Source organism: Neptunomonas phycophila, from assembly GCF_001922575.1.
In the GTDB taxonomy this organism is placed as follows: Bacteria; Pseudomonadota; Gammaproteobacteria; order Pseudomonadales; family Balneatricaceae; genus Neptunomonas; species Neptunomonas phycophila.
The window spans coordinates 114,603-172,273 of sequence record NZ_MRCI01000002.1 but is presented as its reverse complement, the minus strand read 5'-3'; the positions used below and the strand labels follow the sequence as shown (position 1 = coordinate 172,273).

Sequence of the window (57,671 nt, the reverse complement as noted above, 5' to 3'; positions counted from 1 at the left end):
TGTTACTGCTAAAAAGAACACCTTTGAGGTCGGCGGTGGATTGCAATATGCTGACTGCGTCCGCGAGTTCCTTCATTGCTTGCTGACTGAGCGTGTTGACGGCATCTGTGGTGTTATCGAAAACCACCTCATAAATACCCGCTTCAGCAGCCTGTACGCGGATTGTTTGACCTTCCATTACCATGGGAATGACTCCGTACGTCAGGTTAACGTCGTTATTGTTATTTCAGAAATCAAGCTTTGGATTTAGTCTAGCCGCTATGCGCTATCATACAATGACAGTTTGCGTCAGGCTCACTAACGAATGCCGTCATTGCTAGTTTACAGGGCGTTTATCTGCAAACTAAGTCTTTATTATCAGTAACAAATTGCTTCACTACAATGGAGTCAAAAAAGTTACTCACATAACAGTAGCGACAATAGTTTTCCACGCTTTCTGTGGATAACCTGTCTGAAAACCTTTGTGTAACCTTGGCTAAGCTAGCTAAGACGCCTAGCACAGAGTTTCGATCAATTAGGCACCAATGCGGCGAGTCTATAACCCTAGTTTTGATCCCTAACACAGTCTATAGCCATAACTCATATACTGCTTAGGGAATTTTGGCCATAAAAAAACCCAGCGAGGCTGGGTTTACAAGACAAGAACTTAATCTATCTCTTTAAGGTTACGCTTTTTTGAGTGACTCCATATCAATTACAAAACGGTACTTCACATCGCCTTTTTTCATGCGCTCATACGCTTCGTTAATATGTTGAATATCGAGCATTTCTACTTCACAGCTAATACCATGCTCAGCTGAGAAATCTAACATTTCCTGTGTTTCAGCAATACCGCCAATCATGGAACCCGCTAACACGCGACGCTTCGAGATCAAATTTACCCCCCATAACGGCGGCTCAATACCCGTGATTAGCCCTACCACAATATGCACTCCATCTACCTTGAGGCAATTTAAGTATGGGTTAAAGTCGTGTGCAACCGGGATAGTGTCCAACAAAAAATCAAACTGTAAGCTTGCGGCTGCCATTTGATCGTCATCTGTTGAGATAATCACATGATCCGCACCTTGCTGTTTCGCTTCATTAACTTTATTGGCAGAGCGGGTAAATACGGTTACTTCGGCACCTAGCGCTTTAGCGTATTTTACGCCCATGTGACCTAACCCTCCCATCCCTAATACACCTACTTTGTCTCCCGCTTTGACACCATAGTGTTTTAAGGGTGAATAAGTAGTAATACCCGCACACAACAATGGAGCCGCTGATTTAATATCGAGCGCCTCCGGGATTGAAAGCACAAAGTCTTCACGGACGACTATTCGCTCAGAGTAACCGCCAAATGTGAGCGTCCCATCATGCAAATCCTTACCATTGTAGGTACCAACCATACCGTTATCACAGTATTGCTCTAGACCTGTTTTACATGAAGAGCAACTGCAGCACGAATCAACCATGCAGCCAACTCCTACGTAGTCGCCTTCTTTATATTTTGTCACTTGTGGACCAATGGCTGTAACGCGGCCAATAATTTCATGCCCCGGTACCACTGGGTACATAGAGTTGCCCCAATCATTTTCGGCTTGATGGATATCTGAGTGACAAACACCGCAATATAGTATTTCAATTGATACATCATCGGGGCGCAAATCACGACGTTGTATGTTCAGCGGGGCCATTTTAGATGTGGCGGTCTGTGCTGCATATGCTTTGGTATTTGACATGAATAATCTCCAGATAATTTCACTTTACCTGATCCATTATCCAGCGTTACCCGTAACAACGTGAGCCTCATTCCTGTTAGGTTTTTGCCTATTTCTCTTAAAGACAGCAGTTTACTTGGATTATTGAGCCGTCATTTAGGCATAATCCTACTATTATAAACGATGTCATTGGCAGACCCACGGATGTTGAACAATAAGGTATTTATAAGAGGTAATTGCTATGTCACTGTCTGATCTTGTCAGCCTACTTGAGCCTTTACAGCGTGAAGAAGGCATGCACCCCTCCGATATTGAAGGCGTATCTGTTTTAACTTGCCACGAATCTCACGGCCGTAGTCCGCTCATCTATGAGCCCAGTTTGATTTTCATCGCGCAGGGTAAAAAAATTGGCTACCTTGGTGATCGTGTTATCGAGTACAACCCAGGTCATTATTTAGTACAAACACTACCGTTACCTTTTGAATGCGAAACCTATGCAGAAGAAGGTAAGCCACTACTTGGCATATCGGTGAGTATTGACCTTGTTATCCTAGCGGAACTTGTCCACAGCTCGTTACCCGTTAACGGTTTACCCACAGACCATGATCTAAGTCCCAAGCCTATGGACTCTGTTGCAATGACACCCGGTATGCAAGAAGCCGTGAGCCGGTTAGTGCGGGCACTACACGATCCTATTGATGCACGAGTAATGGGAACGGCACGTGTTCGCGAGGTGATATATGAAGCACTCAAAGGCGAACAAGGCTCTGCTTTAAGTGCCTTGATTTTAAACCAAGGTAACTACTCACGCGTGATCCGTATACTAAGCCAATTGCACAAATCATTTGACCAAGGTGTGACGGTAGAATCGCTTGCAGATCAAGCAAATATGAGTGTTTCAAACTTCCATAAGCATTTTAAAGAAGTAACTAGATGCTCACCTTTGCAGTACCTGAAACGCCTACGCCTGATTAAAGCTCGCTTGTTGCTATCGCATGACGATCTTAATGTGGGACAAACCGCTCTGGCCGTAGGCTACAAAAGCATCAACCAATTTAGCCGTGATTATAAAAGCTACTTTGGCACCCCGCCAAAACAAGATGTACGACCATAACTGAATATACCCGAATGCTCCCCGCGCCACCCCATCATAGCAAGCGCTTTATACACATTATCTGTGGATAAGTACTTGTATAAGTTTGGGGTAAGCATCCCTAAGCACACTTACATGACGCTTTGAAGATATCGGTCAGAAAAGCATCAACCGATTCTCCATGATCGAACCTGACACCTGAAATTTTCAGACAGATACAAAAACGCCCCTTAATAGGGGCGTTTAAAAAGCACAAATAGTTATAGCTACGCAGCACGACGTCGGTAAGCGCCCATTGCAAATAATCCTAGGCCCATCAAAACCAATGTACCCGGAAGAGGAACGGCACTAGCATCGGTATTAAACACAACCGGCGTCTGCGACATATAAACCGTACCGCTTGAGTTGAACGTTAAGCCCGTTATAAAGGCTAATGGGTCAGCAGGATCAACATTTGCATCTGTCTCAATTCCCATCACTCGGAAATTATCAACCGCATCGGCAAAGAAGTACTCATCACCAGCCGTCAGCTCGCTTACGAAGACATACTCGGAACCGTCCCACACATAAATTGCGTATTCATCATCACCAAAACCGGTAGGTAAGATAACAGAAGCCACAAGCGGACTGCTGCTGTCTGTAACAACATAATCGTAACCAATGGCTACTTCAGGATCGATATAGACAACTTCTCCGTCGAGAACTTCGAAGAGAAAGTCAAATGTTACAACTTGGTTGTTGCCATCCACAACATCCCCGTCTTCATTGATAGTAACAGGCATAAAAGGGTTATCTGATGTACCTGAACCTTCCGAGCCAACATAAACTCCATCATTTAAGTCATTTAGGTTATCAAAATAATCTTGTGCTTCATCTGTGAAAGCTAAAACGTCATAGCCTTCTTGAGCCGCTGTGTACACAGGGACGCCGTTTCTAAATGGAAGAATATAAACGCCATCTTCAAGGGAATTATAAGAGTACTCCGTAATATCCAGTAAATATCCAGCATCAATGTCATCCAGATTTGGGAAATAAACAGGATCATCAACACTGGCAGGCGTCGGCGGAGTGTCTCCCAAAATCGACAGATCAGCAAAAGCTGAGTTCTTAGTAACGCCTGCTATTGCAATAAATTTTTGGATAAAATATGTGGATGGGGTAGAAACCCACTCAATGGTGTTATAACGAAACTCCGCATTGAAGTCTCCATTTGTTCCTGTAACGCCAGACATGTCAGTTAACGTTAACTGAAAGTTATTAACTAAATTATCCCCGCCATTTACATCCGGAAGCTGGCTGTTCCAAACTACTTTTATTTGATCATCAGTAGACGTTATATAGGTATCATACAGACCATCCGTATACATACCTGGAGCACAATCCGATGTCACAAAAGCACTGATACCATTGTTAGCAAGAGACGTTCCCTGCATATCGGCACATGAACCCATTTGCTGCTTTACAAAACGAACACCACCGTTATCTATAACATTAATCCAATCATAGCTTGTGCCGTAAAAATTGAGATCAAAATTCAAATCGACCGTCGTACCGTTATAGTTTATGGCGCCTGGTTCGACAGAGTTATCAAATATCGTATTTTCCCCATTAAGATCGCTACTCCAAACAGCAGCTTGTGCGGATAGAGAGGCGCCAGCTAACACAGCAACCGCTAGCACATTTTTTATACCAAGTTTCATCAAACCATCCTTGTTAAATTGATATGAAAACTCATAAAAGCAAATTTCAGACCAATGACAATAAGTATTTGATAAAAAAGGATTAAATGCAATATAGACTCAAATAGGAAACACTTGTTTGTAAAATTTTCTGACACAAACAAGTGTTTGATTTAATTGAACTATTCAGCTTTAATTCATAAAACTATCGATAACTATCTAACAACTCGTAAATGTAACGTGCAATTTCAACTGAATGCGGGTTGTCGCCATGTATACATAATGTATCGGCACGTAAGGGTATTTTCTTGCCGCTCAACGTTGTTACTGCTTGATCATTTACAATCTCAGCCACCTGTAGCTCTATGCGCCCCAGATTGTCATGAACAGCACCTTCATGCCGGCGATTTACCAACAAGCCGTCATCATCGTAAGCCCTATCAACGAAAGCTTCGAATATTAGCGGGAGGTCATACTGATCAGCTAGCGCTTGCACTTCGTCATTTCGGTTAGTGGACATAACTACTAATGGCAAACCCACTTCATAGGAAGCCACTGCTGTCATCACCGCTCGCAAGCTGTCATCACTTACCATCATTTTGTTATACAGTGCGCCATGGGGTTTGACATACTGGATACGAGAACTTTTGCTTTTACAAATAGCGTCTAACGCACCTATTTGATATAGCAATGTTGCTATTAGCTCTTCACGTGAGCAATGATAATCACGGCGACCAAAACCCAGCAAATCCGGATATCCTGGATGCGCCCCAATCTCCACGCCTCCATTTACTGCCAAGTTAACCGTTGATAACATCGTTAATGGATCAGAGGCGTGGAAGCCACAGGCAATGTTTGCTTGATCAATATACGGCATGACCTCAACGTCATTGCCTTTTACCCAAGGGCCAAAACTTTCACCCATATCGCAATTAATTTTCATCAGATACCTTCTGCATTGAAAAACATAAAAACCTAACGCTCCGCTTTAGTTTTTTCTGGATAATAAATCAGGTTATGAACCACGGAATCAACTTGAGATTGATTCCGGTAACCATGAGGCTTATCAGCGTTAAAGCGCACTGCATCCCCTGCTTTAAAGGTATGCCAATGCTCGTCAATATATAGCTCAACGCTTCCGCTGATAACAACGACATGCTCAATTACGCCAGGAGAATGAGCCTCTGAGTACTGTTCATAGCCTGCCACAAACGTCAGTTCCATCCATTCGAAATTTAATTGGTCATCATAAGGAAATAACGGCGCAACAAACATGCTATTCTGGGCAGGCTGATTCCGAACATTATGAGCCGAGCGAAAGGGCACGCCCCGTGTAACGGAGGTGTCATCAGTTGTAGGTGGCTCTATAAGTGTTGTTAGCGATACCTCAAAACCAGTCGCTATCTTCCATAAAGTAGCAATCGTTGGGCTGGACTCCCCTCGCTCTATTTGTCCAAGCATGGCTTTGCTCACACCTGTTTTTTGAGATGTCTTATCTAGACTCCATCCTTTATTTGCCCTCATCTGCTTAAGCGACAAAGCAATAAATTGATTAACCGGCTGCATAAGTCCCCTACTGAGTAATCACACCGACAGTAACTAGCTTTGAACAAACGGTGTTTCTATTGTGCGTTATAACGCACCAATGCTAAGATTGCCACCACGTACGCTATAACGCACAAGCACTCAGGAATTTACAGTGGCCTACCTCATATCAACTGTTTTAGGGTTGTTTAACTTTTCTCGTTTCACCGCAGGCTTTGTAGCAGTGCTCGTAGGCTACACAAGCTCTGCTGTTATCATTTTTCAGGCAGCAGAGACCTTAGGCGCCAGCGAAGCCCAAACAAGCTCATGGCTGTGGGCTCTCGGTATCGGCATGGGACTAACCAGTATCGGGTTATCGCTTGCCTTCAAATCTCCGGTGCTAACCGCATGGTCAACACCCGGTGCCGCTTTGCTGGTAACAAGTTTGTCAGGTGTATCCATGAGCGATGCGATTGGCGTCTTCATGTTTAGCTCTGCCCTGATAATGCTTTGCGGCCTCACAGGCTGGTTCGATATGCTCATGCGCTGGGTACCCCAATCACTTGCCGGTGCTATGCTTGCCGGTGTGCTACTCCCCTTCGGTGTGAATATATTTACATCGATTGAGACTCAATGGATGTTAGCGGTTGGCATGCTAGCCACGTACTTAGTCGTTAAACCTCTGCAACCACGCTATGTTATACCGATAACATTGATGGCTGGCGTACTCCTAGCCTATACCCAAGATCTACTTCACTTAGAAACCCTACATTTCACAATAACTTCTCCAGTGTGGGTCACCCCAACGTTTAACACGGCCAGTTTAATTGGCGTAGGCATCCCGTTTTTTATTGTAACGATGACTTCTCAAATGATGCCAGGCATTGCCGTGATGCGTGCAAACAACTACCACACTCCAGCCTCTCCTTTAATGACATGGACAGGGATCACTGGTGTGATATTTGCCCCGTTTGGTGGCTTCTCCTATAACCTTGCAGCAATTACGGCTGCCATTTGCATGGGTAAAGAGGCAGACTCAGACAGTAGTAAGCGATACATTGCTTCAATTTGGGCCGGCCTGTTCTATCTTTTCACAGGTATCTTTGGCGCTACCGTGGCAAGCCTGTTTACAGCCTTTCCCCAGGTGCTTGTCATGTCGATAGCAGGGCTCGCTCTACTCAGTACAATTGGGAACTCCCTAAGCGCTGCTTTGCATAATGAAATAGAAAGGGAAGCTGCACTCATTACTTTTTTAGTCACGCTTTCTGGCTTGAGCATCATGGGTATTGGTAGTGCTTTTTGGGGCATCGTACTTGGCTTAGCCGCTTTTTATCTAAAGAAGGCATTCACAAAATAACCCATTGATTTCTGCTCAATGCCCTCTTTTTTTCCATAAGTATCTGTTAGGAATTAGTCTATACTCAGTAGAACACATAATAATAGATGTGAGCTGCTCGCCTCCACATCTCCTAATTCGGAACACATGCATAGATTATTCGGCATTATATGCACATCACACCTACCTACAGCATTCACTGCTATCTCATTGGTAGTTCTTTACGGCTTAGTTTTATGGCTACCGCCTTTAGCGGCGCAAGCGTCAAAAACCCCTGAATTTGTCGAAACAAGCGAGACACTTAAACAAAGCGGAGATATCGACCTACACCGCACTCAAGATATTCAATCCATGAGTCCTGATAGCTTGGACGACACTGACACTTCGCCGGAAGCAGCAAATGCAATATTCAACAGTGGTTTTAGGTTATCTCTAGAGGAAGGCTTACAAACTGATACCGTCATTAAATATATGATGATTGCCTCATCGTTACTGTTATTAACCGGTTATTGGGTTTGGGTTTTACGACGAGAAATCCGTATTAGACAATCGGCAGAAATGCGGGAACAAGGGAGAAGCCAAGTACTTGAAAGCCTGTCAAAAGCGACCCCTTTACCAGATATCTTAATGCAAATTGTCCGCAACGTAGAGCATGCAAACCCCGAGATGCTTTGCAGTATTCTGATACTCAATCCAGAGACAAAACAGCTCACCTACGGAGCAGCCCCCAGCCTACCTGACTTTTATAACACGGCCGTTGAAGGGTTGATGATTGGTGATGGTATTGGCTCTTGCGGCACCGCTGCTTTTCGCGGAGAGCGAGTCATCGCCGAAAATTTACAAACTCACCCTTATTGGCAAGAATTTAAAGCGCTGACTAAAAAAGCCAACTTAGCCTCATGCTGGTCTCAACCAATCATCGATAGCGACGGGGTGGTATTAGGCACTTTTGCTATTTATCACCGAACGCCGATGCTGCCTTCAAAACAAGAAATACAATTAATAGAGAGCTATGCCAGCCTAGCTGATATCGTTATTACCACCCACCGTATTGAAAAAGAAATTCGCATAGCCGCAACCGCCTTCGAATCAAACGAAGGAATGCTAGTGACTAATGCCGACCACATCATTATCAAGGTCAACCAAGCATTCACGCGCATCACAGGCTATAGCGCAGAAGAAGCCATAGGCCAATCTCCGGATATACTCAATTCACAACTAAACGACACCGCCCAACGATCAACCTTGTGGCAGAACATCAACGAGACTGGCTTTTGGGAAGGTGAACTGTGGGGTCGCCATAAGCATGGCCACGAACATCCAGAACACTTATCTATCCGAGCCGTAAAAGATACAAACGGGAAGATAACAAACTACGTTGCCACCATTACAGATATCACCTTGCGCAAAGAAGCCGCAGAAGAAATCGAAAGACTGGCCTTCTACGACCCCCTTACACAACTGCCTAACCGGCGCCTGTTACTGGAGCGGCTTCATCAAGCCGTGATTACCAGCCAGAGAAATGGAACGACCGGTGCTTTACTATTCCTAGATTTGGATCAATTTAAGACGCTAAACGATACATTAGGCCATAGTGTTGGCGACACTTTATTAAACGAAGTAGCCAAACGCCTTTCTGCATGTGTGAGAGATAATGATACCGTTGCACGTTTAGGTGGAGATGAATTTGTTGTTATTTTAGAAAATCTAAATAGCAATGAATTACACGCGGGTACACAAACTGAGATTATCACCCACAAGATACTCGACAAACTAAGCACCCCCTACAAACTCGAGCAAGAAGATTACACGCTCTCGACAAGCGCAGGTGCTGCATTATTTCATGGCGACGTCAGCGAGGTTGAAGAGCTATTAAAACAAGCCGATATAGCCATGTATCAAGCGAAAAAATCAGGCCGTAACCAGCTTCGATTTTTTGATAACGACATGCAAGATGCTATTAACATTCGCGTCGAGCGTGAGCGCGAGTTAGAAGTTGCTATCGCACAAAAAGAGTTCCAATTGTATTACCAAGTACAAGTGAATGATGCTTTAAAGCCAATCGGCGCGGAGGCTCTCATTCGTTGGATTCACCCTCAACGCGGCTTAATTCCCCCGGTAGAGTTTATTCCTTTAGCCGAAGAAAACGGACTTATTTTACCTATAGGGCAGTGGGTTCTGGAGTCTGCTTGCGAGCAACTCGATCAATGGCAAGACAACCCCGCAACCCAGCATTTATCGATTTCGATTAACGTAAGCGCTAAACAATTCCACCTTGATGATTTCATTGAGCAAGTAAAATCAACGATTGGCCGTTATCGCTTTCCAATAGAACGGCTTAAATTTGAACTAACAGAAGGGCTCCTTTTAGATGATATTGAAAAGGCGGCGACGAGGATTAGTCAATTAGGTAGCTTAGGCATACAAGTATCACTCGATGATTTTGGGACCGGTTATTCATCATTGCAATACCTCAAAAAGTTACCGCTCTATCAACTTAAAATAGATCAGTCCTTTGTGCGTGATATCCCAGGTGGAGATCGAGACATAGCCATCGTCCGCACGATTATTGCTATGACAGAAAGCTTAGGCCTCAATGTTATTGCCGAAGGCGTCGAAAACCAGCAGCAGTTAGATTGCTTAATCCACGAGAAATGTAGCCATTTTCAAGGCTACTTCTTTCAGAAGCCCATTCCTGTTGACAAATTCACAGCCTTTATTCAATCAACCATGAAATAAATCCATACAAGTTCACCACTATCGAGCCCCAAGTAAAGCAGGCTCGATAGTCTTTAGCTCTTGTAAGATTAAGGTGACAATCCCGCCGCTTGCATAAACAATTTAAGCAACCAAGCAATTACACCTAAGCCCGCTACGCTAGCGGACCAAATGACGACTAGCCAACCAACTCGCTTTAACCATACAGGGCGCTCAGCTTGATCTGGGTTATTTTCTTTGGCCCGCTCAGACATTAGTGATACCCATCCCCCACTCTTACTTTGCCGCGAAACACGTAGTAAGACCAAAAAGTATAAGCCAAAATACATGGAATGATGATGAGTGCACCAACCAAGGTGAAGCGCTGACTTTCTGCCGGTGCAGCAGCTTGTTGCAGGGTAATATCCGGAGGGATAATGTTTGGCCACAAACTAATGATCAAACCGCTGTACCCTAAAAATAATAAGCCAAGCGTCATGATAAAAGGCATCGCTTCTGCTCGGCGATTCAATGCTTGTAAAATCCCAAAAGCAACCAGCACAACTAAAATAGGCACAGGTGAGAAATAAAGTAAGTAGGGCATCGTAAACCACCGGCTAGCTATCTCGGGATGAGCGATAGGTGACCAAATACTAATACCCGCTATTACAGCCAACAGCAAAAAAGTAATTGGGCGCGACAACGCTCGCATACGCTTTTGCAGCCCCCCTTCTGTCTTCATCACCAACCAGGTACTGCCCAACAAAGCATAAGCAACCAGCAGGCTAATCCCAGTAAACACACTAAATGGAGTTAACCAGTCGAGTGCTCCGCCAACAAAGCGCTCATTCTCGATAGCAAAACCATCAATAAACGCCCCCATCGCAGCGCCTTGGCAGAAGGTCGCTAAGTAAGAACCGACAATAAACGCCTTATCCCAGAATGGGCGGTGATGTTCATCTGCCTTAAAGCGAAACTCAAACGCGACTCCCCTCAATATCAAGCCAATCAACATAAACACTAAAGGGATGTACAAGGCGCTTAGCACTAGACTGTATGCCAGTGGAAAGGCCGCCATCAACGCCGCACCGCCCATCACCAACCAGGTTTCGTTACCATCCCATACTGGTGCGACTGTATTAACCATGACATCCCGCTCATCAGGGTGATCAATGAAAGGAAATAAGATCCCTAACCCCAAATCAAAGCCATCGAGCAGCACGTACATCATTAAGCCAAAACCAATAATGAGTGCCCAAGCCATCGAAAGATCCATATTCATCATAACTTCACCTTATCAGAAACCGCAGATAAAGGACGAGCAGGACGGTGCGTACTGTCTTCTCCATCGGCCGGGTCATGATGTTCCTCCGGGCCTTCCTTTATGAGAGAAAGCATGTATTTAACACCTATCCCAAACACCGCAAAGTAAACAACCACAAAGGCAACCAGTGTAGTAGTTAGCGCAGCAACAGAATGATCTGATGCCGCATCAACCGTGCGCATTACGCCATAGACAACCCAAGGCTGACGACCAACCTCGGTGGTAAACCAACCGGCTAATATTGCAATCAGCCCAGCAGGCCCCATTGCCAAAGCAAACTTAAGGAATAATGGTGACTCATAGAGGCGTTTTTTCCAGCGAAGCCAGAGTCCGCATACTCCAAGCAATAGCATCAACATTCCTAGAGCAACCATGATTCTAAAGCTCCAAAACACCACAGGAGCATAAGGACGATCTTCTGGCGCAAAGGATTTGAGACCTTCAAATTGCCCATCCCACGTATGCGTTAAGATTAAACTACCTAAGTGCGGAATTTTAAGGGCGTACTTGGTTTCCTCCGCTTCCATGTCAGGCCATCCAAAAAGAATAAGTGGGACACCCTCTTCTCCTGGCTCATTCTCCCAATGCCCTTCCATCGCCGCTATTTTAGCCGGTTGATACTCAAGCGTATTTAAACCATGAAAGTCGCCCGCAATAATCTGCAAAGGAGCGGTTATGAGTAGCATCCACATGGCCATCGAAAACATTTTTTGGGCATGAGGTTTAGCTGACCCTTTGAGCATATGCCAAGCCCCGGAGGCAGCCACAAACAGAGCCGTTGCTAAAAACGCCGCTAACGCCATGTGAACTAACCGATAAGGGAACGATGGATTAAAAATAATTTCGATCCAATCCACTGGAACAACCCGACCATCCACAATCTCATAGCCTTGTGGCGTCTGCATCCAGCTATTTGACGCTAAGATCCAGGTCATGGATATAAGCGTGCCCACAGCGACCATAATGGTAGAAAAGAAGTGCAAACCAGGACCAACGCGGTTCCAGCCAAATAGCATCACCCCTAAGAAGCCAGCCTCCAAAAAGAAGGCTGTGAGCACTTCATAAGCCAATAATGGCCCCGTCACGCCACCAGCAAACGTTGAAAAAGCACTCCAATTTGTACCAAACTCATAAGACATCACCAATCCAGAGACGACGCCCATAGCAAAGTTCACAGCAAATATTTTTGACCAAAAGTGATAAAGATCACGATAGATAGGGTTCTTCTTGGTTAACCAGAGGCCTTCCAGCACCGCTAAATAGCTGGCCAGACCAATCGTTATGGCAGGAAAAATAATATGAAACGAAACTGTAAAAGCAAATTGCACGCGAGCTAGGTCGACTGCACTCAAATCAAACATCGTCTTGTCCTTTGTTACCAAATCCTAAACCCACTGTGGCGTGAGCTCATTGGTGCACAGATTACCGGTGGTAATGATGTACCCGAATTCGTCTTACAGCGACCAAAGTACAAATAGATCGCAATGGAAAGAAGGAAGTTTTCTTATTGTGAAACGTGGATATCCACGATAGGGCAAGCTTAACTATACCCAATGAAGGCTGGATTTTAACGCTTTCATTAAAATTAGTTAATTCTAATATAAAACTTTAAAAAAGAGCCGCCTACAGCAGCTCAACATTGCGGGGATCAACCAATCTATAAGTGGTTTATGTGCAATAGTTCAGCCCCGCGCAGTGTGCAACATAAGAAAAGCATCAACAATGCGACAATTTGCCGCGCGTGCTACACACAGGTATAGCTCATTCTTATTACACTGCACGAGGCCATTTTGAAGTATATTTATAAAGCAGCTTCTAACTCAGGAATTACATCAAATAGATCAGCGACCAACCCATAATCCGCTACTTGGAAAATAGGAGCGTCTTCATCTTTATTGATAGCGACAATGACTTTTGAGTCTTTCATACCCGCTAAGTGCTGGATAGCACCAGAAATACCCACAGCGATGTATAAGTCGGGAGCCACCATTTTACCCGTTTGACCAACTTGCATATCATTCGGTACAAAGCCGGCATCAACGGCGGCTCTCGAAGCCCCCACTGCGGCACCTAACTTATCTGCAAGCGCATATAGAATATTGAAGTTATCGCCATTCCCCATGCCACGACCACCGGATACTACAATTGAAGCGGCCGTGAGTTCAGGACGATCAGAAACGGCCAACTCTTCACCCACAAACCGAGAGTGCTGTGAAGCAATGGCTTCACCAACGGCCTCAATGGTTGCGCTCCCACCTTCGGCGGCTACTGCATCAAACGCCGTTCCGCGCACCGTCGCCACTTTAACTGCATCACAAGACTGCACAGTCGCAACGGCATTACCCGCATAAATAGAGCGTTTAAAAGTATCTGCACTGACAACAGCGCTAATGTCAGATAGTTGATTAACATCTAACAGCGCGGCTACTCGGGGTAGCATGTTCTTTCCTGTGGTTGTCGCTGGGGCAAAAATATGGGTATAGCCTTGAGCAACTGAGACAACCAATTTACTGGTGTTCTCAGCTAGTTGATGCGTGTAATCAGCATGATCAGCGACACGTACCCGTGAGACTCCTGCTATATTAGCGGCCTGCTCAGCAACCCCTTGGCAACCACTACCGATCACTAAGACATCAACATCACCGCCTACTTGGGTTGCCGCAGCAACTGTTGTTAAGGTAACGGGTTTGAGCACCTGATTGTCGTGCTCTGCAATCACTAGAATACTCATGACACCACCTTCGCTTCATTTTTTAATTTATCGACTAGCTCAGCAACAGAAGACACTTTTATCCCTGCTTGACGCTCAGCTGGCGGCTCTACGCCTAACAAAGTGATGCCACTTTTTACCACCACACCTAGCTCTTCAGCCGTTTTAACATCCAACGGCTTCTTCTTGGCTTTCATAATATTGGGTAATGAAGCATAACGAGGTTCATTTAAGCGAAGATCGGTTGTAATGACAGCCGGAAGATCTAGCTCAATCGTCTGTAAGCCGCCATCTATTTCGCGTGTTACTTTGACTTTATCGCCATCGACAACAACTTCTGACGCAAACGTGGCTTGTGGGCGATCCAGTAAGGCAGCCAACATCTGGCCGGTTTGGTTGTTATCAGAATCAATCGCTTGCTTACCTAAAATCACTAACCCAGGCTGCTCTTCTTCCACAACCTTAGCTAACAACTTAGCAACACTCAGTGAATCAGGGCTCTCTTGTGTTTCAATCTGAATACCGCGATCAGCTCCTAGCGCTAATGCCGTACGAATCTGTTCTTGGCATGCTTTACTACCAATAGAAACAACCACGATTTCATCCGCTATGCCCTTCTCTTTTAAACGAACGGCTTCCTCTACCGCTATTTCACAGAACGGATTCATGGCCATTTTGACATTGCTGAGATCAACATCCGTTTTATCAGCTTTAACACGCACTTTAACGTTGTAATCAATCACGCGCTTAACGGCGACAAGGATCTTCATACCAGTTGCCTCTTCCTTTTCTTATAGTGTAGTTACTCAAGCCATCACAACGGCTAAAGCGTTAGATACTCTCTATAATAGGCGGGAATAAAGATCTCACAATGACAAAAATTGTCTTAGTTAATAACAAAACCTTTCATATAAAAACAAGCCACTGAATATAAAGGGATTTATTAAATACTAATTAGTATCAAAAAAGATCAAGCCACCTATCAAAGCATCAATAAATTGCACTACTTACCAAATATAGACCAGCCCGTTTTATGAACCAGCATTTCTAACGCTTGCGTCCCGAGTTGACTATTGCCAATGGTATCCAAGCCTGGCGACCAAACGGCTATCGAAGCTTTGCCCGGAGCAATCACCAAAATACCGCCGCCCACGCCACTCTTACCGGGCAAACCCACCCTAAAAGCAAACTCCCCAGAACCATCATAATGGCCGCACATCATCATCAGCGAGTTAATACGCCTTGCTCGTTGCGGGGACACAACACGCGTATTAGTGCTCGCATTAACGCCATCGGATACTAAAAACTGTCCCGCTCGCGCCAACTGCTCACAACTCATAGCAATTGAGCACTGATGAAAATAGGTACCCAGCACGTTATCAACAGGGTGTTTAATACGACCAAACGATTTCATAAAGTGCGCTAACGATGCATTACGGTCCTTGTGTTCCATTTCAGACTCAGCCACTTTATGATCAAAAATAATACTGTTGTCATCCGCGATAAAACGCACAAACTGTAAAATTTCAGCCAATGTTTCTTTAGGCTGATGACCCATCATAATGGCATCTACTATGGCTATCGCTCCCGCATTGATAAACGGATTACGTGGTTTTCCCATTTCATGTTCTAGCTGAACAATAGAGTTAAACGGATCACCGGAAGGCTCGCGCCCCACCTTATTCCATACCGCATCCCCCAATTTCCCCAACGCCATCGTCAGCGTAAACACCTTAGAAATACTTTGGATGGAAAAAGCCGTTTTAGCGTCCCCTGCACTAAATACCTGCCCGTCGGGCAAAACCACAGAAATTCCAAACTGATTAGGATCTACATGCGCCAACTGAGGAATATAATCAGCGACCTTACCGCGCTCGGTTTCTTGCGCCATAGCAGCCGCGATATCGTTTAGGATTTTTTGCATTCGTTCTGTAACCTTAAAAACACAATTGAGATCACTGCACTACACATAAAAAGTAAATTAAATACCCAAGTATAGCCAGAGCTGGAAGAGGCCACGTAATTATGTCATCTTAAATAGTGCAAGTACTCCAAATCTTCACTTACCCATATCAGCATCACAATACAGCGTTTGCCATCATACAAGCCGATGTATAGAGAGGGATACATGACTGAAAAAGCTATGCTTAGGACCTTATTTGATAAAGCCGTCGAAGTAGCAGACCCCATGCAATCACTCCATGAGTATTTACCCAGCAAACCAGCGGGCCGAGTATTTGTTGTTGGTGCAGGTAAAGCCAGTGCTCGCATGGCGGAAGCGGTAGAAAAAGCTTGGGGGCCATGTGAAGGACTCGTGATTACGCGCTACGGGTATGCACGCCCTTGCCAAGGCATTGAAGTGATCGAAGCGGCACACCCCGTTCCTGACCAAGCGGGCCTTCAAGCAACGCAATCGTTACTTGAACATGTTAAAGAGCTAACAGAGAACGATTACGTATTAGCTTTGATCTCTGGCGGAGCATCCGCATTAATGATCGCACCAGCCGATGGGATTTCGCTAGAAGAAAAACAAGCGATTAATACGGCACTGCTCGCCAGTGGAGCACCTATTGATCAAATGAACATTGTTCGTAAACACCTAAGTCAGATCAAAGGCGGGCAACTCGCCACAGCGGTGTACCCTGCCACTTTACGTGCACTGCTCATATCAGATGTTTCGGGCGATAAAATCGAATATATAGGCTCAGGTCCAACCTCTGGCGATGACTCTTCCCCAGTGGATGCGTTAAACATTTTACAGCGCTATAAAATAGACATTCCCGCATCGGTAAAAACGCATTTACTCCAAGGCTCAGGCGTTGTCCCTAAAGATGACAAACGGCTAGAACGTGTAGAAAACATTATTTACGCAGCCCCTTCACACTCTATTAAAGCGGCCGCCGATTTGGCTAAATCTCAAGGCTATACCGTGAAAGTGTTAGGTGATGAGATTGACGGGGAAGCACGTGAAGTCGCCAAAGAACAAGCCGCTTTAGCGCAATCAATACAAGCAGGGCTAGCACCCGAAGATAACCCCGTCCTACTACTTTCAGGTGGCGAACTCACCGTAACCCGACAAGGCCAAGGTATTGGCGGACCTAACGCGGAGTTTTGTTTAAGTTTAGCTATCGCGCTAGATGCCGCCCCCGGAATCTTTGCCATAGCGTGCGATACTGACGGTGTTGATGGCGCGGCAGAAGTCGCTGGCGCCTTAGTAGGTCCTGACACCTTGCACAAAGCCGAAGTAGTAGGCAATGATCCATTAACCGCGTTAGCTAACAACGATGCCCATACCTTTTTTGAACAGATTGGCGAGCAGGTAATCACTGGACCAACACTCACAAACGTCAATGATTTTAGGGCAATTCTGATTCAGCCACTTTAGGCTGCTCCCTTTATGAACCAAAACAATTGACTAATATTGCACATACGAGGAATAAACTGCCTACATTAGTGATCCTTGGGTAAACCTAGGCTCACTAATATAGTTGTTACGTGACCCTAACCTTTGCTCATAAACGCCATGAACGCAGCCTGAGCTTCCTGGCTGGTTAGGCGTTTTTTAAACTGCTCAACCTCATCCACTAAGGTTTTATTTAACGACTCTTGGATAGGCGCTTTAATCATCTGCTTGCTGATCTTGAGTGACTCTGCAGGCATTTTCGCTAGCTTATCGGCTTGTTGCTGAGCGAATGATAAAGGATTTTCAACAGTGCCATTGATCAAGCCTAGCTGTGCGGCTCGTTCGCCACTGAAAGGCTCACCTAAAATGAGTAGTTCGTAGGTTAAATGATGACCTAACTGACGTGGCATTAACAAACTAGTGCCGCCCTCAGGTACTAGCGCTAGCTTAGTAAAGGGGAGCTGAAAGCGCGCGTCGGATTTGGCGTATACCAAATCGCAATGCAACAGCATTGAGGTGCCGATCCCTACTGCATCACCCGCTACAGCAGCAACCAACGGCTTGGTAAAGTTGGCGATCATTTGCAAAAATTCCAGCGGACGAGCAGCTCGCTCTGGGTTCGAAGCGGCAGCTATGAAATCCGGAATATCATTGCCGGCGCTAAAACAATCTACTTGGCCGGTAATAATGACCGCCCTGATACCATCGTCTTGCTCTGCATACTCAAGGCCATCAATGAGAGCTTGATACATGTCGATCGTTAAAGCATTGCGCTTGGCAGGCCTGTCGATCATTAACGTGAGTATGTGATTGTCTAATGCTTGATGAACCGCCATAACCCACCCCTTATGATTGTGATAACTGTGGCTTTAAAGCATATTCACGACTAGCGCCGGCATACTCAACGGTGGCATCGACATACTCACGGTGCAGCTCAGCAACCAACGCTTGAACCGTGGGAACATTGTCTATTGAGCCTACCCCTTGCCCTGCAGACCAAATAGACTTCCACGCAGACGCTCCTTCTTTAGGTGCAGTAAGCTCTTCACCTAAATCCGGTTTTTTCACTTCGTCCACAGGCGCTTCTGGACGCTTACCCGTATTTGGATCAAGCCCTGCTGCAACCAAGCTCGGTTTCAAGAAGTTGGCAGGTATGCCCGATATTTCCGGCGTATAAACGATATCAGATGCCGAACTGGCGTTAATCATCTCCTTATAATCTTCCATCGCACGGCTTTCTTGTGTGTTAATAAAACGCGTGCCCATATAAGCCATGTCAGCGCCTATCATCTGTGAGGTTGCAATATCACGGCCCGTCGATAAACATCCCGCCAGCACAACCGTGCCTTTAAAGAATTGGCGAATTTCGTTCACAAATGCAAATGGACTCAGTACTCCCGCGTGTCCACCGGCTCCGGCACAAACAGCGATGAGACCGTCAACCCCGGCTTCTGCGGCTTTTTCAGCATGGCGTACTTGTGCAACATCATGAAAAACTAACCCTCCGTAACTGTGAATCGCATCCACTAATTGGGAAACCGCGCCCAAAGAGGTAATAATCAGAGGGACTTGATGCTTAACGCATAATGCAACGTCGGCTTCTAAACGCGGGTTTGTTTTATGCACTATAAGATTCACACCAAAAGGGGCCGGTTTTTGTCCGGTCTGCGCCTCAAAGTCTGCTAACTCCGCTTTAATTTGAATAAGCCACTCTTCAAAACCTTCGCTCGTGCGCTGGTTCAGTGCAGGAAACGTCCCTACCACACCCGATTTACATGCTTCGATTACAAGCTCAGGGCCCGAGACTAAAAACATAGGGCTTGAGATTACAGGCAGGGTTAAGCAACCTTGAAAAATCGAGGGTAAGCTCATGATGCACTCCAACTTTGATTTATTAGTGTTATAGGTCAAATTCAGATGATTACTTTTTGACAGCAATCAAACTATTTTGGATATTTTCTGGTAGCTCTGGCGTGTATAACTCAGGAATATAGCGCTTAATAACATCACTGTTCTGTGCCCACGATTGGCAAGTGTTCAGCATTTTAGAAGCGCCTAAACGCATTACTTCGGATTCGGTACCCGGCCATAGCGTTTGTATCGTGGTTGTCGCTAACACCGGCAATAACTCGTTTAAGTGTGTGCAGCCTTGCACTCCACCAACGAGTTCTCGGGTTTTACGTAGCCAGCCACCACTAATACGTGTCCCTTCTAAGCGCTTAAAGACCTGCGCCGCCGAAGGGCAAATTTTAAACGGTGATTGATCAATCGATGCTTCTACCGTATGAATCAACAGACTTCTATCAACCGTTATGCGCAGCCACATATGATGGAATGGCTCACCTGCTGGCACATAGCCATCTCGTTCTGGGTTATCCACATTATCGGTTTTCAGGTCACGCATTTCGGCTTCTATATCCCATAAGCCGTCATCACGTTCATAACCGATGCAATTAATCACACGCCGATGTATTTGACGGCGACGTACGGGGCGGGAAATAGGCATAGCGTGCTCCTTACGCGGCATCCTTTGGTGTATCGTCGTTATCCTTCAACATACGACGCAATACTTTGCCAACATTGGATTTGGGGAGCTCTTCAACAAAGCACACTTTTTTAGGAACTTTATAGTTTGTGAGCCTCGCTTTACACCACTTAATCATGTCTTGCTCTGACAGCTCGTTATCTTTGCGCACGACAAAAACTTTAGGGATTTCCCCACAGCGCGGGTCCGGTATACCCACGGCAGCACACTCGATCACCAGTGGATGCGAACTCACCACCTCTTCAATTTCGTTCGGGTAAACATTAAAGCCAGAGACAATGATGAGATCTTTTGCACGGTCCACAATACGCAATCGGCCATTCGCTTCGCGGACAGCAACATCACCCGTAATCAAGTAACCATCATGGGTAAAACTGGCCTGTGTTTCCGCTTCCCGCTCCCAATAGCCTTTCATGACCTGCGGCCCTTTAACACACAGTTCGCCTATTTCGCCGTCTGGCAAAACCGTACCGTCAGTGCCTATGATGACTACATCAGTATCACTCAGTGGCCAGCCTATCGTTCCGATTTCCGTCAAGCCTGGCGGGTTTATTGATACAGCTGGGGAGGTTTCTGTCAGGCCATAACCTTCCATTACATCGCAGCCTGTAATCTCTTTCCATTGGTCAGCTGCGGCATGTGTAAGTGCCATGCCGCCTGAAATAGTTACTTTAAGGCGGCTAAAATCGAGAGCTTTAAAGTCGTCGTTATTACATAACGCGACAAATAATGTGTTAAGACCAAGGAAGGTCGAGATTGGCCAGCGCTTGAGCTCTTTAACAAACCCAGCAATGTCGCGGGGGTTGGTAATAAGCACACTGTGCCCACCCTCTTCCATAACAACCATGGCAATCATAAATGCATAGATATGGTAAAGCGGTAGAGGAGAAATGGTGACGTCTTGCCAATTTTTTTCAGCACGATTAATTAAATCATGGCCCTGTAGCATGTTCGATACTAGATTACCGTGTGTTAGCATCGCGCCCTTCGCTACACCGGTCGTCCCTCCGGTGTATTGCAATACCGCAACATCTTCCGTAGACATATCCACAGGCGAGGGCTTTTCACCCATGTAAGCCATCATCGCTCCGCGCAATGGTTGCTCCATTGGCAAGTTATAGTCAGGCTCCATTTTTTTAACGTATTTAATGGCTGTATTTAGCAAGGTGCGCTTAACAAAGCCATGCAAGTCACCGATCTGGGTAACGAACACATCTTTGATAAGGGTATTGGCGATGATTTGCTCAGCGTTATGCGCCATACTCGCATGAATGATCAAAGCCTTAGCACCAGAGTCTTTAAATTGATGCTCCAATTCGCGTGGCGTATACAGCGGATTGGTATTTACAACGACTAAGCCCACTTTAAATGCCGCCATTAACACCACAGGGTATTGAATCATGTTTGGTAGCTGAATTGCGATTCGATCCCCCGGTTGCAAGTCCGTATCACGCTGCAAGTACACAGCAAACGAATCCGACAGACGGTCTAATTCTCGATAGGTCAGCGTACGTCCAAAACTAGTAAAGGCTGGACGATCGGCAAAACGGGTACAGGCATCGGTAAACATATCTACAATATGCCGATAACCTTTTGGATTCAGGTTTTCCGGAATCCAGGATCCACGAGCATGGTCCATTTACTGCCCCCAAAATCTTTATTTTTATGCATGGGCGGACTGTAGTCCGAGCTATGCAACATTTAGCCTAAGAGCCCTGTAAAGCTCCGTTTGATCGGACTAACATGTGCATTTAGTGTAGCAGGAAAGTTGGTAAATTAGCTGGCTAACCAAACAGTTCGCCAGCAGACGCTTTATCAACCCACCGGAAACAGAGCGGTCAAACGTGTGGCTAGCATGATGTCACCATCTGCACGAATTCGGCCAGCCATAAAAGCCTGCATTCCGTCAGTCTCGCCAGAGAGGACTTCTTGCAAAGTTTCGCTGTCCATCATTAATGTGACCGTAGGATCATCATGCTCGCCTTGCGCTGTTTCACAGGTTCCGTCATTAATCACGACATAATACGGTACGCCATCTTCTATTTGGTATTGGAAAACAGCGTCTAGATCACCCGCCGCAGAGCTATTAAAACGCCCTTTCATATCATCAAATACGTTTGCCAGATCAGCCATTACTATCTCCTTAGAGTTATCTTCTTGTTCTGCAGCTGTGTTTAGTACGCTGTTATTGTTAGCCTCGCCAGCGAGGCTAGCTTGTCGGCGAGCCTCATAGCGCGCCGCTTTATAATTAATAAAATGGTGTGCCAGCCAACGGCCAGCACTAAACCTTAGAATCCAGTGCACGCGCTATCCTTAAAAGCTAAACTGATCAACATCCATTGACAGTAAGTTATCAGCACCGGACTGCATAATGGCAACATGGCCATGAGTTCTCGGTAAAATGCGTTCAAAGTAGAAAGTCGCCGTTTTCAGTTTTGCCTCATAAAAAGCGGGCTCAGCCGTCCCAGCATCCAACTTCTCTTGAGCTGCCAACGCCATACGTGCCCAGAAATAAGCCAAACTTACGTAGCCGGAGTACATTAAGTAATCGACGGCCGCCGCACCAACCTCTTCACGATTGTTCATAGCCTTCATGCCAATTTTCATGGTGATGTCAGCCCACTCTTTATTGAGCGTATTCAAGGCATCGACATAAGGTTTCATCGTTTCGTTATCGGCTTGAGCTTTACAGAACTTATGCACAATCTTGGTAAAGCCCTTGAGCGACTCCCCTTGTGTCATGAGCACTTTACGCCCTAACAGATCAAGAGCTTGAATTTGAGTAGTACCTTCATAAAGCATGGCGATTCGCGCATCACGCACATTTTGCTCCATACCCCATTCAGCAATATAACCATGACCACCAAACACCTGCATACCATGGTTAGCCGACTCGAAACCGACTTCTGTTAAAAAAGCTTTCGCTATTGGTGTTAGGAAGGCGAGTAATGCATCCGCTTCTTTCTTCTCTTCCTCACTGGCCAAATGTGTTTTATCGACGAGTTGAGCACAGTAATAAATTAACGCTCGCCCACCTTCTGCAAAGGCTTTTTGTGTGAGCAACATATTACGAACGGCTGGATGTACAATAATAGGATCTGCTGCTTTTTCAGGAGCTTGAGGTCCTGAAAGCGCACGCATTTGAAGACGATCTTTTGCGTAAGCTAACGAGTTTTGAAAACCCCACTCAGCATGTGACAAGCCCTGTAATGCCGTCCCTAAACGTGCTGTATTCATAAAAGTAAACATGCAGTTTAAGCCTTTGTTAGGCGGGCCGATCAAATAGCCTTTAGCGCCATCAAAGTTCATCACGCAGGTCGCATTACCGTGGATACCCATTTTATGTTCAAGCGATCCACAAGCGACCTGATTTCGATCACCCACAGTGGCTGACTCGCCTTCACCATTGGGCATGAATTTAGGGACAATAAATAACGATATACCCTTAGTACCCGCTGGCGCATCCGGCAGGCGTGCCAATACGATGTGCACAATATTATCGGCTAGGTCGTGCTCGCCAGCGGAAATAAATATCTTGGTTCCGCTAATTGCATAACTACCGTCGGACTGAGGCTCAGCTTTAGTGCGCAGCATGCCCAAGTCGGTTCCACAATGCGGCTCAGTAAGGCACATAGTGCCCGTCCATTCGCCACTGACGAGCTTGGTAAGATAAGTCGATTTTTGCTCATCTGTGCCGTGCTCATGCAAAGTGTTCATAGCGCCATGGCTTAACCCAGGATACATTCCCCAAGACCAATTAGCCGAGCCAACCATTTCACTGATAACGGTTCCCAATGATTCTGGCAAACCTTGCCCGCCGTACTCAACATCATGCGCTAAAGACGGCCAGCCGCCTTCAACGTATTGTTGATAAGCCTCTTTAAAGCCTTCAGGGGTTTTCACATCACCATTATCAAACTGACAACCTTGCTGATCACCCACCTGGTTCAGAGGTGATAACACGCGTTCAGCAAACTTAGCGCCTTCTTCCAAAATAGCACTGACCATATCAGGTGTAGCCTCTTCACAACCCGGCAAGCTTGCGTAATGTGCTTCGGCATCCAACACATCATTAAGAACAAACTGGATATCTCGAAGGGGGGCTTTATATTCTGGCATGGCACAATCCTCATTTTATTTTTGAACCGCGCTAATCAACATAAAATACATGCGTGGTTATCTTTATCGTGTTTATTAAGGATGGACGAAAATCTGAAAACCACCAATAACAAAAGAAACCAATATAACTAACAAATAGTGCCACAAGCCTGACATAGCTATTGTTAAAGCACATAAAAGCAGCATTTAGGCTAACAAAAACATTCACTCGCCTACTTATTAACCAACCGCTCGATAAATAACATAACATCCACACCCGCGTCATAAAACTGTCATCTTTGGGTGTTCTAATCCCGCCCTTAGTCAGTTTGGGCCAACAAAATCCCCAATGTATTCGGACAAATTAAGCATGATTAGCCACAAATTAGTTTTAATTGGGCCTGTCGGCGCCGGTAAAACAACCGCGATTAACACATTGAGTGGCTCAGATGCGGTATCAACTGATGTCAAAGCATCTGACATCACGGGCAACCGAAAGCAAACCACAACCGTCGCACTAGATTACGGCCAACTAACATTAGGTGATCAACACCACATTCGTTTTTACGGTGCACCCGGTCAGTACCGATTTAACTTTATGTGGGATGTTCTAACTTCGGATCTCGCTCACGACGCTAACAAATGTATTTTGCTCTTGGACAACACACGGAATCAGCCGCAGCGCGATTTAACGTTTTACATAGATGAATTTAGCCAACTGATTCAACGAACAGGCTTACTCATTGGTGTTACTCAATCAGACATCAGAAGCGAACCCTCTTTAGCACACTATCAAGCATGGATTGATGAACTAGGCATCCAGGCCGATATCCACTTTTTTGATGCGCGCTCTCGCCAGTCAGTATTAAGCCTTGTGCAACACGCACTAACCGATCGAATAGCGAGCGATTGTTGGACCTCTTTACTCGAGCAATCACAGGACATGCCTATATTGGCGTCTTCACCCGATGATACGCCTCAAGAACCGCCACTTTTGATGGTCAACGATTACTTAGGAGATAAGCTCATCATGAAAGACTCTATCGTGGATGATGTGATGACGATTAAAGGCGTAGAAGGTGCCGTGCTCGCCAACGATATGGGCGACGTGCTGACCTCGTCACTTGATAACCCATTACTCGAAGAATACATTGGATTCATGGCAGGAATGATCCCTGCTTTCCATGCAACAACTCAGTTTGACCCAGCCAAATCAATTTTAATCAAAAGCCCAAAAGGATCATCAATCAACGTATTTATTGAAGAGGATCAAGTACTTGGCATTATTGCCAATCAACGAACATCGGCACGGATGCTGAAGCAGCAAGTAGAAGACATGCTGCAGTGGACTTAATCACAGCCGACTCGAAGAAGCCTCTAAACATGAACATTTTATCTAACTTCCAGATCCTAGGTGGCGTACGCCACAGCTGCCTGATACATAAACACAGGCTGCGCGCCTCAAATTTCCCAGCGATGTTTAACGATAATTTACTCAATACGGCACGTATTTTTAAGCAAATGCTGGACGCTCTTCAAGCACTACAGCAAGGCCATAATGAAGTACAAATAGAAATGAATGATAGCCGCCTACTTGGCTTCCAACTGAATGAAGACACCCTATTTGTATTAATGACAGAGCCAAACATCAATCAAGCATTAATTGGCACCGCTATTCGCTCTGCGGCAAAAAACCTAATTGCCTTTGCCCAATCAGATGACGGCAACATAAAGCCCGCATCTGCTATGCAGCCATCAGTAACGATGACAAAACACATTGAGCGAACAGACAGTAATGTTACGCATGGTACGGATGAAAGCGAGGCTCTGAAGCCCACGTTAAAACAAATCATCCGACTTTTATCCGAGCAAGTGGGTCCTGCAGCGCAAATTTTATTTAAACGTGAATATGTTATTTGGACCAACGAAGGAGAGGTATCAACCTACCGACTGCCATTACTCACTAGCCGAATAGCATCCTTTATCGAACATCCAGAGAAGCGCTCTCACTTTTTACTAGGTGCTTCCGACTTAATCAACGCTGCCACCACAACGGAGTCTTCCAATGCGATCCATTAAAGGCCGAATAGAACGAGCACTGCTGACGGCAGCTCTCATTCCCGTATTATTGGTCTCAGTCTTTGCGTACCTGACAACGCAAGACGCACTTACCCAATCGGGCATACAAAATACGCAAACTCAAGCCCGCTTGCTTTCGAGTGGTATTGAAAATACGTTGAAGTATGTTCCAGGAGATTTGTTTTACCTCAGAGATGCCAATTCCATGTTTGAATATGGCCGTGCCCTAGTAATCAATGATGAAAATACGAAAGAAACACTCGGCCGGTACATAGCAAGGGATTTTCTTAGCATTATAAAAAACCGCCATATTTATAACCAAATCAGGCTCATTGGTGCCGATGGCAAAGAGCTAATTCGCGTTGAGCACAACGAACAAAATGGCTCTAGTCGCGTGGTCCCTTTAGAGTTATTACACGACAAAGCGACCAGTCCACACTTTCAAGCGGCAAAATCCCTTACTTTTGGCGAGTACTACGTCTCCCCCACCGATTTAAACCGTGAAGAAGGTAAATTAGCCCAGCCTCACCAACCAACAATTCGGTTTGCCACCCCCATATTTGCCGTAGGCGAACGCTTGGTGGCTGTGCTCATCATGAATGTTGACGCTAATGCCTTTATCGATCTCATCAAACAAAGTAACCAGCATGATGCCACGCAATTCAGCTTGATCAACAAAGAAGGCTTTTATATCAGCCACAGTGATCAATCCAAAGAGTGGGGCAGTGTTCATGATTTAAGCCATGGTCACTCTTTCAGCGAAGATTACCCAGAACTCGCCTACTCCATCACCCAAGTGACGAGCCTATCTAGTACAGAAAGCGAGCAGAGTCTCATTACATCCTTGCCCGTTTATGCCGACACTGAGCAACAACATATTCTTGGATATTTGATTGCAGAAACACCGAAAAAAGTGGCACTGAAGCTCCTAAACACATTTACCATTGGGTTTGTCGCCTTCATATTATTTGCGGCTGTGATAGGTTTTGTTTTCGCACGGCTCTTATCCACATCAATGACAGCCCCTTTGCGTCAGCTCACGCTCGCCGCCGACAAACTCAGTAAGGGTGAAGTGGATACCCCAATTGAAATCAAATCCCGCGATGAAATTCAATTCTTAGCAGAAGCCTTTGAACGGTTACGTGAGTCCGTCAAGTTATTGATGCGTATGTAGATCACCCACATTAGATAGCCCCGCTGTTACAGCAAAAGGGGCTATCATCCCCCGTTACAGAACCATATAAACTGTTCGAGACAAGCAATAATGAATTGCGAGGCGTAGCTAGTGACTGTCATATCAAACTGCTACAGTCCTGTGTAAATATGTTTAATCATGGAGTGACCAATGCAAACTTTTGAAGCCATTACCAGCCGTCGCGCAGTAAAGCATTTTGACCCCGAACACGTACTAACAGCCGATGAAGAACGCGAACTTTTATCGTTAGCCGTCCTGTCTCCAACAGCTTTCAATATACAAAACTGGCGTTTTGTTGTAGTTAAAGATAAAGCCTTACGCGCACAAATCCGCGCCGCTGCTTGGGATCAGGCACAAGTCACCGATAGCTCACTGCTTGTCATTATGTGCGCCGATTTAAAAGCCTGGGAAAAAGAGCCCGAACGCTATTGGGCCAATACAGACCAAGGCACACGTGACATCCTACTTCCGGCCATTGATAACTACTACCGTGGCAAAGAACAAACACAGCGTGACGAAGCGATGCGCTCTTGTGGCATGGCAGCACAAACGCTCATGCTGACAGCTAAATCTATGGGTTACGACAGCTGCCCAATGGATGGGTTTGATTTTGACGCGGTAGGTAAGCTCATTAAGCTGCCTGAAGATCATGTTATTTCTATGTTTGTAGCTATCGGCAAAGCAACGAAAGAAGCCCATCCTCGTGGCGGTCAATTGCCGCTCACTGATGTTGTTATCACCGATACTTTTTAAGGCCTATTAAACACCGCTTAGGTTTAAAAGCGCTTTAAAAGTGCTATCGTCAAAATACCGTATAAAGCTCTCTACACGAGAGCTTTTTTATAGTGAGGCGCCCACACCACTCATCTCATTAAGCAAACAGGCAAAGGGAATATTATGTTAACAATAGGCTTGCTCGGCGGCATGAGCTGGGAATCAACTCAAACCTATTATCAATTACTCAATGAAGGTATCAAACAAGATCGTGGCGGCCTGCATTCAGCCAAAATCATTTTGAACAGCCTAGACTTCGCCGATATAGAAGCACTTCAACATGTAGGCGATTGGCCAGCAACAGCCGATATTCTAACGTCAGCCGCTCAAGCGGTAGAGCGTGCCGGCGCTGACTTCCTAGTTATTTGCACCAACACCATGCATAAAGTCGCGCCCGCCATACAATCGGGGATTAACATTCCTATATTGCACATAGCTGACGCAACAGCCCTAGCATTAAAAGCAGCGGGAATACACGCCAAAGCCGCCATCTCAAAAGCACTTGGTCAATAACTAAGGGTCCATTATGCAGCAACCCATCGCAGGCTATCATACCGATGAAGAAGATCACTGGGTCGCAGAACTGGCCTGCGGTCATAACCAGCACGTGCGCCACAATCCACCATGGACTAGTCGAGTTTGGGTCACCACACCCGAAGGTAGGGCTTCCCAATTAGGCACACAGCTAAATTGCATTAAGTGCGACACTAACGAACCTCGCGATTGGAATTAACTCCTCAAATACCTGTCAAATAAAGTAATATGACACATCAAATCGCCAACAAAAGAGGACAGCATGGGACTACTAAGCAGCGCCTATAAAGGTTTTACCTTGCTTTCATCCGATACTTGGGCAACCTGTAAAGCGGTCTGGGATAAACGCTCGCCTTGGTCTGCCAAGCTCTTATTTATCCTATTAGCGGTATACGCAATAAGCCCCTTAGACTTGATTCCCGACCTCCTGTTAGTCTTCGGGCTTATTGACGATGTGGTCGTGGTAGCCTTTGGCTTAAAAATGATTCGCAAGCTGATTCCGACTGACGTTTTAAACGACTATCAGCAAAGATAAGCACTGCCCCCTTTGCCCTAATTGCGCTATTATCTTGTTCTTTTTAATAGAGAAAGTAATAGCATATGCCAGCCGCTTCAACACCATCTCAGCCACTGCATATTGTCATTATTGGGTACGTTTGGCCTGAGCCTAACTCCTCGGCTGCTGGCTATCATATGCTGTCTTTTATAGAACTCTTTCATAATCAGGGATGGACGATAACATTTGCTAGCCCCGCCTCATTAGGCGACCACAGGGCCGACTTATCACCGTGGAATGTCCAAGAAGTCGCCATCAGCCTAAATGACGCCAGCTTTGATACATGGATTGCAGAACAACGCCCAAACGTCGTGCTTTTTGATCGTTTTATGATGGAAGAACAGTTTGGTTGGCGAGTAGAAAAAGCCTGCCCCGATGCCATCCGACTGCTGGATACGGAAGACCTCCATAGCTTGCGCGATGCAAGGCATCAGATGCTTAAAAAGCAACTACAGCTGACAAAGGATGAGGTTGATTTCACCCCTCTTTTGGAGATGGATACCCTTTTCGATTACATGAGCCCTACTGATTTAGCACAACGTGAGATTGCCTCAATTTATCGATGTGACCTTACTTTAATGATCTCGGATGTTGAGCTTCGCTTACTCACCGACTATTTCAGCGTCCCCTATCAGCAGCTCATGCACTGCCCATTTATGATAAATCATGAGCGTTCAGCGCCAGCTTCTACCCCGTCATGGCAACAGCGTCAGCACTTTGTCAGTATTGGTAATTTTAGACATGCCCCTAACTGGGACGCTGTTTTGTGGTTAAAACAACGTATTTGGCCCAAAATACGACAAGCTTTACCTCAAGCGGAGCTTCATATTTACGGCGCCTATCCGCCGCCCAAAGCTACGGATTTAAACCACCCCAGCAGCGGCTTTTACGTAAAAGGCTGGGCAGAATCGGCTGACGAAGTGATACAGAACGCTCGCGTACTTATCGCGCCATTGCGCTTTGGTGCCGGAATTAAAGGTAAGCTGCTGGACGCCATGCGCAACGGAACGCCTTCCGTCACAACACCGATAGGAGTGGAAGGGATGGTCAGCTCACAAGCATGGCCGGGAGCCATCGGCGGATCAGAAAAAGCCATTGCAGCTGCCGCGGTGCAGTTATATCAAGATGAAGCCACTTGGCTGAAAGCTCAATCACGAACACAAGCTATTTTAGATCACCGATTTAACACCGTTAAAAACCAAGGTAATTTGCTTTATCTGCTTAACCAAATGCTCGATAAAAAGCATTTAGCTCAACACCGGAAAAATAATTTTGTTGGTCAAATGCTTAGACACCATCACCACAAAAGCACGCAGTACATGTCACAATGGATTGAAGCAAAAAATAAATTATCGTAAGAGATCAAAACCCCGGAATACCTAGTGGCCCAGGAAGATCGGGGATAGGAGAACAAGCGACTAATGCAAGCGCATATGCCGTAACGCTAAGCAACCGAACTATCATATATTACGTCCTAATGATTCCGTTAAAACGGCTAGGATAGCAGGTTTCGTAGCCCTTCGGACACGCCTTCTCTAAGCACCAACACATCACAGCTTAAGCGATCGAGTATCTTTTCAGCCGTATTGCCTAACAACGCTCCCGTTAAGCCCGATCGCGCTTGCGTTCCTATAACAACAACCGCTGCATTATTCTCTTTCGCCGTTTGGCTCACCCAATGCTCCGGTGGACCTTCACCAATCCACACATCAGCAGGCTTCATTTTCGAACTCGCTAGTAATGTATGAACAACGGCTTCCACATCATTTTTTAATAACTCAGCCGATTGGTTTTCCAGCTCTGCACCGAGCATAGGCGGTGGATAAGCGGCGGTTACCTGCAAAGGCGCTTGAGCCTCACGTGCAATAAAGCCCGCCATCATCAACACCATCTGATTTAAGCGATTGCGCTTCTCCTCTTTACCACGAGGATCGACCGCCGCCAAAATTGCGCCGTGCTCCCACAAACTATCCCGTTTAACCAGTAAAACAGGACATGGGGTTTGACGTAACAATTGCCAATCTAGCGGAGCCAAAAAACCGCTGTGGTCCGTATCACAACTTTTGATAAGCAATGAAAAGTGATCATCTTTCCAGCGGCGCTGTACCTCTTTTACTAACGACTTATTTTCGATATACAGCACATTAATCGCTAAACCATCCACCTGCAGCCGGGTAATTAACTGCATAATAGGCTGATCAGCCATAGGTGCATTCAGCCACAAAACGTCCATGGCGCACTTCATACGATCAGCAATCAGTACGGCTCGTTTAAACGCTTTTTCATCCGAATCCGTTCCTTCTAAAGCAACCAGTATCTTTCGGTTAAATAGCATCAGAGTGCACCTTTATCTTGTGAATCTTGATAACCATCTTTAATTGCTGATGTTACCGCTGAACGAGCATTCAACAAACAAGCCAATGCAGGTAATAACACTAATGCGCCCAACATATTCCAAAGGAACATAAAGGTAAGCAAAATACCCATATCAGCTTGGAATTTAATCGGCGACAACACCCACAGCACAACACCTGTTGCTAACGTTAACCCGGTAAAGGCAACCGATGAACCAGTGGTTTTAAGTGTTGCCAAATACGCATCTTTTAAGCTCATTCCTTCAACCAGATAGGTATTGAGTCGGGAATAAATATAAATACCATAATCCACACCAATCCCTACACCCAGCGCAATCACAGGTAATGTTGCCACTTTCACGCCAATGCCCAGCCACGCCATCAGGGCTTGGCATAACAAAGAGGTCAGCGCCAACGGTGCGATAATACAAAAGACTGTTTTGATAGAGCGGAAGGTTAACAAACACAGCAAACTTACCACGCCGTATACCCAAGCCAGCATATCGTATTGAGCGGTTTCAATGACCTGATTCGTTGCCGCTTCAAAGCCACTATTGCCTGCCGCCATTTCAAAGCGTAACTGATCAGTATTGTTCGCCATCGCATAGTCATCAATAATGTGAGTTAACTGCGATAGCGTTTCGGCTTTATGGTCATCCAAAAAGATAATAACGGGCAGTAAAGAGCAATCCGAGTTCATAAAGCCCGCCGGAACATATCCAAGCGATGCATTAATCACGTATTGATTACGGCTAATCGTGCGCCATTTTAAATTGCCTTCGTTTAACCCTGCCGTTACCCGCTTTGATACATCCGCTAGCGAAATCGAGCTCTGCACGCCCGGAACACCAGTGAGGAACTGCTGAAAGCGCTCCACACCGGCTAAACTTTGGTAACTTGTACACGCCTGCGTAGGTGTGATGGCCATCACCACAAAGATATCACTGGACGTGCTGTAATTTTCACTTATAAAAGCATTATCTAGGTTATAGCGAGAGTCTGCCCGAAGTTCGGGGGCGCCAGCATCTAAATCACCGATTCTAAGATCTTTACTACCCCATAAACCTACACCCAGCGCCACCAACGCCACAACCACAGCGATACTCGCACCTCGCTTAGTTGCGAAAAAAGTCATTGGCTGCCACATCGAAGTGTCGGAATTTTGACTCTTTTCCATGCGCGCCACCGCTTTGTTACCCACACCGATAAATGACAACAAAACCGGTAATAAAAAAAGATTGGTCAACACAATAACCGCAACGCCCATTGAGGCCGCCACCGCTAAATCTTTAATGACCTGAATATCGATAACCATCAGGGTTACAAACCCTAGGCCGTCAGACAATAAAGCCGTTAGGCCCGGTATATAAATGGCTCTAAACGCGCGACGAGCCGCTAACCACGGCTCAGCGCCTAATGATTGCTCTAGGCGTACCGTATTAACTACCTGCACCCCGTGGCTAACGCCAATCGCGAAAACCAAAAACGGGACCAACATCGAATACGGATCTAGCCCGTACCCAAGCGCTTTCAGTAAGCCCAATTGCCAAATAACAGCCACCAGCGAGCACGCTATTGGGATTAATGTTCCACTTACACTCCCTGAGTAGAGGTACAACAAGATAAGTGTGACAACAATGGCAATAGCGAAGAATAAAGCGACAGAGCGTGCGCCATCAATCAAATCACCCACTATTTTAGCGAATCCAGTAATACGAATCGTGACTGTGTCGGTTTGATATTTATCGCGCAGCAACGTCTCTACTTTGGATGACAAACTCTGATAATTAAGCTTTTCTCCGGTTTCTGGATCTTTATCCAACAACGGGACTTGCACCATAGCTGACCGGAAATCATTAGCCACCAAGATCCCCACCTGCCCCGAGCGTAAAATATTAGTGCGCACATTATTCAGTGCTTGCTCGCTATCATCGTAATCAGCCGGGATAACAGGCCCCCCAACGAATCCTTGCTCGGTTACTTCGGTCCAACGAACGTTAGGGGTCCATATGGACTTAACGGCCGAACGGTCTACCCCAGGAATATAAAAAGCCTCGTCTGTTACTTGCTTTAGGGTGTTTTGAAATTCAGCTGTAAAAATATCTCCTTGCTCTGCTTGGACAACCACACGCAAGCTATTACCTAGGCCCGACAGATCATCTCGGTAGGTTAAGTAGTTCTCCACATAGGGATGGCTAGATGGAATCATTTTTACAAAGCTGGCATCCGGGCGAATCTGTACCGCTTGGCTTAACAACCACAAGGTGACCGCCGCAAACACAAACAAAACGGGTACACGGCGCTCAAATAAAAGACGCTCAAGGATTTGCTCAGACAGCTTAATAGGAGCCAATAATAAAGAAGCAATTTTCACGGCTGAGCCCTCATCGCAATCCCCTTCTGCTCGCTAGCATGCAGCGATATCGCCTCACCCAGACGATCTATTAATTTGACGCCCTTTTCTCCTACCAATACCCAACCATTCTTTACAGGCACGGCCGCACTCCAACCGCGACGATCAGATTGGTTCAATAGTTGTAAACGATGGCTTTGCTCTCCCAGCAAAACACTGCCACCTTGCCCAGCAATTAGCAGAGATTGGTTATCCCGAGAGGCCACGGCAGAAAGCGTACTGGGGGTATCAATTGCCACTTGCTCCCATGTGATGCCTTGGTCCGGGCTAGTAAATAAGTGTCCCCGCAAGCCCGCAAGCAGCACTTCACCGCGGTATACATTGATATCAAAGAAGGATCCTTCGTAAGGCGAATCAAGCGCTTCCCAGTGCTCCCCTTGGTCACCAGATCGATACAAGATACCGGCCTCACCGGCTAAATACAGATAATGAGCATCGCCTGTCATAGCGTTTAAATGAAAACGATCAGGGTTAGGAACACGATGTGAAAGCACTTTCCAGCTATCGCCACCATCTTGTGTTGCAATCAACAAGCCATATGCGCCCATGACAAATCCATGGTCAGAGTCGCTAAAGAACACATTCAACAGAGGTAAACTGGGGCCATCTTCTTGAGCAACAATGGCGTCATCCAGATAATAACTAAGCTCATCAACGGCTAACTCTGGCATTGCAGAATCGCCACCGGTATCAACTAAACGCTGGAACTGCTCAACTTGAAGCGCGTTTAGCTCATTGCCCGTCATCACAACACGCCAATTAAGGCCTGCATCACTGGTGCGGAGCAAAACACCGTCATGCCCTACGGCCCAGCCAATAGAGTCAGTCACAAAGGTTACTGCCGTCAGCATAACGCTGGTTGGCACATCCGCTTGTTGCCACTGACGACCTTGCGTATCGGAGAGCAGAATCACGCCTTGGTCCCCAACAGCAACCAAACGATCACCCGCTTTAGCAATATCCAGCAATAAACCGGACGTAGCACGTGGCGTTTTTAATGCTGGTGCGTCCAAGCGATCAGCATTAGCCGATGATGAAAAGAACACGACAAGCATCAAACAACGAATATATACACCAACAGGCGAAAAAACAGCTGGCATTATAAAAAGCCGTTGTAAACGACATAGATTGAGCATAAGCCCCTCATTATTATCTTTATCCGGGGTTGGTTAAGCCGAACCCGATATAACTGACAAAAGTGTAGTTCACTCTTCAACCACCGTGGTTGTTGGGCAAACAGAAATGGCCGTTATGACGTTAAAATTCGACCGTTATAGGATCTTACGTACATAAAAAACCTGCAATAACAGAAAATCCCATAAAGAGTAACAAAACAGGTCAGCGTATTCTAAAGCAAGCCGACAAAGACCGCTTTAATAGATTTTGTTTCCTATAGTAAACATTGATTTTTACCTGACTTTGTAGTTAATTCTTACAGGTATCCTTAACACTACAACACCCTCAAACGGTTATCTGATAAAAAACCGACGACGGAGAAGGTAAGCTACTCATGAAAACATTTACTCGCACCCTACTGAGCGTAGGTACAGCCCTGTGTTTATACGGCACAGCCGCTCAAGCAGACACGATCAAAATCGCTCTTGCTGGCCCAGCTACAGGCCCCGTTGCTCAGTATGGCGATATGCAAAAAGTTGGCGTACTGGCCGCAATCGAACAGATCAATAAGGCCGGTGGTGTTAATGGCGACATGTTAGAAAGCGTTATTTATGATGACGCTTGCGACCCTAAACAAGCGGTCGCTGTTGCTAACAAAATCGTTAACGACGGCGTTCAATATGTAGTAGGTCACCTATGCTCTTCATCAACAGAACCAGCTTCTGATATTTATGATGAAGAAGGTGTTCTGATGATCACAGCAGCATCAACCTCACCATCAATCACCGAAAAAGGCTACGGTATGATCTTCCGAACTATCGGTCTTGATAGTTTACAAGGTCCATTTGCTGCCCAATACATCATCGACAACGTTAAACCCCAAAATATGGCTATCATCCATGATAAGCAACAATACGGTGAAGGCTTAGCAACAGCGGTTAAAGATGCCGTGGAAGCTAATGGCATTACCCCTGTCATGTTTGAAGGTGTGACCGCTGGCGACAAAGACTTTTCAGCACTCATCGCAAAGCTTAAAAAGAACAACGTCGATTTTATTTACTATGGTGGCTACCATCCTGAATTAGGCCTTATCTTACGTCAGTCAGCTGAAAAAGGCTTAAATGCTAAATTCATGGGACCTGAAGGTGTAGGCAACCCAGACATTTCTAAAATTGCCGGCGAAGCTTCTGAAGGCCTTTTAGTCACGTTACCGCAAAGCTTTGATCAAGACCCCGCTAACCAAGCGATTGTAGAAGCAATTAAAGCGAAAAACGAAGACCCATCAGGCGCATTCGTCTTCCCTGCTTATTCTGCTGTTCAAATCATGACAGAAGCCATGAAAGGGGCGGACTCAACTGACCCAGAAGAAGTCGCTGAGTACATTCATAACAACACCTTTGATACCACTACTGGCAAACTAGCGTTTGACGATAAAGGTGACCTAACTGAGTTCTCTTTTGTTGTTTATGACTGGCACGCCGACGGTACTAAAACACCGGCCAAATAAGGCCACGCTGTTTACCTACGCCTTATCGGCTGGGTAAACACCTACTCTTTTACTGTGCTGTCTTACCCATTGTAAGCACTCAAGAGTTAACGCTGGCAACACTCTACCTTAGTCGTTGCTGGAACAGATAACACCCTTATCCCCTAACCGGGATCGGGGTGTTTCACTATACGGTTCCCCTATGTCTGAAACGTTTTTATACTTACTACAACAAATAATTAACGGGCTAACAATTGGCTCAACATACGCATTAATCGCCATTGGCTACACCATGGTGTATGGCATTATTGGCATGATCAACTTCGCTCATGGCGAAATTTATATGATCGGTTCCTACATCAGTTTTATTGTGATCGCGGGACTATTAGGAATGGGGCTAGTTGGCTTACCGATTATCCTACTAGTTGCACTAATCGTGGCCGTTATTATAGCGAGCACCTATGGTTGGACTGTTGAGCGTGTTGCCTACCGCCCCTTACGCGGATCTAATCGGCTTATTCCCCTAATTTCTGCTATTGGCATGTCCATTTTTCTTCAAAACTACGTGGTTCTTGCTCAAGGCTCACGTGATGTAGCCTTACCACCGCAAATCACGGGCGGTTGGACATTTGGAGACCCTTCCGTATTCGAGGTGTCGTTCTCATACATGCAGCTGATCATATGGACTGTGACCGTCATTAGCATGACAGGCTTAACCTTGTTCATATCCCGCTCCCGAATGGGTCGCGCGTGCCGTGCTTGCTCCGAAGACATTGGCATGACCAACCTATTAGGCATCGACACTAACCGGATTATCGCGCTGACCTTTATTATTGGTGCCGCATTAGCTGCCATTGCAGGTTTATTGCTAGGCTTATATTACGGCGTAGTTAACCCATTTGTCGGCTTTATGGCAGGATTAAAAGCCTTCACCGCTGCCGTACTCGGCGGGATCGGATCTATTCCCGGCGCAATGTTGGGGGGACTAATTTTAGGGGTTACTGAGGCATTAACCTCGGCCTACTTCCCTTCCGAATATAAAGATGTTGTCTCGTTTGGCCTCTTAGTATTGATTCTTCTATTCCGCCCCAGTGGTTTATTAGGTAAGCCGGAGGTGGAAAAAGTCTAATGGCTAGTAAATTTTATAATGCGATTTTCGCCGCAGGGGTTGCCTTTATCCTCGCGTGTTTAATGCTTGGTGTCACACTTCAATCTGAGGGGACGTTCCTAGCCGTTGAAGGTGCCTCTGCAGAACGCTGGACATTGATAGGCATAGGCATTGGTTTGGTCTTTCTTTCGCAGCTTTTTTCAGAGCAGGTAGATGCCCTGTTTGGTAAAGTGCCTAAGCCTAATCTACATGCATTAATGCCCAAAGGGCAGAAGGTAGATACACTAAAGCCTTGGCTGATTGCCGCTCTTTTCATTGGCATGGTGATTTGGCCTTTCATGGTTTCGCGTGGATCTGTTGACCTTGCAACCTTAACGCTTATTTACATCATGTTAGGTCTAGGCCTAAACATTGTGGTCGGGCTCGCAGGCTTGTTGGATTTAGGTTATGTCGCCTTCTATGCTGTTGGTGCTTACACCTATGCATTATGCTCCGAATATTTAGGGTTATCGTTTTGGGTCTGTTTGCCCCTGTCCGCTGGGCTTGCAGCATTGTTTGGCTTTTTACTGGGCTTTCCTGTTTTGCGCTTGCGCGGAGACTACTTAGCGATTGTAACCCTTGGCTTCGGTGAGATTATTCGTATCCTACTCAATAACTGGACATCGATCACCGGCGGACCCAACGGTATCTCCGGTATCGAAAAACCAACGTTATTCGGCCTTGAGTTTAGCCGACGAGCCTCCGAAGACGGACAGACCTTCCACGAGTTCTTTGGTATTGATTACAGTAGCGGCTACAAGGTTATCTTCCTATATCTCATTGCTGTTGTATTAGTGGCTTTTGTCATCTTCGTTATCAACCGCCTTATTCGCATGCCGATTGGTCGCGCATGGGAAGCGTTACGCGAAGACGAAATCGCATGTCGATCATTAGGCCTAAACCGCACCGCAATCAAGCTATCAGCATTTACTATAGGCGCATCAACAGCTGGGTTTGCTGGTTCCTTCTTTGCGGCTCGCCAAGGTTTTATCAGCCCTGAATCCTTCATCTTCATTGAATCGGCTATCATTTTGGCCATTGTGGTACTGGGCGGTATGGGCTCACAAGTGGGCGTTATTTTAGCCGCCATTATCATGACAATACTGCCTGAGATAGCACGTGAATTTTCAGAATACCGCATGCTGTTATTTGGATTACTCATGGTTGTAATGATGCGTTGGCGCCCTCAAGGCCTAGTTCCAATGAAACGCCCGCACCTCGCTTTAAATGATACGGAGGTGAAATCATGAGCCAGTTATTATTAGATGTTAACGGGCTAATGATGCAGTTTGGTGGGCTAGTTGCCGTCAACAAAGTGAACTTGAACGTAAAAGAACGTCAAATAGTGTCGGTTATCGGCCCCAATGGAGCAGGTAAAACAACCGTGTTTAACTGCCTGTCCGGTTTCTACATCCCAACAGGCGGCAGCGTCATGTTCAAAGGGAAAGAAATAGCGGGCAAAAAAGACTTTCAAATCTCTCGCCAAGGTTTAGTACGCACCTTCCAGCATGTGCGGCTATTCAAGCAAATGACAGTCATCGAGAACATGCTGGTTGCACAGCATCGCCATCTCAATACCAATTTGCTATCGGGTCTATTCAAAACCGCATCTTACAAACGCCTTGAACAAGAAGCGATGGACCGTGCCGCCCACTGGCTAGAAGAAGTCGATCTATTACAGTTTGCTAACCGTGAATCAGGCAACCTTTCTTACGGCCAGCAACGTCGTTTAGAGATTGCACGCTGTATGGTGACTCAACCCGAGCTGTTACTGTTGGATGAGCCAGCTGCTGGCCTCAACCCCAACGAAACAAAAGAACTGGATGAACTCATCATCAAGCTACGTGACGAACACGACATTTCGGTACTCTTAATCGAGCATGATATGGGTCTAGTCATGGGCATTTCGGATCATATTTACGTAATCGCTCAAGGCACACCACTCGCCGATGGTAATGCCGATGACATCCGCAACAATCCCGATGTTATCAAAGCATACTTAGGAGAAGCCTAACATGTTAAAAATCGACAAGATCAATACACATTATGGGCCAATCCAAGCGCTGCATGACGTCTCTATTGACGTCAAAACCGGTGAGATAGTCACTCTCATTGGAGCCAATGGCGCCGGCAAAACCACTTTGATGATGACTATTTGCGGCGATCCGCGCGCAACGTCCGGCACGATCGAGTTTGACGGCACAGACATCAGCAAAATGGATACACCTGCCATTATGCGCAAAGGGCTAGCCGTTGTCCCCGAAGGCCGCCGAGTCTTCTCACGCCTTACTGTTCAAGAAAACCTGCACATGGGCGCTTATTTTCGCTCTCAGGCCGAGTATCAAGAAACGTTAGAACATGTACTGGAACTGTTCCCCCGCTTACGCGAACGAATCAACCAGCGCGCCGGCACCATGTCTGGCGGCGAACAACAAATGCTCGCTATTGGACGCGCGATGATGAGTAAGCCACGAATGATCCTGCTAGATGAGCCGTCATTAGGCTTAGCGCCTATCATCATCCAGCAAATCTTCGACATCATCGAACAGCTGCGCAACGAAGGAGTGACTATCTTCTTGGTCGAGCAAAACGCGAACCAAGCATTACGCATAGCTGATCGGGGTTATGTGCTCGAAAACGGCCGTGTAGTGCTCAGCGATACGGGTGACGCGTTACTCACCAATGAAGCCGTACGCCAAGCGTATTTGGGAGGGTAATGCCCCTTCCTTTGCCCTCGAACCCTCTAAAAGCCGCCTAGCAGGTGGCTTTTTTATTTTCTGCCCAACTAACTTCAAAATCCGCCAGCACTTGCCGATACCTTGTCTATACTCTGTTAATAAAACGAATGTTTCATACATAAATGTTCAATGTAACAAACATGAAAAGGATTAAGGTATGTCTGATCGCCAGTTTCGACTTGTAACCCGTAGTGACTTTGATGGCTTAGTGTGTGCTGTTTTACTGAAGCATCTACATCTATTAAACGATATAAAATTTGTACACCCTAAAGATATGCAAGACGGGAAAATCGAGATAACCGGGGACGATATCACGACCAACCTACCTTACGTTGCTAGTGCACATATTTCTTTCGACCACCACTTATCCGAAACTATCCGTAACGAGCAAGCCGATAACCACATCATAGACCCGGACGCACCATCAGCAGCACGTGTCGTATGGCGTCACTATGGTGGCCATGCTTCATTCCCTAAAGCATGGGACGAAATGATGGAAGCCGTCGACAAAGGCGATTCGGCTCAATACAACCAAGAAGAAGTGCTAAACCCTAAAGGTTGGGAGCTGCTTAACTTTTTAATGGATGCGCGCACCGGCTTAGGGCGCTTCCGCGAATTTCGCATCTCTAACTACCAGTTAATGATGGACCTTATCGACTACTGCAAGAACCATAATATCGATGAAATCCTGACTCTTCCCGATGTGAAAGAGCGCGTCGAGCTGTATTTTGAACATGAAGCCAAATGCAAAGAACAAATTAAACGCTGCGCCACTGTGCACGGAAACTTAGTCGTCTTAGATTTACGTAACGAAGATACGATTTATGCCGGCAACCGCTTTGTAATTTATGCGTTATTCCCGCAATGCAATATTTCTATCCATGTACTGTGGGGCTTAAAGCAACAAAATACCGTATTCGCGACGGGTAAATCGATCTTTGATCGTAACTCGCAAACCAATGTAGGCGAACTTATGCTGCGTTATAATGGCGGTGGTCATCATGCTGCGGGCACTTGCCAAGTTGATAACGATAAAGCCCAAGCAACTCTCGAAGCACTGATCAAACAAATCAACGAAGACGGCTAAGGAAAGCGCGCACATGGATTTTTATGAATGCCTGCAAAAACTGGCAGCGCATGATGGTTCAGACCTTTATTTGTCCACTGGCGCTCCGCCCTGTGGCAAGTTTCAAGGCGTCCTAAAACCCCTGTCACGGGATGTTTACCAACGCGGTGATATTGAGAAAATCGCTTTAGCGGTCATGGATGAAGAACAACGCGAGACATTTCATCACGAATTAGAAATGAACCTCGCAATCACAGTTGAAAAAGCGGGACGCTTTCGACTCAACATCTTCAAGCAACGTAACGACGTCGCCATCGTCGCGCGTAATATCAAAATGGATATTCCGCGCATGGAAGATTTAGGGCTACCGGATACGCTTAAAGATGTCATCATGTCTAAGCGTGGGCTAATCCTCTTTGTGGGCGGTACAGGTTCTGGCAAATCGACCTCGTTAGCGGCATTAATTGATCACCGCAACACCAATAGCGGCGGTCATATCATCACCATTGAGGACCCTATCGAGTTTGTTCATTCGCACAAAAAGTCGATTGTTAACCAGCGCGAAGTCGGTGTGGACACTCGCAGTTTTCACAATGCCTTGATCAACACCCTGCGCCAAGCACCCGATGTGATCCTCATTGGCGAAATACGCGACCGTGAGACAATGGAACATTGTTTAGCTTTCGCAGAAACCGGACACTTAGCAATTTCCACTTTGCATGCAAACAACGCCAACCAAGCGTTCGACCGGATTATCAATTTCTTCCCTGAAGAAAAGCGCAACCAGCTTTTAATGGATTTATCGTTAAATGTCCGTGCAATCGTCTCACAACGGTTAGTCCCAACTATTGATGGCAAGCGTGCGGCAGCTATAGAAATACTTATCGGCACATCCACTATTCAAGAGCTGATCCTCAAAGGGGATATTGACGGTATAAAAGAAATAATGGAAAAGTCCGAAGCATTGGGTATGCAAACCTTTGACTCTGCTTTGTTCAAGCTAGTGAAAGAAGGCCGCGTTACAGAGGAAGAGGCTATCAAAAATGCCGATTCGCCGAATAACCTGCGCCTTCGTATTAAACTCAGCAAAGAAGGTCAAAACACAACGCCAGGCCTCAATTTAAGTTTAGAAGAAGACAAAAAACCCGAAGCCGACGAAGACGAAACCGATCCAATCAACTCGATTTTCCGCTAAGCCTCACTGTTTATCTAGACCACTCACCGCAAACGCTGGCATCGTGTTAGTGCTTGCGGTACATTCTCGCTTCATTTAATACTTCTTTTTAATCTCTGCCCGAGTGACTGCTCATGAACGATATTATCGATGAACTTCGCGCTATGAATCTCGATCGATTTGGCTCAATCGAATTACCAGATGACGATCAACTAGTCGAAATAGAAGAAGAATTGCTCATTGGCATACCACCCGATTTTAAAGAGTACCTCTTAGAAGCAAGCGATGTAGTGGTGGGCACGCTTACCCCTGTTACGGTTACAGACCCGCACGCGCATACTCACCTTCCTGAAGTTACGGCAACCGCATGGTCTATTGGTTTACCACGCGATGTTATCCCTGTGTGCGAAACACCAGATGGCTACTACGCGATGTCTAGCGAAGGTGTGATTAGTTTTTGGGAACGCGAAACCGAAGAGTTTGGCGAACAAGAGTGGGAAAACATCTGGGATTGGGTCGAGAAAGTGTGGATGCAAAGCTAACGCATCACTCATTTTCTGACTGCACATGCACCTGTAGATCGCCCTCTTCGGTTTCGGATACAAAAAAATCGATTGGGCGACAACACACCTGACAATCTTCGATATATTGCTGGTCCGAATCGGTTGGATCAATCAATACCGTAATACGCTCTCCACAATACGGGCATCCAATCTCTTGTTCATCTAAAAAGCTCATTAACTTACCTCTTCATTTAATTTTTTACCCTATTCTCACTCTGATAGCCTTTGCCCAATTTAGATCCACGCTGTAGGTCTAATTTTTATCGCCAAGCGCTGCGCTTAGGGTTGGCAATGCCTTCATCTCTTCTTATCATCGACAGTATCAATCACGCTCAACACAGCGAGCCTAAAGGCGACACCCATTTATGGATATTAAGCAGCTACAATTTTTATGCGCCCTAGAACGCCTTGGTCATTTTGGCAAAGCAGCCGACGCTTGCTGTGTAACACAACCGACGTTATCCATGCGGCTTCGTAATTTAGAGGAAGAGCTTGGCGTTACACTGATCAAACGAAAGCAACGCTTCGAAGGCTTTACGCCCGAAGGCGAGCGATTACTACAGTGGGCCAAACAAACCATCAGTGCTTTTGATGGGCTGAAATCCGAAGCGGCCCGTTTAAAAGGCTCTTTAGTCGGCACTTTACGCATTGGTATTGTGCCCCTAAGCCATGTACACCTCATGCCTGTTCTCAAAGCCTTATCAGAACAGTCTCCTCAACTACGCTTCCAATTACACTCCCTAAGCTCCGAGCAGATCATTGAGCAACTAACCAGTAATCATCTGGACGTCGGGCTGACTTACTTAGCTCAAGTAGAGTCCGAACGCTTTATCGTGCACCCTTTAGGGCAACCCGATATCGGCTTGTTATACCACCCTGAGTACTTTCATTTTGACCAAGACTCAAACTTACCGGCACCGCATCGATTACCCTGGTCGGCACTAGCCAACATCCCTCTCGGCTTGCTGAGTCCGGCGATGCGGTTTAGACAAGGTATCGATCGCACCGCCAGTGTTAAAGGGGTAACACTGACCCCACTGATCGAATCCGATGCCGTCGAACACCTAATCGAAGCCGCTAACGAAGGCCTTTGCTGCACGCTAGTCCCCTTACCTGTGCTTAACAGTCCTATGCTCGACCATTTAATGATAGCTCCGATGGAAACCGCTTTACCGCAACCTGCGCTTGCTGCTGTTAGCTGTCGTAACCAAAGCACTCCCAATGGACTCGCACTTGCCTTGTTACAAATGCTGAAAACCACCTATTGATAGACCATATCTATCAACAGATCTATAACCTTGATTGGACGCCAAGAGCTGACAGGCCTATTCTAAAGGACACATCATCAAATAATGATCAACCACTATGAGCCCCGTGTATCTTGCTTGGCCAGAATCTAAACACCTGAAAAGCCATGCAAATAATCAAGAAACAACCCAAGCGGCAACTGTTTGCTCAACACCTTGTGACGAGCAGCCCTCATCGAGCAACCAAGCTCAACGGTTGCCATGTAATCGTCATGGGTATCAAACAACCCTATACAGGGAAGCCTACACCGCTAACAATCCAAGCGACTCTTTTGAAGATTTATCCGTCGATTTAATCGAAGAAATGCCGCTCGTTATTACCGTTAACGGCCTTGCTCATGCGGTTATGATGATAACGCCCATTGATATCGAATCATTTATAATGGGGTTTGCCTATAGCGAAGGGATCATTAGCTCATTGCAGGACATACGCGATTTACGCGTAGATCCAATTATTTATGACGGCATACACAGTATAACGGCAGACATCGTACTTAGCCCTCGCGCATTACATACCTACAAGCAACAACAAACCGCTCGTAAAGGCTCTACAGGCTGCGGCTTATGTGGAACTGCATCATTAGCTGATGCCTTACCACCACTGAAACCACTACCTGATAACAGCGCTTTTGCGAATCTCAACGCTGAACAGCTCATACACCTTCGCGATAATGTATCGACTTACCAGGTTTTAGGCCGCCAAGTAGGCGCTATACACGCCGCCGTTTTAATAGATGAGCATGGAACCGTGCTCACCAGCCACGAAGACATAGGCCGTCATAATGCCCTTGATAAAATTATAGGCTGGGCGCTAGAGCACCAAAAAGAGCTCACCGGCACTAGCGTGTTAATGACCAGCCGCTGCAGTACCGAGCTTATCCAAAAAGCCGTTCGCGCCGGCATTCACTCATTAATCCATTTGGCTTCGCCTAGCGCGCTAGCGGTTCAGCAAGCGCGACGCTACGGACTCAGCCTAATCCACATACCGCGCCATGGTAAACCTCGCTATTTTTCTGATAGGTACACATCTACTAAATGCACTGACAATCACCCAAGCATCGTGTCTTAAGGCCTAACAAGGAACACCCCATGTCCACGCAAAAGGCAACACAAACACACTCATTTAAAACAGCGTATTTCACCCCTTACACAGGCCCAGCCGGTGGTTGGGGAGCCTTACAAAGCACCACTCAGCACTGGCTTAAAAGCGAAAACGCCGTTCGTAATATCCATACTTTGCTTAAAACCAACCAAGCACAAGGTTTTGATTGTCCGGGATGTGCATGGGGAGAAAAACACGATAACAGCAAAATCCGGTTTTGCGAAAACGGTGCTAAAGCTGTTAATTGGGAAGCTACCTCTAAAACCGTTTCACCCGACTTTTTCGCACAGCACAGCGTTAGCTGGTTAAGCACTCAAAGCGATTATTACCTAGAGTACCAAGGGCGTTTAACTCACCCAATGCAATACAACGCGAAAACGGATCATTATGAGCCTATCAGTTGGGAAGACGCATTCACCACCATTGCTAATACCCTTAACCGTTTAGGTTCGCCTAATGAACTCGAGCTATATACATCAGGCCGTGCAAGTAATGAAGCCGCTTTTCTATACCAGTTGTTTGGCCGGTTGTTTGGCACGAACAACTTCCCTGATTGCTCTAACATGTGTCACGAGGCCAGTGGATATGCCCTAACCAGCAGTATAGGTACCGGCAAAGGCACCGTTGAAATAGACGATTTTGAGCAGGCCGACGCCGTTTTTGTCTTTGGTCAAAACCCTGGGACCAATCACCCCCGAATGCTAGAAACGCTGCGGGAAGTCAGCAAGCGCGGCGCGCCCATTGTAAGCTTTAATACTTTACGCGAGCGTGGGTTAGAGCGCTTCCAAAACCCGCAAAGTCCCGTCCAGATGCTAACCAACGGATCAACGCCGATATCATCACACTACTTTTGCCCTAAAATAGGTGGCGATATGGCCGCAGTCCGCGGCATGGTAAAAGCCTTACTCGCATTGGAACACGAAGCGCAAGAGCGCTCAGAAGCAGTGTTTGATCACGCTTTCTTAACAGCAAACACCGTCGGACTTGAAGATTATTTAGCTATAGTTAATGCAACTCCGTGGACAAGTATTGTGGAGCAATCGGGCTTAAGCCAACCCGAAATAGAACACGCCGCTACCCTCTACGCCCAAGCACCGCGCGTTATCTGTACATGGGCAATGGGCATCACACAGCATAAACACTCAGTAGCGACCATTCACGAAATTATCAACCTGCTCGCCTTACGCGGCAACTTAGGCAAACCTGGCGCTGGTGCCTGCCCCGTTCGCGGACACAGCAATGTACAAGGCGACCGCACCATGGGTATCAACGAAAACCCTAGCACTGCCTTTTTAAGCCGCTTAGGTGAAGTGTTTGGTTTTGAAGCCCCCACCCAAGCAGGCCACGCCGTTATCGACGCCATCCGCGCTATGCGATCAGGCCGCAGTAAGGTGTTTATTGGGCTGGGCGGCAACTTTGCTGCCGCGACACCAGATACACAGGTCACACATGCCGCTTTACAAAACTGCGAGCTCACTGTGCAGATCAGTACTAAGCTTAACCGCTCGCATTTAGCGGTTGGAAAAAACGCCATTATATTGCCTTGCTTGGGACGCACAGACATTGACCACCAAGCAAGTGGCCCACAACAGGTCACCGTAGAAGATTCGTTTAGCATGGTGCATGCTTCCGGTGGTGTTATTGAGCCGCTATCAGATCAAATGCGCTCTGAACCGGCTATCATTGCAGCATTAGCCACAGCAACATTCGCAAACAGCCCAAAAAGCCAGCTCGTCAACTGGTCAGCGTTAACCGAAGATTATGGACGTATTCGTGATCTGATCGAGCAAGTCATCCCCGGATTTGAAGGTTTCAACGAAAAAATCGCCCAACCGGGCGGGTTTTACTTAGGTAACAGTGCGCGCGACCTTGTGTGGAAAACCCAAACGGGCAAAGCTGTTATCCACAGCCATGCACTGCCCGCCAGCATACTGCCTGATAAAGCAGCTTCTCAACTCACAGAACGCACACTCATATTGCAAACCCTGCGCTCACATGATCAATACAACACCACCATTTACGGCATGAATGACCGATACCGTGGTATAAAAGGCGAACGCAAAGTGATATTTATTAACGAAGCCGACATACAACGCCTAGGCTTTGCAGACGGCCAAAGCGTCAGTATTCGATCATTATGGGACGATGGCGAAACTCGCCAAATAGACGGTTTCAAATTAGTCCCCTACGATATTCCAGCTGGTAATGTGGCCGCTTACTATCCAGAAACTAACCCATTGGTCCCGCTCGACAGTGTGGGAGATTTTAGCGCAACCCCTACCTCAAAAAGCATAGCGGTAGAAATACAAGCGTATGAATCCGCACGTATTATTTAGCATGTGTTAGGACAAATAAGCTAAGAAAACTCAACACCCAATGGCTTGAGTAGACGCGGCAGTACCGCATCAAGCTGCTGCGTATCCGCTTCGGATAACTCAATAAGCGTTAGGCCTGCTTTTTTGTAACGCTGACGCTTAGTGTCTATAAACTTAAGGTAGTCAGCCTCACGAGAGCGATCCACACACTCAATGTACACGCCAACATCAGGCAAATAAAAATCGGATACCAGCGTCATATCAAACGGCAAACTACGATTAATCGCATGATTAATCCCAGCCAAATACAACCAATTATCAACACGCTGAGTCATCAAGTAACGATGGGCATGCCCGTCTAGCGATAAAAAATTAGCCGCTTGCTGCTGCTCAGCTCGCAAAAAGTCTGGGTAATCTGCATGATAAGTGCGATCTAACTGCAAAATGGAGCTCAATTCTCCCGCTACTACGCCCACAGAATGCTTCAACACGGGTTGTTCTAGCAGGTTATCAGGCCAAATAACGTAAGGGATGTTGTCTTTTGTTTCGCGCGCTAAACCACCATAAAAAGCCCCGTGGTGCGTTAGTTCCCACCCTTTGGGCTTTGCTCTTTTTATCCAATGTAACTCGGCCAGCACCGTATTTAGCTGCGCAGGCGAAATCCCCAACGGCTCAGCTAACTGGCTAACTGTCACGTGCGAGCGAGCGGGAAGCACGGTAGACGCCGGTAACCCATCCGGCTCATCAATCGCCAACGAATCGGGCCAAACAATATACTGACCAAAACGTTCACTGGATACGACCTCGCCACCTTGCTGCCGTCCAGCATTTGTCAGCTCCCATTGCTCGTTCAGCCGGACAATCCATCCTCGTTGGGATAGCTCAGCAAAGACGGCTTTAACACTGACACCTCGACGCTTAGCCAACGCACTGGTCGAAATTTTTTCGGCAGACATCGTATCTAGTCCTTTCTTAAAGATAACATGGCTAGTAATGTTGGCCTTCTAGCAACCTACTATTTATTCATCTCATCATACGGGTAGCCCGTATAAACTTACCACAGCGTACCCTATTAATATCAGGTCCTCTATGAAAGCATCGACGCCGTTTCATTTAACACTTATTCGCCACGCCAAATCGAGCTGGGATAACCCTAATACGGCAGATTATTACCGCCCTCTTAACGCACGGGGTTATAGCAACTTACCTGAAATGACGGAAAGAATTATCCAGCGCAACTTACGCCCTAGCTTGTGTATTACCAGTGGAGCAACCCGCGCACAAGCCACAGCCAAAGCCGTGCATAGAGAGTTACGCCAAGTACAGCCCGACCTCTCGCTTGTGCTAGAAGATGACCTGTACGAGGCAACACCCGAGGCGCTTTTACGCGTGATACAACGACAAGATAACCAGCATCAACACTTGATGCTCTTTGGTCATAACCCAGGAATGCATCAGCTCATTGAATTACTCACAGCCGAGACACTTACTAAATTCCCAACCTGTGGCATCATGCACCTATCGCTTACCGTATCTCAATGGTCATCGGTATGCAGTGCAAGCGGTTCAGTTCTTTGGTTTGATTACCCCAAGCTCCACAAAGGCTAGTTACTTTACATTATGCTCTCATTGATCAAGCGACATATTTCACAACAACGCATCGACAAAACAATCAGCGTCATAGAAGCGGGAGATCTACCTGCCCTACTCAAACTACTCCCTAAACTCGATGCCGATTGGCTTAATCAACCCAGAGCCAACACCCCTTCGCTGTTAGAACTCAGTATCGCCGCACAGCAGCCCACGTTAGTAGAACAGTTAATCAATGCCGGAGCCAACCCCAACCAAACAGGGCTTAAGCAGGAATCCCTACTCGTGCTAGCGCTGCAGCAGCCCGCCCAACGGCTAGCCCTTATCACACTCCTCATGAAAGGGGGCGCCAAACCTCAAGGGCTAGCCACAGTTAAAGCGTGCTTTGACCATTGTCCAGAGAAAGAGCTGATGCTACACCTTAACCGGTTAGAACAATACGGTGTGGATCTCACCCTTGTTGATAGCCAAGGTAACAGCGCATTACAGTACGCCTTGGCGAGCAACAACCGCGAACTCATGCATTTTTTAGTGAGCTCGGGTGCTCCGCTTCCTGACGAATGGCCAACAACCTTAGATGAAGAGTTAAAAGCCTATCTAACGCGTTGCGCCGAGGATCGTCGAATTCGCCTCATGATGTTAGGGCCTTAGGAGCTACGCGCTCTAAAATGCCATTCGCCCGGCTGCATATCATTTTTAACGGCTTCGCGGATCGAATCATCAATCGCTTTATCATCTAAATGATACAAACCGCACAACCCCAGCGCTTTACGCACGTCCACCTGAGCGCCCAAATACTCCATCACCACGCGTGTACAACTTGGCGTGCGCACGCCATTGGCAGGGACACCTAAGCGCAAACCATTAAGCCGGTTGATGCGGTTTTTATAACTAGGAATCAGTATGGTTTCAGTGACTTCGTTAGTGGCTAACGACTCGTAATCGGCCATAAAAATCCGGTCCGTTAAAAAGACAACAACCCCAAGATATTTACTATGATAAGCCGGATCAGTCGCCGACTCTCGCAGTCGCTCGGTGCGTTGATAAAAAACCCCGTCGTTCTGCTTCTCGATGCAAATCAAATTACGGAGTATTTTGCCCGGCACAGCCATAGACAGGTAATACTCAAAGTAATACCCCAAATATTTATCCATTTGCGTACCGCTCGCTTTGTGCAACAGCGCCAAATGCTCATTTTCTATGCGTGATGCTACAGGCTCGGCCGATGGACGCGGGCGCACTTGAATCAAACGAGCAAACTGAGGTGCCGGCAGCATCAACTCGTACTCTTCCACACCAAAAAAATCACACAATTTACGCAATGTGCTCGCCGAAGGCTTATAACGTCCTGTTAAATAACGGTTAAATTGCGAACGATTAATATCCAACTCCCGACATACTTGGGCAATCGAATCATAATAGCTACACAGCAATTTAAGATTACTTGATAAATCTTGATACATACCGTTAACCCAGCTCCCTTAGTGATGCACTATGATGCACTTAAAGCATCAAAAAGCATACCATTTTCCCATTCTGCGTAATAGAGTGATGCTGCCTTGTCATGTTTAAATTTTAGTCAGTAACGCACTTAGGCTTACCGACTGACATGGGTATAAATACTGGTATGACAACGCGGCTTGAACATGATCTTTTAGGCGACGAATCCCTTCCAAACTCGGCGTGGTATGGCATTCAAACACTCCGGGCTTTGCGTAATTTCAATATTACCGGCGTCCCTATTCACCACTTCCCAGACCTGATCAACACCTTAGCAATGGTCAAAGAAGCCGCCGCCGAAGCCAACTTTGAACTCGGAGAGCTACCGCCCGCTAAATACAAGGCGATTAAACAAGCCTGCCAACGGATTCGCGAAGGCGAGCTACATGACCAATTTGTCGTCGATTTGATTCAAGGCGGTGCAGGCACCTCAACCAATATGAACGCCAACGAAGTGATCGCCAATTTAGCACTATCGATCATGGGCTACGAAAAGGGCCAATATCAATATTTACACCCAAACAACGATGTAAACCGCTCGCAATCAACCAATGATGCCTACCCAACCGCCGCGCGTTTATCCATCGTGCTGAGCACTCGTGCTTTGCTGCACTCACTTCGCTCCATCCACAAAAGCCTAGAAGCCAAAGCCGAGGAGTTTGCAGACGTACTGAAAATGGGCCGCACTCAGCTACAAGACGCTGTCCCCATGACGCTTGGCCAAGAATTTAAAGCTTTCTCAGTCACATTAGGCGAAGACATCCAACGCATTGGTGAAGTCTGCAACTTACTCTGTGAAGTTAACTTAGGTGGAACGGCCATAGGGACAGGGCTTAACACCCATAAAGATTACTCGCGAATTGCCATTGAGCACCTAGCGCGCATTAGCGAACTCCCGGTTGTACCCGCCAGTAACTTAGTGGAAGCGACCTCGGATATGGGCGCGTTTGTGTCCATGTCGAGCATACAAAAGCGCTTGGCTATCAAGCTATCTAAAATCTGCAACGACTTACGTTTATTATCCAGTGGTCCCCGTGCAGGCTTTAATGAAATTAACTTACCGGCTATGCAACCTGGCTCATCTATCATGCCGGGCAAGGTAAACCCGGTTATACCCGAAGCCGTAAACCAAACGGCCTTTCAAGTTATGGGCAGCGACCTGACCGTCTCTATGGCCGCCGAAGCAGGTCAACTGCAACTCAATGCCATGGAGCCGGTTATCGTTTACAACATCCTCAACTCCATGAAGATGCTAACCTCCGCTATTTACATGCTGGACCATCGCTGTATTCGCGGTATTAGCGCTAACAAAGAGCACTGTCAGCAACAAGTAAAAGACAGTATTGGTATGATCACCGCATTGGTGCCTTATATCGGTTATGATAATGCTTCACGTATTGCTCGTAACGCATTGCTAACCCGCTCTACCGTGGGCGAGCTAATACTCAAAGAAAACCTGCTGGATGAAGCAACACTCAACCGCTTGCTCTCGCCCTCAGCCATGCTACACCCGATGGACAGCTTAGTATGACATCCAAAATACTCATTATTTACACAGGTGGCACCATCGGTATGGCGCCCTCCGATGCAGGTTACAAGCCACAGAGCCACTTCGCAGACCTGGTTAAAACGTCGCTAAACAGCACGGCATATAAGACATTAGCACCCTTCGATATGATCGAACTAGACACGCTAATCGACAGCGCCAATATCCAACTCCACCATTGGACTGATCTTGCTAAGCTTATTTCGGACCACTACGACGACTACGCTGGTTTCGTTATCTTGCACGGCACAGACACCATGGCCTACACCGCTTCAGCCTTGTCGTTTATGCTCAACGGCTTAGACAAGCCCGTGATCTTAACCGGATCTCAAATCCCGCTTATCCAGCCCCGTAGCGACGCCACCAACAACTTACTGAATGCCGTCGCTTTTGCACGTGAACCGCGCATTCACGAAGTGTGCGTGTTATTCGACAACCAACTGCTGCGCGGCAACCGAGCCACGAAAGTCCACACCTCGGCTTTGCGTGCCTTCGATAGCCCAAGCTGCAAGCCCATCGGCCATGCCGGTATCGATATAGAATACCGCGCCATCACCGCGCTACCGGCTAAGCCAAAAGATTTTATCATTCCCACATTAACTCCAAGCGTATCGCAATTGGTGCTATACCCCGGAATTAGCAATGCCGTGATAGACGCCGCCTTACTTGATCCAACGGTAAAAGGCGTAGTGATGAGCAGCTTTGGAGCAGGCAACCCGCCCGATAGCAACGAACACCTCATGGCATCACTCGCCACCGCCAGTGCGCGCGGGGTTATTATTGTGAACATTACCCTCTGCCATGCCGGCGAAGTTATCCAAGGCGCCTACGCTACGGGAGAAACACTGAATGCATTGGGGATTATTGCCGGAGCCGACATGACCGCCGAAGCCGCGTTTACCAAATTGACGGTCCTACTATCCAGCGGCATGAGCCAAGAAGCCATCCGAAGTCAGTTAACACAATCAATATGTGGCGAGCTCAGCAACGCATAGCACGCCAGCTTTGGTATAAACAGTTTTAAGCCTTCGCCGGTACGCTCATATACCGGCTTTTTTTTGCTTTTTTAGACTTTGTGGAAGGAGGCCGACGGGGCTATTTAGAATCGTTCAGACCTTCTGTTTGTAACGGATGTTGATCCATACACGTTAAGCAACGGGCGCTATCCCTAACTTAGGTATCTCGATGGCTGGACAGTGGTCCATCACGATAGCCAAACCCGCCTCGATAGCGCGCTCCTCCGCGGGTTCGTTGATGACACCAAGCTGTAACCACACTGACTTGGCTCCAACCCGGATTGCATCGTCAACAACATCCCCTGCATCGACGGAGTTTCGAAATACATCGACCATGTCAATGGCGACGGGGACTTCGTCTAAGGTGCTGACGACCGAGCGACCTAAAATGGTATCGCCCGCTTTAAGTGGGTTAACGGGATACACGTCGTAGCCTTGATGCATTAAATACTGCATAACCTGATAGCTAGCACGGTGCGGCTTTGGACTAGCACCGACGAGGGCGATGGTTTTTGTGTTTTCGAGTACCTGACGGATTGTCTCTGAATCTGACATAAAAAGTGTATCGCTCTTATTCGTTGTAGTGTGGTGTTATTGCCCAGATTGGCACGTTGGACACTCGGGGTCGGGGCTAAGTTTCAGTGATCGCCATTCCATGTGTTTCGCATCTAATAATAGCAGACGCCCAATGAGCGGCGTCCCTATGGAGGCAAGGACTTTGAGGGCTTCTAATGCTTGCATGGAGCCAATAATGCCCACCAATGGCGACAGCACGCCTGCCTCAGAGCAAGTGAGCGCCTCGTCTTCGCCTTCTTTATATAAACATTGATAACAAGGGCTACCCTCAACACCGGGGTGATAGACGGAGATTTGCCCTTCCATGCGGATGGCTGCGCCAGACACTAAGGGCTTTTTATGCGCAACACAGGCGCGATTAAGCATAAAACGCGTGGTGAAGTTATCTGTGCAATCCACAACCAGATCAACATTAGCCACCTGTTCCATTAAGGCCGCTTCATCTAGTCGCTCGGCACGAGTAGTGACCTCGATATCCGGATTAATCTGTGCCAAGGTGGCAGCCGCCGACTCTACTTTACTCTGGCCGATACTGGCGGTGTTGTGTGCAATTTGACGTTGTAGGTTGGTCATTTCAACCTGATCATCATCGACCAATACAAGATGCCCAACTCCAGCCGCGGCTAAATACATGGCCACGGGGCTTCCTAAACCGCCCACGCCTAAAATTAAGACACGGCTATCTAGCCAACGCTGTTGACCTTCTATGTCCACATCGCCCAGCATAATTTGTCGGCAGTAGCGTAAAAGTTGATTGTCACTAAGCACACGCTCTCCTATTTTTTAGGCCGATGTTAGCCATTGCCCCAGCGTTACACGGTCATTATCGCCGTAATCTTTAACCGTTTCGACCTGCTGATACCCTAAACGCACTAATAGGCGCCGACAGGCATCGCCTTGATCATAACCGTGCTCGAACATGAGCCAGCCATTGGGGTTTAGCCGGTGAGTTGCTTGCTCGGCAATATGTTGTATATCCGCTAAACCTTGATCATCCGCTATTAATGCAGTGAGCGGCTCAAAGCGCACGTCCCCTTGGCTTAAATGTGGGTCGTCTGGATCTATATAGGGTGGATTGCTTACGATAAGGTCAAAGCGCCCTTCGATAGCTTCAAACCAACTGCTTTGAACAAACGAGACATTCGTTACCCCTAGGCGCGCTTGATTATGCTGGGCCAGCTTAACGGCACCCGGCATAAGATCACAACCCACCACCGCCCATGCAGGGCATTCTTTGGCTAAGGCCAATCCAATAGCGCCAGTCCCGGTGCCTAGATCTAGCACACGTTGTGGTACGGCCGTTAGCGGGTCCAGCATACGCAAGGCGGTTTCTACCAAGACCTCGGTATCTGCTCGTGGGATCAAGGTATCTTTGGAGACAGCCAGCTCAAAGTCCCAAAAGGCTCGGTAGCCCAAAATATAGGCAATAGGCTCACCCGCTTGGCGGCGCAACAACAAGGCACGAAAAGCGGCTTCCTGCTCATGGCTAAGCGTTTTATCTGGCCACGTACGTAAATAACTCGCAGGCTTTTGCAATACATGGCACAGCAGATAATCGATATCGACCTCAGGCGAATCGCTTACGCTGGTTAAGCGTTTGTGTAACGCTCGTGCCTCATTGATGGTAATGCTCATAATGCCTCGTGCTTTAGCGATATACGATAACGGCTACCCAGAGCCGATAACGAGAAATGCCCTGTGGTTTGGAGCCTCAGGGCATTTTTCATGCAATCTTCGCTTACGGTGAGCTATGCTTACTCGGCTAGCTCGCCTAACTGCTCTGCTTGGTATTCTTGCAGCAACGGATTGATCACGTCGTCTAACTTGCCTTCCATCACTTCATCTAACTTGTAAAGTGTGAGGTTAATACGGTGGTCCGTAATACGGCCCTGTGGATAATTGTAGGTACGTATGCGTTCGGAGCGGTCACCACTACCAACAAGGCTTTTACGTGTTGATGCTTGTGCGGCTGCATTGCGCTCTTGTTCGGCTGCTTGCAAACGTGAAGCCAGTAGACCCATGGCTTTGGCACGGTTTTTATGCTGCGAGCGCTCTTCCTGACATTCCACGACAACACCCGTAGGTATGTGCGTAATACGGATAGCAGAGTCTGTTTTGTTGATATGCTGACCACCCGCACCGGAGGCGCGGTAAGTGTCGACGCGCAAATCCGCCTTGTTGATCTCGATAGCGGCGGCTTCGTCCATTTCGGGCATGATGGCAACCGTACACGCCGAGGTATGAATTCGGCCCTGAGATTCGGTTTCGGGAACGCGCTGCACTCGGTGCGCGCCGGACTCAAATTTTAAGCGCGAAAATACATCTTGCCCCACTACACGGGTAATAATTTCTTTATAACCGCCGTGTTCACCTTCATTTTCGCTGATGATCTCTACACGCCAGCCCTGCGTTTCCGCATATTTGGAGTACATACGGAACAAGTCACCAGAGAAAATTGCCGCTTCATCACCGCCTGTACCTGCTCGGATCTCTAAGAAAGCATTACGGCCATCATTGGGGTCTTTTGGTAATAAGTGAATTTGCAGCTCATCGGTCAACTCTTCGATGGCTTTTTTAGAGTTGGCGTATTCTTCTTTCGCCATCTCACGCATGTCCGGATCACTGTCTTCCATCATAACTTCGGCATCAGCAAAGTCGCTTTCGGCTTGCTGATACGCTTGAAAACACTGAATAACCGGCTCAAGCTCCGCGTACTCTTTGGAGTACTCTCGGAATTTATTTTGATCTGTAATTACGTCGGCGTCACTCAGCAAGGCTGAGAGCTCTTCAAAACGGTCGGCCAGTTTTTCTAACTTGGCCCGGATAGACTCTTTCATCAGTTACTTTTCGTCCGGTTCAGACAGGTTAAATAGCGTATGTGCTGCATCCAACAATTCGGTGCGCCCTTCGGCACTTGCCTTGCGCATTTGAATGGTCGGATGATGCAGCATTTTGTTCGTTAAACGGCGTGCCATTTGAGCTAAGACTTCTTCAGCTGGCTTGCCATTGGCAATCTGTTTTAAGGAGGCAGCGACCTCCTGATCGCGGATGCTTTCGTAGCGCCCGCGCAAATCAGTTACGGTATCGACAGCCGCTAACGAACGCAATTGGCGCATAAACTCGTGCGCGCCTTGGTTGATAATATCTTCCGCTTCACGAGCAGCGGTTTCACGCGAGCGTTGATTTTCTTCAATGACTTCACGTAAATCATCAACCGTGTACAAGTAAACATCATCAAGATCTGCTACTTGCGATTCGATATCGCGAGGTACGGCAATATCTACCATAAAAATTGGCCGGTGCTTGCGTTTTTTCAACGCATTTTCGACTGCACCTTTACCTAAAATCGGCAACTGACTAGCGGTCGAGGCAATCACGATATCGGCCTGCGGCAAAGCATCGGGAATATCACCGA

The 57,671-nt window shown here is 46.8% G+C and carries 54 protein-coding genes and 1 pseudogene (2 of these 55 cut by a window edge); 27 read left to right on the top strand and 28 right to left on the bottom strand.

The window, feature by feature from the left end; all coding sequences use genetic code 11:
* Together fadB and BS617_RS14745 are read right to left on the bottom strand one after the other, a co-directional pair.
* On the bottom strand, window positions 1–184 hold the beginning of the coding sequence (fadB, locus tag BS617_RS14750) for a fatty acid oxidation complex subunit alpha FadB (RefSeq protein ID WP_075173746.1). The gene continues 1,976 nt to the left of window position 1, outside the view; 184 of the gene's 2,160 nt are visible here — the first part of the coding sequence; its start codon is at window positions 182–184; its stop codon lies off the left edge, out of view.
* 481 nt (window positions 185–665) lie between these two features.
* Entirely contained in the window at window positions 666–1,721 is a 1,056-nt protein-coding gene (locus BS617_RS14745) for an NAD(P)-dependent alcohol dehydrogenase (protein WP_075173745.1), read from the bottom strand.
* Window positions 1,722–1,941: 220 nt separating this feature from the next.
* Between BS617_RS14745 and BS617_RS14740 the strand changes: the two genes are divergently transcribed.
* On the top strand, window positions 1,942–2,814 hold the full coding sequence (locus BS617_RS14740) for an AraC family transcriptional regulator (protein WP_075173744.1): 873 nt from the start codon (window positions 1,942–1,944) through the stop codon (window positions 2,812–2,814).
* Window positions 2,815–3,059: 245 nt separating this feature from the next.
* Here the strand turns inward: BS617_RS14740 and BS617_RS14735 are convergent, their stop codons facing one another.
* The 3 genes from BS617_RS14735 to BS617_RS14725 form a co-directional block, all read right to left on the bottom strand.
* Window positions 3,060–4,493: a PEP-CTERM sorting domain-containing protein gene (locus tag BS617_RS14735; RefSeq protein WP_075173743.1), complete on the bottom strand. Its 1,434-nt coding sequence runs from the start codon at window positions 4,491–4,493 to the stop codon at window positions 3,060–3,062.
* A 184-nt stretch (window positions 4,494–4,677) separates the two neighbouring features.
* Entirely contained in the window at window positions 4,678–5,415 is a 738-nt protein-coding gene (locus BS617_RS14730; RefSeq protein ID WP_075173742.1) for a 5-oxoprolinase subunit PxpA, read from the bottom strand.
* 32 nt (window positions 5,416–5,447) lie between these two features.
* Window positions 5,448–6,038, bottom strand: a complete 591-nt coding sequence (locus tag BS617_RS14725) for a helix-turn-helix domain-containing protein (RefSeq protein ID WP_075173741.1) — start codon at window positions 6,036–6,038, stop codon at window positions 5,448–5,450.
* Window positions 6,039–6,171: 133 nt separating this feature from the next.
* On the opposite strand from BS617_RS14725, the gene BS617_RS14720 reads away from it, so the two are divergent.
* A complete protein-coding gene (locus BS617_RS14720; RefSeq protein ID WP_075173740.1) occupies window positions 6,172–7,353 on the top strand; it encodes a benzoate/H(+) symporter BenE family transporter in 1,182 nt (393 codons plus the stop codon).
* Between the two features lie 126 nt (window positions 7,354–7,479).
* Complete coding sequence (locus BS617_RS14715) at window positions 7,480–10,071, top strand: bifunctional diguanylate cyclase/phosphodiesterase (RefSeq protein ID WP_075173739.1); 2,592 nt, start codon at window positions 7,480–7,482, stop codon at window positions 10,069–10,071.
* 68 nt (window positions 10,072–10,139) lie between these two features.
* Here BS617_RS14715 and BS617_RS14710 read toward each other — a convergent pair whose 3' ends face one another.
* From BS617_RS14710 to BS617_RS14685, 6 genes are all read right to left on the bottom strand, one after another.
* The gene (locus BS617_RS14710) at window positions 10,140–10,304 is read right to left on the bottom strand and encodes a DUF2474 domain-containing protein (protein ID WP_075173738.1); all 165 of its coding nucleotides are present in this window, start codon (window positions 10,302–10,304) and stop codon (window positions 10,140–10,142) included.
* Window positions 10,304–11,314 carry a cytochrome d ubiquinol oxidase subunit II gene (cydB, locus tag BS617_RS14705; protein ID WP_306460959.1) on the bottom strand — a complete coding sequence of 337 codons (1,011 nt, stop codon included), beginning with the start codon at window positions 11,312–11,314 and terminating at the stop codon, window positions 10,304–10,306. Before cydB ends, BS617_RS14710 begins: the two co-directional genes overlap by 1 nt.
* Window positions 11,311–12,714: a cytochrome ubiquinol oxidase subunit I gene (locus BS617_RS14700; RefSeq protein WP_075173737.1), complete on the bottom strand. Its 1,404-nt coding sequence runs from the start codon at window positions 12,712–12,714 to the stop codon at window positions 11,311–11,313. The genes cydB and BS617_RS14700 overlap by 4 nt, the downstream gene beginning before the upstream one ends.
* A 440-nt stretch (window positions 12,715–13,154) precedes the next feature.
* The gene (locus BS617_RS14695; protein WP_075173736.1) at window positions 13,155–14,084 is read right to left on the bottom strand and encodes an electron transfer flavoprotein subunit alpha/FixB family protein; all 930 of its coding nucleotides are present in this window, start codon (window positions 14,082–14,084) and stop codon (window positions 13,155–13,157) included.
* Entirely contained in the window at window positions 14,081–14,833 is a 753-nt protein-coding gene (locus tag BS617_RS14690) for an electron transfer flavoprotein subunit beta/FixA family protein (RefSeq protein WP_075173735.1), read from the bottom strand. The genes BS617_RS14695 and BS617_RS14690 overlap by 4 nt, the downstream gene beginning before the upstream one ends.
* 233 nt (window positions 14,834–15,066) lie before the next feature.
* On the bottom strand, window positions 15,067–15,987 hold the full coding sequence (locus BS617_RS14685; RefSeq protein ID WP_075173734.1) for a glutaminase: 921 nt from the start codon (window positions 15,985–15,987) through the stop codon (window positions 15,067–15,069).
* A gap of 204 nt (window positions 15,988–16,191) precedes the next feature.
* Here BS617_RS14685 and BS617_RS14680 point away from each other — a divergent pair, with 204 nt between their 5' ends.
* Window positions 16,192–17,448, top strand: coding sequence for a glycerate kinase type-2 family protein (locus BS617_RS14680; RefSeq protein WP_075173733.1), 1,257 nt, complete (start codon window positions 16,192–16,194; stop codon window positions 17,446–17,448).
* A 116-nt stretch (window positions 17,449–17,564) separates the two neighbouring features.
* Here BS617_RS14680 and BS617_RS14675 read toward each other — a convergent pair whose 3' ends face one another.
* The 6 genes from BS617_RS14675 to BS617_RS14650 all read right to left on the bottom strand — a co-directional run bounded on the left by BS617_RS14675 (window position 17,565) and on the right by BS617_RS14650 (window position 24,130).
* Window positions 17,565–18,302 (bottom strand): enoyl-CoA hydratase-related protein, encoded by a 738-nt coding sequence (locus tag BS617_RS14675; RefSeq protein WP_075173732.1) that lies wholly within the window; start codon window positions 18,300–18,302, stop codon window positions 17,565–17,567.
* Between the two features lie 10 nt (window positions 18,303–18,312).
* Entirely contained in the window at window positions 18,313–19,338 is a 1,026-nt protein-coding gene (locus BS617_RS14670) for an NAD(P)H-dependent flavin oxidoreductase (RefSeq protein ID WP_075173731.1), read from the bottom strand.
* A 49-nt stretch (window positions 19,339–19,387) separates the two neighbouring features.
* Window positions 19,388–19,972 carry a DUF2889 domain-containing protein gene (locus BS617_RS14665; RefSeq protein ID WP_075173730.1) on the bottom strand — a complete coding sequence of 195 codons (585 nt, stop codon included), beginning with the start codon at window positions 19,970–19,972 and terminating at the stop codon, window positions 19,388–19,390.
* A gap of 10 nt (window positions 19,973–19,982) precedes the next feature.
* Window positions 19,983–21,650: an AMP-binding protein gene (locus tag BS617_RS14660; RefSeq protein WP_075173729.1), complete on the bottom strand. Its 1,668-nt coding sequence runs from the start codon at window positions 21,648–21,650 to the stop codon at window positions 19,983–19,985.
* 176 nt (window positions 21,651–21,826) lie between these two features.
* Window positions 21,827–22,315, bottom strand: a complete 489-nt coding sequence (locus tag BS617_RS14655) for an SCP2 sterol-binding domain-containing protein (protein ID WP_341217849.1) — start codon at window positions 22,313–22,315, stop codon at window positions 21,827–21,829.
* Window positions 22,316–22,324: 9 nt separating this feature from the next.
* Window positions 22,325–24,130, bottom strand: coding sequence for an acyl-CoA dehydrogenase C-terminal domain-containing protein (locus BS617_RS14650; RefSeq protein ID WP_075173728.1), 1,806 nt, complete (start codon window positions 24,128–24,130; stop codon window positions 22,325–22,327).
* Between the two features lie 349 nt (window positions 24,131–24,479).
* Here BS617_RS14650 and BS617_RS14645 point away from each other — a divergent pair, with 349 nt between their 5' ends.
* The 8 genes and pseudogenes from BS617_RS14645 (at window position 24,480) to BS617_RS14610 (ending at window position 30,605) form a co-directional block, all read left to right on the top strand.
* Window positions 24,480–25,463, top strand: coding sequence for a GTP-binding protein (locus BS617_RS14645; RefSeq protein ID WP_075173727.1), 984 nt, complete (start codon window positions 24,480–24,482; stop codon window positions 25,461–25,463).
* A gap of 29 nt (window positions 25,464–25,492) precedes the next feature.
* On the top strand, window positions 25,493–26,188 hold the full coding sequence (locus BS617_RS14640) for a DUF8082 domain-containing protein (protein WP_139303212.1): 696 nt from the start codon (window positions 25,493–25,495) through the stop codon (window positions 26,186–26,188).
* Window positions 26,175–27,362: a HAMP domain-containing protein gene (locus tag BS617_RS14635; RefSeq protein WP_075173725.1), complete on the top strand. Its 1,188-nt coding sequence runs from the start codon at window positions 26,175–26,177 to the stop codon at window positions 27,360–27,362. The genes BS617_RS14640 and BS617_RS14635 overlap by 14 nt, the downstream gene beginning before the upstream one ends.
* Before the next feature lie 171 nt (window positions 27,363–27,533).
* A complete protein-coding gene (locus BS617_RS14630; protein WP_075173724.1) occupies window positions 27,534–28,136 on the top strand; it encodes a nitroreductase family protein in 603 nt (200 codons plus the stop codon).
* A 144-nt stretch (window positions 28,137–28,280) separates the two neighbouring features.
* Window positions 28,281–28,634, top strand: a pseudogene (locus BS617_RS14625) (aspartate/glutamate racemase family protein); the annotation flags it as partial.
* A gap of 49 nt (window positions 28,635–28,683) precedes the next feature.
* Window positions 28,684–28,890: a DUF3565 domain-containing protein gene (locus tag BS617_RS14620; protein WP_075173723.1), complete on the top strand. Its 207-nt coding sequence runs from the start codon at window positions 28,684–28,686 to the stop codon at window positions 28,888–28,890.
* Between the two features lie 63 nt (window positions 28,891–28,953).
* Window positions 28,954–29,226: a YkvA family protein gene (locus BS617_RS14615; RefSeq protein WP_075173722.1), complete on the top strand. Its 273-nt coding sequence runs from the start codon at window positions 28,954–28,956 to the stop codon at window positions 29,224–29,226.
* Between the two features lie 65 nt (window positions 29,227–29,291).
* Complete coding sequence (locus tag BS617_RS14610; protein ID WP_075173721.1) at window positions 29,292–30,605, top strand: glycosyltransferase; 1,314 nt, start codon at window positions 29,292–29,294, stop codon at window positions 30,603–30,605.
* A gap of 137 nt (window positions 30,606–30,742) precedes the next feature.
* Here BS617_RS14610 and BS617_RS14605 read toward each other — a convergent pair whose 3' ends face one another.
* The 3 genes from BS617_RS14605 to BS617_RS14595 are packed head-to-tail and all read right to left on the bottom strand — an operon-like array spanning window position 30,743 to window position 35,114.
* Window positions 30,743–31,582 carry a universal stress protein gene (locus BS617_RS14605; RefSeq protein WP_075173720.1) on the bottom strand — a complete coding sequence of 280 codons (840 nt, stop codon included), beginning with the start codon at window positions 31,580–31,582 and terminating at the stop codon, window positions 30,743–30,745.
* Window positions 31,582–33,975, bottom strand: a complete 2,394-nt coding sequence (locus BS617_RS14600) for an efflux RND transporter permease subunit (RefSeq protein ID WP_075173719.1) — start codon at window positions 33,973–33,975, stop codon at window positions 31,582–31,584. The genes BS617_RS14605 and BS617_RS14600 overlap by 1 nt, the downstream gene beginning before the upstream one ends.
* A complete protein-coding gene (locus BS617_RS14595) occupies window positions 33,972–35,114 on the bottom strand; it encodes a WD40/YVTN/BNR-like repeat-containing protein (protein WP_075173718.1) in 1,143 nt (380 codons plus the stop codon). The genes BS617_RS14600 and BS617_RS14595 overlap by 4 nt, the downstream gene beginning before the upstream one ends.
* 410 nt (window positions 35,115–35,524) lie before the next feature.
* Here BS617_RS14595 and BS617_RS14590 point away from each other — a divergent pair, with 410 nt between their 5' ends.
* The 8 genes from BS617_RS14590 to BS617_RS14555 all read left to right on the top strand — a co-directional run bounded on the left by BS617_RS14590 (window position 35,525) and on the right by BS617_RS14555 (window position 43,283).
* Window positions 35,525–36,637, top strand: a complete 1,113-nt coding sequence (locus tag BS617_RS14590; protein ID WP_075173717.1) for a branched-chain amino acid ABC transporter substrate-binding protein — start codon at window positions 35,525–35,527, stop codon at window positions 36,635–36,637.
* A gap of 181 nt (window positions 36,638–36,818) precedes the next feature.
* Window positions 36,819–37,745: a high-affinity branched-chain amino acid ABC transporter permease LivH gene (gene livH, locus BS617_RS14585; RefSeq protein ID WP_075173716.1), complete on the top strand. Its 927-nt coding sequence runs from the start codon at window positions 36,819–36,821 to the stop codon at window positions 37,743–37,745.
* Window positions 37,745–39,013 carry a high-affinity branched-chain amino acid ABC transporter permease LivM gene (locus BS617_RS14580; RefSeq protein WP_075173715.1) on the top strand — a complete coding sequence of 423 codons (1,269 nt, stop codon included), beginning with the start codon at window positions 37,745–37,747 and terminating at the stop codon, window positions 39,011–39,013. Before livH ends, BS617_RS14580 begins: the two co-directional genes overlap by 1 nt.
* Entirely contained in the window at window positions 39,010–39,777 is a 768-nt protein-coding gene (gene livG / locus BS617_RS14575) for a high-affinity branched-chain amino acid ABC transporter ATP-binding protein LivG (protein ID WP_075173714.1), read from the top strand. The genes BS617_RS14580 and livG overlap by 4 nt, the downstream gene beginning before the upstream one ends.
* Window position 39,778: 1 nt before the next feature.
* Window positions 39,779–40,480 (top strand): ABC transporter ATP-binding protein, encoded by a 702-nt coding sequence (locus BS617_RS14570; protein ID WP_075173713.1) that lies wholly within the window; start codon window positions 39,779–39,781, stop codon window positions 40,478–40,480.
* 178 nt (window positions 40,481–40,658) lie between these two features.
* Complete coding sequence (locus tag BS617_RS14565) at window positions 40,659–41,588, top strand: exopolyphosphatase (RefSeq protein WP_075173712.1); 930 nt, start codon at window positions 40,659–40,661, stop codon at window positions 41,586–41,588.
* A gap of 13 nt (window positions 41,589–41,601) precedes the next feature.
* Window positions 41,602–42,762: a PilT/PilU family type 4a pilus ATPase gene (locus BS617_RS14560; RefSeq protein ID WP_075173711.1), complete on the top strand. Its 1,161-nt coding sequence runs from the start codon at window positions 41,602–41,604 to the stop codon at window positions 42,760–42,762.
* Window positions 42,763–42,875: 113 nt separating this feature from the next.
* Window positions 42,876–43,283, top strand: a complete 408-nt coding sequence (locus BS617_RS14555) for an SMI1/KNR4 family protein (protein WP_075173710.1) — start codon at window positions 42,876–42,878, stop codon at window positions 43,281–43,283.
* A gap of 4 nt (window positions 43,284–43,287) precedes the next feature.
* Here BS617_RS14555 and BS617_RS14550 read toward each other — a convergent pair whose 3' ends face one another.
* On the bottom strand, window positions 43,288–43,479 hold the full coding sequence (locus BS617_RS14550) for a CPXCG motif-containing cysteine-rich protein (protein WP_075173709.1): 192 nt from the start codon (window positions 43,477–43,479) through the stop codon (window positions 43,288–43,290).
* A gap of 190 nt (window positions 43,480–43,669) precedes the next feature.
* Between BS617_RS14550 and BS617_RS14545 the strand changes: the two genes are divergently transcribed.
* The 3 genes from BS617_RS14545 (at window position 43,670) to BS617_RS14535 (ending at window position 48,049) form a co-directional block, all read left to right on the top strand.
* Window positions 43,670–44,572, top strand: a complete 903-nt coding sequence (locus BS617_RS14545; protein WP_075173708.1) for a LysR family transcriptional regulator — start codon at window positions 43,670–43,672, stop codon at window positions 44,570–44,572.
* Window positions 44,573–44,669: 97 nt separating this feature from the next.
* Entirely contained in the window at window positions 44,670–45,680 is a 1,011-nt protein-coding gene (gene fdhD, locus BS617_RS14540; RefSeq protein WP_083610116.1) for a formate dehydrogenase accessory sulfurtransferase FdhD, read from the top strand.
* A gap of 20 nt (window positions 45,681–45,700) precedes the next feature.
* Window positions 45,701–48,049 (top strand): FdhF/YdeP family oxidoreductase, encoded by a 2,349-nt coding sequence (locus BS617_RS14535; RefSeq protein WP_075173707.1) that lies wholly within the window; start codon window positions 45,701–45,703, stop codon window positions 48,047–48,049.
* Window positions 48,050–48,069: 20 nt separating this feature from the next.
* Here the strand turns inward: BS617_RS14535 and BS617_RS14530 are convergent, their stop codons facing one another.
* Complete coding sequence (locus tag BS617_RS14530; RefSeq protein ID WP_075173706.1) at window positions 48,070–48,984, bottom strand: helix-turn-helix domain-containing protein; 915 nt, start codon at window positions 48,982–48,984, stop codon at window positions 48,070–48,072.
* A 133-nt stretch (window positions 48,985–49,117) separates the two neighbouring features.
* Between BS617_RS14530 and BS617_RS14525 the strand changes: the two genes are divergently transcribed.
* Together BS617_RS14525 and BS617_RS14520 are read left to right on the top strand one after the other, a co-directional pair.
* Complete coding sequence (locus tag BS617_RS14525; protein ID WP_075173705.1) at window positions 49,118–49,636, top strand: SixA phosphatase family protein; 519 nt, start codon at window positions 49,118–49,120, stop codon at window positions 49,634–49,636.
* A 12-nt stretch (window positions 49,637–49,648) separates the two neighbouring features.
* Window positions 49,649–50,269: an ankyrin repeat domain-containing protein gene (locus BS617_RS14520; RefSeq protein WP_075173704.1), complete on the top strand. Its 621-nt coding sequence runs from the start codon at window positions 49,649–49,651 to the stop codon at window positions 50,267–50,269.
* Here the strand turns inward: BS617_RS14520 and BS617_RS14515 are convergent.
* Window positions 50,266–51,081, bottom strand: coding sequence for a helix-turn-helix domain-containing protein (locus tag BS617_RS14515; protein WP_075173703.1), 816 nt, complete (start codon window positions 51,079–51,081; stop codon window positions 50,266–50,268). The two genes, BS617_RS14520 and BS617_RS14515, sit on opposite strands and share 4 nt — an antisense overlap.
* Window positions 51,082–51,245: 164 nt before the next feature.
* Between BS617_RS14515 and BS617_RS14510 the strand changes: the two genes are divergently transcribed.
* Window positions 51,246–52,649, top strand: a complete 1,404-nt coding sequence (locus tag BS617_RS14510) for an aspartate ammonia-lyase (RefSeq protein WP_075173887.1) — start codon at window positions 51,246–51,248, stop codon at window positions 52,647–52,649.
* Window positions 52,646–53,659, top strand: coding sequence for a type I asparaginase (locus BS617_RS14505; RefSeq protein ID WP_075173702.1), 1,014 nt, complete (start codon window positions 52,646–52,648; stop codon window positions 53,657–53,659). Before BS617_RS14510 ends, BS617_RS14505 begins: the two co-directional genes overlap by 4 nt.
* A gap of 153 nt (window positions 53,660–53,812) precedes the next feature.
* On the opposite strand, the gene BS617_RS14500 is transcribed toward BS617_RS14505, so the two are convergent.
* The 5 genes from BS617_RS14500 to hemA all read right to left on the bottom strand — a co-directional run.
* Window positions 53,813–54,235, bottom strand: a complete 423-nt coding sequence (locus tag BS617_RS14500) for a CoA-binding protein (protein WP_075173701.1) — start codon at window positions 54,233–54,235, stop codon at window positions 53,813–53,815.
* A 36-nt stretch (window positions 54,236–54,271) separates the two neighbouring features.
* Window positions 54,272–55,024: a HesA/MoeB/ThiF family protein gene (locus tag BS617_RS14495; RefSeq protein ID WP_075173700.1), complete on the bottom strand. Its 753-nt coding sequence runs from the start codon at window positions 55,022–55,024 to the stop codon at window positions 54,272–54,274.
* 15 nt (window positions 55,025–55,039) lie between these two features.
* Complete coding sequence (gene prmC, locus BS617_RS14490; RefSeq protein ID WP_075173699.1) at window positions 55,040–55,891, bottom strand: peptide chain release factor N(5)-glutamine methyltransferase; 852 nt, start codon at window positions 55,889–55,891, stop codon at window positions 55,040–55,042.
* A 119-nt stretch (window positions 55,892–56,010) separates the two neighbouring features.
* Window positions 56,011–57,093, bottom strand: a complete 1,083-nt coding sequence (gene prfA / locus BS617_RS14485) for a peptide chain release factor 1 (protein WP_075173698.1) — start codon at window positions 57,091–57,093, stop codon at window positions 56,011–56,013.
* 3 nt (window positions 57,094–57,096) lie between these two features.
* Window positions 57,097–57,671, bottom strand: the end of a protein-coding gene (gene hemA, locus BS617_RS14480) for a glutamyl-tRNA reductase (protein WP_075173697.1). 691 nt of this gene lie beyond the right edge of the window; 575 of the gene's 1,266 nt are visible here — the last part of the coding sequence; its start codon lies beyond the right edge, outside the window; its stop codon occupies window positions 57,097–57,099.

Excerpts from the sequence above, each read along its gene's own strand:
- BS617_RS14745 (WP_075173745.1), bottom strand. The coding sequence starts at position 1,721 with ATGTCAAATACCAAAGCATATGCAGCACAGACCGCCACATCTAAAATG.
- BS617_RS14740 (WP_075173744.1), top strand. The coding sequence starts at position 1,942 with ATGTCACTGTCTGATCTTGTCAGCCTACTTGAGCCTTTACAGCGTGAA.
- BS617_RS14735 (WP_075173743.1), bottom strand. The coding sequence starts at position 4,493 with ATGAAACTTGGTATAAAAAATGTGCTAGCGGTTGCTGTGTTAGCTGGC.
- BS617_RS14730 (WP_075173742.1), bottom strand. The coding sequence starts at position 5,415 with ATGAAAATTAATTGCGATATGGGTGAAAGTTTTGGCCCTTGGGTAAAA.
- BS617_RS14725 (WP_075173741.1), bottom strand. The coding sequence starts at position 6,038 with ATGCAGCCGGTTAATCAATTTATTGCTTTGTCGCTTAAGCAGATGAGG.
- BS617_RS14715 (WP_075173739.1), top strand. The coding sequence starts at position 7,480 with ATGCATAGATTATTCGGCATTATATGCACATCACACCTACCTACAGCA.
- BS617_RS14710 (WP_075173738.1), bottom strand. The coding sequence starts at position 10,304 with ATGTCTGAGCGGGCCAAAGAAAATAACCCAGATCAAGCTGAGCGCCCT.
- cydB (WP_306460959.1), bottom strand. The coding sequence starts at position 11,314 with ATGATGAATATGGATCTTTCGATGGCTTGGGCACTCATTATTGGTTTT.
- BS617_RS14700 (WP_075173737.1), bottom strand. The coding sequence starts at position 12,714 with ATGTTTGATTTGAGTGCAGTCGACCTAGCTCGCGTGCAATTTGCTTTT.
- BS617_RS14695 (WP_075173736.1), bottom strand. The coding sequence starts at position 14,084 with ATGAGTATTCTAGTGATTGCAGAGCACGACAATCAGGTGCTCAAACCC.
- BS617_RS14690 (WP_075173735.1), bottom strand. The coding sequence starts at position 14,833 with ATGAAGATCCTTGTCGCCGTTAAGCGCGTGATTGATTACAACGTTAAA.
- BS617_RS14685 (WP_075173734.1), bottom strand. The coding sequence starts at position 15,987 with ATGCAAAAAATCCTAAACGATATCGCGGCTGCTATGGCGCAAGAAACC.
- BS617_RS14680 (WP_075173733.1), top strand. The coding sequence starts at position 16,192 with ATGACTGAAAAAGCTATGCTTAGGACCTTATTTGATAAAGCCGTCGAA.
- BS617_RS14675 (WP_075173732.1), bottom strand. The coding sequence starts at position 18,302 with ATGGCGGTTCATCAAGCATTAGACAATCACATACTCACGTTAATGATC.
- BS617_RS14670 (WP_075173731.1), bottom strand. The coding sequence starts at position 19,338 with ATGAGCTTACCCTCGATTTTTCAAGGTTGCTTAACCCTGCCTGTAATC.
- BS617_RS14665 (WP_075173730.1), bottom strand. The coding sequence starts at position 19,972 with ATGCCTATTTCCCGCCCCGTACGTCGCCGTCAAATACATCGGCGTGTG.
- BS617_RS14660 (WP_075173729.1), bottom strand. The coding sequence starts at position 21,650 with ATGGACCATGCTCGTGGATCCTGGATTCCGGAAAACCTGAATCCAAAA.
- BS617_RS14650 (WP_075173728.1), bottom strand. The coding sequence starts at position 24,130 with ATGCCAGAATATAAAGCCCCCCTTCGAGATATCCAGTTTGTTCTTAAT.
- BS617_RS14645 (WP_075173727.1), top strand. The coding sequence starts at position 24,480 with ATGATTAGCCACAAATTAGTTTTAATTGGGCCTGTCGGCGCCGGTAAA.
- BS617_RS14640 (WP_139303212.1), top strand. The coding sequence starts at position 25,493 with ATGAACATTTTATCTAACTTCCAGATCCTAGGTGGCGTACGCCACAGC.
- BS617_RS14635 (WP_075173725.1), top strand. The coding sequence starts at position 26,175 with ATGCGATCCATTAAAGGCCGAATAGAACGAGCACTGCTGACGGCAGCT.
- BS617_RS14630 (WP_075173724.1), top strand. The coding sequence starts at position 27,534 with ATGCAAACTTTTGAAGCCATTACCAGCCGTCGCGCAGTAAAGCATTTT.
- BS617_RS14620 (WP_075173723.1), top strand. The coding sequence starts at position 28,684 with ATGCAGCAACCCATCGCAGGCTATCATACCGATGAAGAAGATCACTGG.
- BS617_RS14615 (WP_075173722.1), top strand. The coding sequence starts at position 28,954 with ATGGGACTACTAAGCAGCGCCTATAAAGGTTTTACCTTGCTTTCATCC.
- BS617_RS14610 (WP_075173721.1), top strand. The coding sequence starts at position 29,292 with ATGCCAGCCGCTTCAACACCATCTCAGCCACTGCATATTGTCATTATT.
- BS617_RS14605 (WP_075173720.1), bottom strand. The coding sequence starts at position 31,582 with ATGCTATTTAACCGAAAGATACTGGTTGCTTTAGAAGGAACGGATTCG.
- BS617_RS14595 (WP_075173718.1), bottom strand. The coding sequence starts at position 35,114 with ATGCCAGCTGTTTTTTCGCCTGTTGGTGTATATATTCGTTGTTTGATG.
- BS617_RS14590 (WP_075173717.1), top strand. The coding sequence starts at position 35,525 with ATGAAAACATTTACTCGCACCCTACTGAGCGTAGGTACAGCCCTGTGT.
- livH (WP_075173716.1), top strand. The coding sequence starts at position 36,819 with ATGTCTGAAACGTTTTTATACTTACTACAACAAATAATTAACGGGCTA.
- BS617_RS14580 (WP_075173715.1), top strand. The coding sequence starts at position 37,745 with ATGGCTAGTAAATTTTATAATGCGATTTTCGCCGCAGGGGTTGCCTTT.
- livG (WP_075173714.1), top strand. The coding sequence starts at position 39,010 with ATGAGCCAGTTATTATTAGATGTTAACGGGCTAATGATGCAGTTTGGT.
- BS617_RS14570 (WP_075173713.1), top strand. The coding sequence starts at position 39,779 with ATGTTAAAAATCGACAAGATCAATACACATTATGGGCCAATCCAAGCG.
- BS617_RS14565 (WP_075173712.1), top strand. The coding sequence starts at position 40,659 with ATGTCTGATCGCCAGTTTCGACTTGTAACCCGTAGTGACTTTGATGGC.
- BS617_RS14560 (WP_075173711.1), top strand. The coding sequence starts at position 41,602 with ATGGATTTTTATGAATGCCTGCAAAAACTGGCAGCGCATGATGGTTCA.
- BS617_RS14555 (WP_075173710.1), top strand. The coding sequence starts at position 42,876 with ATGAACGATATTATCGATGAACTTCGCGCTATGAATCTCGATCGATTT.
- BS617_RS14550 (WP_075173709.1), bottom strand. The coding sequence starts at position 43,479 with ATGAGCTTTTTAGATGAACAAGAGATTGGATGCCCGTATTGTGGAGAG.
- BS617_RS14545 (WP_075173708.1), top strand. The coding sequence starts at position 43,670 with ATGGATATTAAGCAGCTACAATTTTTATGCGCCCTAGAACGCCTTGGT.
- fdhD (WP_083610116.1), top strand. The coding sequence starts at position 44,670 with ATGAGCCCCGTGTATCTTGCTTGGCCAGAATCTAAACACCTGAAAAGC.
- BS617_RS14535 (WP_075173707.1), top strand. The coding sequence starts at position 45,701 with ATGTCCACGCAAAAGGCAACACAAACACACTCATTTAAAACAGCGTAT.
- BS617_RS14530 (WP_075173706.1), bottom strand. The coding sequence starts at position 48,984 with ATGTCTGCCGAAAAAATTTCGACCAGTGCGTTGGCTAAGCGTCGAGGT.
- BS617_RS14525 (WP_075173705.1), top strand. The coding sequence starts at position 49,118 with ATGAAAGCATCGACGCCGTTTCATTTAACACTTATTCGCCACGCCAAA.
- BS617_RS14520 (WP_075173704.1), top strand. The coding sequence starts at position 49,649 with ATGCTCTCATTGATCAAGCGACATATTTCACAACAACGCATCGACAAA.
- BS617_RS14515 (WP_075173703.1), bottom strand. The coding sequence starts at position 51,081 with ATGTATCAAGATTTATCAAGTAATCTTAAATTGCTGTGTAGCTATTAT.
- BS617_RS14510 (WP_075173887.1), top strand. The coding sequence starts at position 51,246 with ATGACAACGCGGCTTGAACATGATCTTTTAGGCGACGAATCCCTTCCA.
- BS617_RS14505 (WP_075173702.1), top strand. The coding sequence starts at position 52,646 with ATGACATCCAAAATACTCATTATTTACACAGGTGGCACCATCGGTATG.
- BS617_RS14500 (WP_075173701.1), bottom strand. The coding sequence starts at position 54,235 with ATGTCAGATTCAGAGACAATCCGTCAGGTACTCGAAAACACAAAAACC.
- prmC (WP_075173699.1), bottom strand. The coding sequence starts at position 55,891 with ATGAGCATTACCATCAATGAGGCACGAGCGTTACACAAACGCTTAACC.
- prfA (WP_075173698.1), bottom strand. The coding sequence starts at position 57,093 with ATGAAAGAGTCTATCCGGGCCAAGTTAGAAAAACTGGCCGACCGTTTT.